This is a genomic window from Bartonella sp. AP36NXGY (genome assembly GCF_042195865.1).
In the GTDB taxonomy this organism is placed as follows: domain Bacteria; phylum Pseudomonadota; class Alphaproteobacteria; order Rhizobiales; family Rhizobiaceae; genus Bartonella.
The window spans coordinates 173,015-223,290 of sequence record NZ_JBHIPD010000002.1; the positions used below are offsets into that span (position 1 = coordinate 173,015).

The window sequence follows — 50,276 nt, forward strand, 5'->3', positions numbered from 1 at the left end:
ATTTTCAATGTTTGGTTATAATGATTGAAGGCAAGATGATACTTCTTTTTATTACTCCCCTTCATTCATCTTCAATATGAAACATTCTCCATATTGAAAACATTTTTTATAAAATAATAACCAAAAAGCTTAATCAATATGTATTTCTTTGCCGCATGGAGAAAAAACTTTGCTCTAAAAGTAATAAACTTTTGGAAAAAGAGAAAACATACTGCATAGCTCTTTTATAATAATCGATAAAATTGTAAGGCTTTTGTAATTGCTCTCTTGCAATTTAATAAAAAGAAATTAAAAACCGTGTCGCATTCCCACCATGATGATTCAGAGGTTCTACTATGAAACTTTTCTGCGGAAATTCTAATCCACGCCTAGCTGAAGATGTTGCAAATTATTTGAACATCCCCTTAGGCAAAGCAACTGTAAAGCGCTTTGCTGATCAAGAAATTTTCGTAGAACTGCATGAAAATGTACGTGGACAAGATGTTTTTGTTTTGCAATCTACATCCTATCCCGCAAATGATCATTTGATGGAATTACTCATCATGATTGATGCCCTTCGTCGTTCTTCTGCGCGTCGTATTACAGCTGTTATCCCCTATTTTGGCTATGCCCGCCAAGATAGAAAACCAGGACCACGAACTCCTATTTCTGCAAAACTTGTTGCCAACCTCATTACTGAAGCAGGGGCCCATCGTGTTTTAACACTAGACCTTCATGCAGGACAAATTCAAGGTTTTTTTGATATCCCTACGGATAATCTCTATGCTGTTCCTGTCATTTCTCGCGATGTCAAAGTGCATTATTCTCTTGAAAATGTTATCGTTGTTTCACCTGATGTGGGTGGTGTGGTTCGCGCGCGCGCGCTTGCCAAGCGCTTGAACAGTTTGCTCGCTATTGTGGATAAACGTCGCGAAAGCCCCGGTGAATCAGAAGTTATGAATATCATTGGAGATGTATCGGGAAAAGATTGCCTTTTGCTTGATGATATTGTTGATTCAGGTGGAACTTTATGCAATGCAGCAAGTGCTCTGCTTAAACATGGTGCCAATAGTGTCACAGCTTATATCACGCACGGTGTTCTTTCTGGTAATGCAATCGAGCGAATTGCTAATTCAGAGATGAAAGAATTGGTTATTACAGATTCAATTATGCCAACACAAGCTATTGAGAAAACCCATAATATTCGTGTTTTGCCCATTGCCGACCTTATGGGAGAAGCAATAGCAAGGACAGCAGCAGAACAATCGGTTTCCAGCTTATTTGGTTAAAGTGGTTCCTTGGGGTCTCCCGGTGCTGTTTCAACACCAAGATCAGGAAAGGCAACAATACGTTGACCACTAAAATGCGTGTGAATAACAATAAGTCCACGCTCTTCAAAGTAGGTTAAAAGTCGGCGTGCACGGCTTAAAGAATGAGTCCCATAAAGACGTGCTAAAAATGCATCAGATGGACATGGCTTTCCCCCTAATGCGGCCTGTGCCACGTTCAAGAAGACTCCTTGAACATCTTCTTCCAAACTTTCTGATATCTGCAAAATATGTTTCCAATGTTCACTGACAGCCGTTTGTTCATCAACAAAAGCCTGAGCAATAGCCAATTTACGCCGAAATTGTGAAAGATTAAAAGGAACCTTTGACATCCCATGGATACGGCAACGAACTGAAAAATCTTGATAAAGCACCGCTGTTGAACGATAAAAAGCTTCAGAATCCTCAAGAATTTCCCGAATAATATGTTCTGCTTGCCCGTCACGCTCAACATCAGAAAGTTCAGGAAATAAACTTGGGTTTTCTTCTAACAACTCTTGTTTTTTATGCACGACCTCCTCTAACATCTCGTGCATTGACTTTTCCCTCATCGGCTCTCGTGTTTGTTTAAATGGCGTTAAAATTTCCTCTGGTGAAGCAGTAAAAACGAGCTCTTGCACATCATCCCGCTCTGTTGGAAGTGGCATTAATTTAGGGCTAGAAGAGCGTGCCAAAGTTTCAACAGAACCGATAATAATTGGTAAGGGACGTCGTGATAAAGCAGGGCCTAAAGCTATAAAATTTCCCCGTTCAAGATCTCTAAACATTTCCGCTTGGCGACGCTCCATCCCCAAAAGATCAGCGGCGCGCACCATATCAATATCTAAAAAAGTCCGCCCTATTAAAAAGTTTGAAGCTTCAGCCGCAACATTTTTGGCAAGCTTAGCCAAACGTTGTGTCGCAATAACACCAGCAAGACCACGTTTACGTCCTCGACACATCAGATTGGTCATAGCGCTCAAAGAAATTTTACGCGCTTCATCAGAAACTTCTCCTGCTGCAGTTGGAGCAAACAATTGTGCTTCATCGACAACGACAAGCATAGGATACCAATAATCACGTTCCACATCAAACAGTGCCCCAAGGAAAGCCCCTACAGCACGCATCTGTTGTTCAGTGTCCAAACCTTCAAGATTAAATACCACCGAAACCCGATGTTGTCGAATGCGATGCGCAATACGTGTCAATTCTAGTTCGCTCCGTTGAGCCTCTACAATAACATGACCAAATTTATCTGCCAAAGTTACAAAATCGCCTTCTGGATCAATTACACAATGCTGCACCCACTGAGCACTTTGCTCCAGAAGACGGCGTAAAAGATGTGATTTCCCTGAACCAGAATTACCTTGTACAAGAAGACGTGTCGCCAATAATTCTTCCAAATCAAGAAGTGCTGGCATCGATTTATGCAAAGCACGACTTTCTGACATCTCACCCAAGGCAATCTCAACCTTCATAACATCTCCAGTGTTTGATTTTGAACATATCAGTGCCAGCACATATTGGTTGATTCTCCATCCACACCGTAATTTGTAACATTTCCTCCTTTTTAACGGTAGAAATCATCGATTTTTCCCACAACTCTTGCATCTATGAATAGTTTGAACTATAGAACAAACTTCTGCGTAGACACCCTTGGAGGCAACGTAGAATGGAGTGATCGCTGTTGGTTAGCGCATATCTTCATATCCATGCAAAAACTATTACTGTTTTTGAAGGATCTCCAATCATGTAAAAAGGACTTAAATTATGAGCAAAAGCTACACTCTTAAGGCCGAAAAACGCGAGCGGGTTGGTAAGGGGTCCTCCCGTGAACTTCGCCGCAACGGTCTTATTCCTGCTGTCATTTATGGTGAAAAACAACCACCTTTGGCAATAACAGTTCCCTATAAAGAAATTTTCTACAAAATTCATGCTGGTGGCTTTCGCACCACCATTGCAACGATTATTCTTGACAAGCAAAAAATTATGGTTTTGCCAAAAGATTATCAATTAGATCCCGTGCGTGACTTTCCCCTCCATGTAGACTTTTTGCGCATTTCAGCAAAATCCGTTGTAGAAGTGAATATTCCTGTCCACTTCCTCAATGAAGATACGGCACCTGGACTTAAAAAGGGTGGTGTCCTCAATATTGTTCGGCACGAAATTGAATGTACAGCTCCAGCAAGTGCTATTCCTGAAGCTATTGAAATTGATCTCTCCAGCTACTCTATTGGTGATTCTATTCACATTTCAGCAGTGCAACTGCCAAAAGATGTGACTCCCATCATCCAAGATCGAGACTTTACCATTGCAACCATTGCAGCTCCTGCTGGCATGGATGTCAGCGATGAAACTTCTGAACAAGAAAATGATGAAGAAGACACACAAACTTCATAAAACTCAAAAGGCGGGAATTTTTCCGCCTTAATTTATGAGACATTACCCTTACTCATACTTTGACTGAAGATACACATGTGGCTTATTGCTGGTCTTGGCAATCCTGGTTTACAATATCAAAATAACCGCCATAATATCGGTTTTATGGCTGTTGATGCCATTTATCAGTCCTTCTCTTTTTCTCCATGGTCAAAGAAGTTTCAAGCAGAAATCTCCAATGGTTTCATAAATAATGAGAAAATTTTTCTTATAAAACCACAAACTTTCATGAATCTTTCTGGTCAAGCTATCGGTGAAGCTTTGCGATTTTATAAATTAGATTTAAAGAATTTGATCATCATTTATGATGAACTAGACCTGTCACCGGGGAAAGTTCGTATAAAAATTGGTGGAGGACATAATGGGCATAATGGCATTAAGTCTATTGATGCCCATTGTGGTACTGACTATTGTCGTATACGCATAGGAATTGGTCATCCTGGAAGCAAAGAACTTGTTCATCAACATGTCTTGGGGAATTTTACCAAATCTGATCAAGAATGGTTATCCCCTCTCTTAGAGACAATTGCAAAAAATATCGCTCTCCTTATAAAAGATGATAAATCCCTCTTTATGAATGAAGTTTCACAAACGATAAAACACAATCAGAACCATTAGCTTGCGTGCCCCTGTCGCGTGAAGAATATGAATAAGAACTCTTAAAAAAATCCTCTTATAAACTTTCTCAAAGGCAAAATCTGTTGGCAACGTGAGAAGCTAGAAAATAGAACTGAATACAAGCTTGTATACACCTTTGAAGAAGAAAGGCTTATATTCTCTTTTGAGAGAAAGAGAAGATTGAACAGCAAACACAGCTCTCTCCAATCTTCTCCCCTAAATTAAAAAAAATCATTTGGCTGAATGGTCGACTGTAGCGGATCGTAACCATTTGATTGTTGACTATAAACTGTAGGAATACTCCTATTGTTTTGCAATACCACAACACGCGAACCAATGGGAACACGATCATAAAGATCGATAATATCTTGATTAAGCAAACGGATACACCCACTTGAAATAGCACGCCCAATTGACCACGATTCGTGTGAGCCATGAATACGGAAAAGTGTATCTTTCCCATTTTTGAACAAATAAAGTGCCCGCGCACCTAATGGATTATCGGGCCCTGGTGGCATTCCTTTCCCAAGATGACCATAACGTTCTGGTTCTCGAGCCATCATAGCTGCAGTAGGAGCCCAATTTGGCCACCGACGCTTGCGCTGTATAACCCCCTCACCTTCAAATGCTAGGCCTTCTTTACCGACACCAATCCCATAACGCAAAGCTTTTCCATTTTCACCAATAAGGTAAAGAAAACACTCTTGCGTATCTATAACCAATGTTCCAGGCGCATAAGATGTATAATAAATCACCTCTTGTCGCCAATATTTTGGATCAATTGTCGCAAGATCAACAGCAGGTAACGAATAGGTCTCATTCGTTACAGGACCATACAAAGCCTGTATTTCTGGTGGAATGTATCGAACTTGTTGAAAAGGTACCGATGACATATCTGACTGACGTGTAGCACATCCAGCCAAAGCCAAAAGTGCTGCAATTAAAAAGGCACAACGAGATAACACTCTTCTATTTTCTCCGATTAATTATTTATGCAGATTTGCATACCATGAAAAACTTAGCACAATATTAACATTAATTCGAAGTTTTCTTATCCTTGTAACTAAGGAGAACAATAAGGTAAGAAGAACTAAGGTAAAAAAGTAGATACCTATTACTTTAGACTTTTTTCTCACTTATCGCAAGACCAGGACTATAACTCTTCTGAAAATATGCTATAAAAAGGAAGCTTTATCTTGACCATAAAATTAATAGAAAAGAAAGACTCTCATGGGCTTTAAATGCGGTATTGTCGGATTACCTAATGTCGGGAAATCAACTCTTTTTAATGCATTAACAAAAACAGCCACTGCACAGGCTGCCAATTATCCTTTTTGTACCATTGAACCCAATACCGGAGAAGTTGCTGTTCCAGATTTACGAATGGAAAAAATTGCATCAATCGCTGGTTCAAAAGAAATGATTCCTACACGCATTAACTTCGTCGATATTGCGGGGCTTGTGCGAGGAGCTTCAAAAGGCGAAGGTTTAGGAAACAAGTTTTTAGCCAATATTCGCGAAGTCGATGCTATTGTCCACGTTTTACGCTGTTTTCAAAATGAAGATATTACCCATGTAGAGGGACGTATTGATCCTGTTTGTGATGCGACAACGGTTGAAACCGAACTCATGCTTGCGGATCTTGAAAGTCTTGAGAGACGAATCATACAAATCCGTAAACGAGCAACCGGAAAAGACAAAGAAGCTCTCACAATTTTACCTATTATGGAAAAAGCATTAAACATACTGCAACAGGGAAACCCTGTCCGGTTATTACTCAAAGATATTTCTTCCGATGAACACCACATTCTTAAGAGTTTGAATCTTTTAACCTCCAAGCCTGTACTTTATGTTTGTAATGTAAGCGAAAATGACGCCGCTCGTGGAAATAGCTTTACCCAAACAGTTGAAAAAATGGCAACAGAGCAAAATGCGCAAAGCATTATCATTTCTGCTTCTATCGAAGCGGAAATTACACAACTGAGTGATGCTGAAGCATCAGAATATCTCAATGCGCTAGGACTCTTTGAACCGAGTCTCAATCGCCTCATTCGCGCTGGTTACCATTTACTTGATCTCATTACTTACTTCACCTGTGGGCCTAAGGAAACACGAGCATGGACAATTACGCGTGGTACAAAAGCTCCCCAAGCAGCTGGTGTTATTCATTCAGATTTTGAGCGCGGTTTCATTCGTGCCCAAACCATCAGCTATAATGACTATATTGCTCTGGGTGGAGAAAGCGGTGCAAAGGAAGCAGGAAAAGCCCGCGATGAAGGAAAGGAATACATTGTGCAAGATGGCGATATCATGTTATTTAAACATAATACTTAAATCTTCACTCTGTCTTAATAGTTTATCTTGAAAACTTTGATAATAGCTCCTTGGAATCTTGTCGCAAAAATTCTCAAGAGCTTTTAGAACAAAAAAACTGTTGCTAGCATATGATTGTGATAGCAACAGCTTGGTCCATTAAAGAATAGAAATATAAAATTAGCGTGTCCAACGCCCTTCGTATTTAAATGTTGGAGCGTTCTTTAAAGAATCTTTTGTCGCATTTGTAATAAGTTTCCATTTACCATAATCATTTGTCATCTGGATTGTTTCTGGAGAAACGACCACATAACTCTCGCCTATGCCAAGAAAACCACCAACAGCAATAACAAATCCTGCAATATTATTTTCACGTAAAATAATATCTTTTACTTCACCAATATTTTCATCTTCTATATTATATACATTGGCGCCTATAAGACTGGAAGCAACAAAATCCGTTGCTAAAGGTGTCACATAACGCACAGACTTATCTATCCCCACCTGTACAATACCCGTCGAAGAGATCATTTCAGGTTTTGAAGGCACTTCAAAAGACTGAGCATAAGTACTAGAAACCATCAAAATTGACATAAGAGTAGTACATGCAATTTTTTTCATTTTAACATCTCCATTTTTACTTTGCTTTTACTTTATAAAACCTCAATGCATCATAAAAAGATTTGTTCCTTATGCTCTTTATACTCTATACTCTTTTGAGCCTTATCGCTTTACCCTTTTCTCTTTATTTCGTCTTTTATTTCTTTCTCTAATTCTTCTTCTAAACCACACCAAATACGATTTTTTAAAATATAAACAAACCCTGCAAAAATGATTAAAAATAAAATAACACGAAAACCGGTTTTTTTACGAATTTCCATATGAGGATCGGCAGCCCACATCAAAAAAGCAGAAACATCGCGCGCATAATGTTCAATGATTTCTGGGGTTCCATCTTCATAAGCAACCATACCATCACTCAAAGGAGGAGCCATAGTTAAAGAATTACCGGCAATAAAATAAGGATTATACCAATAACCATTCGCAATTTTTATCTCCTTCGGTGCCTTCTGATATCCTGTTAAAAGAGCTGTAATATAATCTGGACCAGCTGTATCATAATGAGACAATGCATCAGTAATTAAAGCAGGAAACGGCAAAGATACCCCACGTGCACGTGCTATCAATGTCAAATCTGGAGGATAAGCACTATTCAAAATAAATCTTGCTTCTTCTTCATGTGAAAAGGGAGAAGGAAAACAATCCGTTGCAACCCCAGCACGTTTAAAAAATTTTCCTTCTCGATTAGGACCATCGCGCACTTCATATTGCCCCGCCAAAGCTTTGATCTGTTCTTGATCATACCCAAGATCTTTTAAATTGCGAAAAGCCACATATTTTAGCCCATGGCAGCTGGAACAAACTTGTCTATAAACCTTTAATCCGCGCCTCAATTGCGCCTTATCATAAAGCCCAAATGGACCTGAAAAACTCCATTCTTGTTTTTTAGGAACCTGTAAAGGAAAAGAAATAAATCCTTCTTCCTGATCAGAGGCATCACTCGCTAAACTCTGAGCAGAAAAACTCATAGCAACAATAACAACCAGCCCGACAAAAACATTTACCATAGTCTCTTTTTTTTCTGTTTTAAATCTTGCATAATTGAAGAAGGAAGAGAACAATTTTTTTCAAACGCTGGCAAAATCGGCAAAATAACCAAAAAAAATATAAAATAATAAACCGTAGCCAATTGTGTCCATAAAAGAATTTTGTCACTTATTTCTCTTGACCCCAACCAACCAAGAAAAACGACATCAATAACCAACGCCCAAAAGAAAATTTTATAAACAGGTCGATATCTTGCTGAACATATTTTAGAGCGGTCTAACCATGGCACAAAAATTAAAATGCAAATCGAACTGACGAATAAAACAAAGCCAACAAAGTTTGAAGAGAAAATACCGATATCAAAAGTTATAGCACGAAGCATCGCATAAAAAGGCAAAAAATACCATTCTGGAACCACACGAAGAGGTGCCTTTAAAGGATCTGCCACACTATAATTTTCAGCCTGCCCCATATAATCGGGCATATAAAACAAAAACCAGGCAAAGAAGATGAGAAAAACAGTAATAGCAAAAATATCTTTGATAAGCGCATAAGGCGAAAATGGAACTGTTTCCTTATCTGATTGTATAGCAAGACCCGTTGGATTGCCTTGCCCAACACAATGAATTGCCCAAATATGCAGCCCCACAAAAAGAAGCAAAATAAATGATAAAACATAATGGAAAACATAAAAACGATTCAACGTTGGTTGTCCTACGACATAACCACCCAGAAGTGTCTCATGCAACCATGTCCCCACCAAAGGTATCGTTTTTAAAAGCCCTGCAATCACTGAAGCCGCTGAAATAGACATCATCCCCCAAACAAGCACATAACCAAAAAATGCTATTGCCATCATGATGATATAAATAAAAATACCTGTAACCCATACCATTTCTCGCATATTTTTATAAGAACCATAATAAAGTCCACGTGCTAAATGGATATAAACAGCAATAAAAAAAAACGAAGAGCCTACACAATGCCATGGACGAAAAAGCCAACCAAACTGCCCTTCACGCCGAAATCGTTCACTGGTTTCAAAAGCCAAATGAATATCCGGAACATAATGCATAGCCAAGACAATACCAGTCAAAAGCTGTGATAAAAGCATAATGGTCAAAATACCGCCAAATGTATAAAAGTAATTAAGATTACGCGGAACAGGAAAAATCACAAATGCATTATAAAAAAAACGAGGAAGAGGAAAACGCTTATCAAACCAACGGGCAAGTGCATTTTTAGGACAATAAGGAGAAAACCTTGTCATAACCTTATCCTATTTTGAGCAAAGTATCAGAAAGAAATTGGTAAGGAGGAATAGCCAAATTATAGTTAGCTGGACCCGACCGCACTCTTCCAGCTGTATCATAAACAGACCCATGACATGGACACAACCACCCTCCAAATTTCCCAGATTGCCCAAGTGTTATACAGCCTAAATGCGTACAAAGATTAATGACGATAAGCCAATTTTCACGTCCTTTACCTGCTGAACGTGCAAAATCCGTCGCTTCTTTTTCACCTTCAAGATTAGGATTGCGCGCTTGACGATCTTTTAGAAGTCTCAATTCAGTAGCGCGCGCATCAGCAATTTCTTTTGCCGTACGATTTCGAATAACAACAGGCTGTCCTCGCCACTTTACCGTTACTGACATCCCCTCTTCAATACCAGAAAGATCAACCTCAACAGAGGAAGATGCCAAAACAGCTTCATCTGGACGCAACTGACGGATAAAAGGCCACACAACCGCTCCCATTCCAACTGCTCCTGCAACAGCTGTTACCAAAAACAGAAAATCCCGCCTCGTTTGCTCACCCATGGCCTTAACTTAAAGAGACACTTTGCTAAAACATTCTTTTACCATACCCTCTCCCATTGTACAATGCTTGATCACTCCGTTACCTCAACCATAAAAACATCCCCGTAAAACACTCCTGCCATTTGTATGGTTTATACAAAAAACTGTTTTATAATGATAATTCATCGTTTTACAGAGTAAATGAAATCCCTAAACACCGTAAGGTTTTTTCATTTCAAACCTATTCATATTAATCAATCAAAATTACTCCCCCGCCCGTGAAAATCAGAGATAGCATGTAAATAAACACTTCTAAAGAAAGAAACATAGTCTTGTTATGACCATATCTCAGTAAACAAGTTGAGCTTATCGGTTATTTCTTTAACACATTTACAGCATCTCTCCCTCCCTCAATTCCAACTGGTTGCATGAGTATTTTTTTCGCTTCTGTTTTTGCATAAAAAGCATATTTTGTTGATTTTAATTAAAATTGATGATCTAACCTCATTAAATATCCCACTTTTCAACATAATGAGCCAAGTTATTTCATGGATTGCTCAATAAAAGGAAGTCCCGAATAGGGAGCTTCTCTCTTATCCCAAACAGATCTGTATACATAACTTTTTCCCTGAAATTTAAAGGGTATAAAAATTAACCGTAAAAAACATGTATTTCTCAAAGCATATTTTTCGAATAAATTGTGGTATTTCTTTACAAAGTCGAAAGAAAAATCATATTACAGAGAACATGACACTTCATATAGCTCTTTTCCAACCTGATATTGCTGGTAATACTGGAACGATTTTACGTCTTAGCGCTTGCTTTGGTTTACATGTGCACATTATTGAACCTGCAGGCTTTAATCTGTCGGATCGTAATCTCAAACGCGCAGGATTGGATTATCTCGAATATGCGTCCTTAGAACGACACATTGATTGGCAACATTTTATAAGCTCCATGAAACACTTTAACCGCCGCCTGTTGCTTTTAAGTACAAAAGCAAAAACATGCTATACGCAGATATGCTATCAAAGAAATGATGTTTTACTTTTTGGTCGGGAATCAGCTGGAGTTCCCGATTATGTTCATGAAGCGGCCGATTACACATTAAAAATTCCCATGCAACCACAGGCACGCTCTCTAAATCTCGCCATGAGCGTAGCCATAACAACAGGAGAAGCATTACGCCAAATTGGTTATCATGAAAGAAACTGTAATCTATAAAAACATAAATTATCACGAAAAACAATAATACAACATATAAAGAACAGTTAGAGCGTATAATGCCTATCATTTTCCAACAATTAAGTGCTGGTAAAATAAACATTTCTTAGTGCCCATCACATCCATTTCATATCACCTCATATCACCACCTATGAATGATTAAATACTCCTCATAGTAAAAATCCAGTGAACATCCCCCTCTTTATGGTCATACAAGGTGCAAACCGCTACCACTATTCTCTTTATTCGTTCTCATTTTCGAGAATCCTTATCTTTGAGATGATTCATAAGAGACATTTTTCCTCTCTGTAATCATTTTTCCTCACTTGTGACGTGTAAGGCAATAACTTTGATTGATGTAATATGAACAGGTTTGAAATAACCTTACAATATTGTGAACTCTTATTTCACATAAATAATGATTATTATAAATTAATATGTTGACTTAAAAAATATAAACAACAGTGAGTTTATAAACAGAAATATTATAAATCAATTTTTTCTAATAGTGCATGACGATCCATTAAAAATCCGCTTTCAATCCATATCATTTCTAGCTCTTTAAGCTTTTTTCCTAAAAGTACACCTTTTGTAAAACCTTTCTTTATTAAATCGTTACCATTAATAGGAAAAGTTGGAATTTGCCATTTTTGGGCAAATTGATAAAGCTTGACATAACCCTCTGCTTTTTGCAAAGCATCACTTTTTTCCAGATGATCAAGATGTGATGCAGCGACAGACAACGATAATTGATCTAAAACTGGCTGTCGTCCATGAAAATAAATCAGTTTTTGCACAAAATGATCAGAACAGTTTTGGTTTATTATTTCTAACTCTGCCCATTCTTTTAATCGCGTTGTTTCCTTAAGAGAAAAACGCAAGCGCTGTGCCATTTCATGAAGACGCATGGGATCAGGAGGAAGAAGGCTTTCTAGCCGTAACAATGGATCAACTTTCCAACCAAGATCCTGTTCTGTCTTCACCAATGCGTGAATTGCATCAATACCCCATCGTTCTGTTTCAGGAAAAATGAGTGCCAAAATTCTGCTTTGTCGCATCCATAAAAGAGCACGCGTTGGATCAAACGCCGCAAGAAGCTTTTTCATTTCTGCCCAAATACGTTCAGAAGAAAGTTTTTTTAAACCGTGTTTTAAACGAACACATGCCTTCAATCCTTGCACATCAGGTCGCCCTGCTCCATACCACGCAAAAAAGCGAAAAAACCGTAAAATACGCAAATAATCTTCGCCAATACGATCTTCTGCAACCCCAATAAAACGAACTGTTCGGCTAGCAATATCACTCAAACCTCCCACATCATCATAAAGGTTGCCAGCAGCATCACAATAAAGCGCATTTATCGTAAAATCTCGCCGTTCAGCATCTTTTTTCCAATCACGACCAAATGCCACTTTTGCATGACGACCATCTGTTTCAATATCGCAGCGAAGCGTTGTAACCTCATAAGAACATGAATGAGCAACTACTGTTATTGTACCAAAAGCAATCCCTGTAGGAATAGCTTTAAATCCTGCTTCTTCTACACGTGCAATAACCTGTTGCGGCAAACAGGTTGTTGCAATATCAATATCACTAATAGGCTGCCCTAGCAGTTGATTGCGCACTGCTCCCCCTACAATACGCGCCTCTTCCCCCTCCACAGACAAAACACGAAGAAGTGTTTGGATATCACTTTGTTGTAACCACGCAACCTGTTTGAAGTTCTGTCTTATATTCACCCTTTAACCTTTCAAAAAAGTTGTCTTCATTGCTTTAAAAAACTCTCTTCATAAAACAAATTTTTTAAGACATCCCTTATAAAGCACGTCTATTCTTCCAAAGAAACTTTTCTCTTCTATACGAATATGAAAAAAAACGGCATATGATACTTCATTTCTTCTCATTTTCTGTTACAAACAATAAGATATCCATTATCATGCAGAGAAAATTACCATTTTTGCGACAAACGCCTTAAGGAAGAAATATGAGTCAACATGATCCATCATCCAATTCTATAAAAAAGGTCAATATCAATCATGAAGCTCAAGTCATTATTGATGATATTGATACGGCACACAAAGAATTGGATATTTTACAAAAAGAAATTGACAAAGTTATTTTTGGGCAAAATCAGGTAATCGAATATGCTTTAATCGCTATTTTTGCTGGTGGTCACGCCCTTCTTGTCGGTGCTCCAGGACTTGCAAAAACACGTCTTGTTGAAACATTGGGAACAGTCTTAGGGCTTGATGAAAAACGCATCCAATTCACTCCTGACTTAATGCCATCGGATATTATTGGTTCTGAAATTATGGATTCCGATAAAGACGGTAAACGTTCTTTTCGATACATTCAAGGTCCTATTTTTACGCAACTTCTCATGGCCGATGAAATCAATCGTGCTTCCCCACGGACACAGTCAGCCCTTTTACAAGCTATGCAAGAATATCATGTTACTGTTGCAGGTAACCGTTATGATTTGCCACAACCTTTTCATGTTCTTGCAACGCAAAATCCTCTCGAACAAGAAGGGACCTATCCACTTCCTGAAGCACAACTGGATCGCTTTTTGATGCAAATCGATATTGACTATCCTGACCTCACAACAGAGCGACGGATTATTTTAGAAACAACAAAAGAAAAAAAATCAAATGCAAAACCAATTTTATCCGGCAAAAAATTGCAAAAAATTCAAAATATCGTTCGCAAAATGCCTCTTTCAGAAAGTGTGATCGAAGCTATTTTAAAAATTGTCCGCTCATCTCGCCCTCATAAAGACAATAGCCTTGCTAATACTTATGTTTCTTGGGGACCTGGTCCACGGGCATCACAAGCCCTTTCACTTTGTGTTCGCGCCCGTGCTCTTTATTATGGACGCTTAGCCCCTTCACTTGATGATGTTGAAGCATTGGCCTATCCTGTATTACAACACCGCATGGCTCTTAATTTTTCTGCCCGTGCTGAAGATATAACCGTAAAAGATATTATTAATAACCTTGTGAAAGATGCTCTTTGAATGGCTCTTGGCAAAAAAGTTTTACAAAAGCCTCCATTGTCGCTGGCAAATGAACTGCATAAGGATACTGGCAAAATGCCATATTTCCTTTTACAAGCGCGTCATATCGCTAATACATTGATAACCGGATGGCATAGACAACGTAAAAGCGGTAATGGGGAAAACTTTTGGCAATTTCGTCCCTATATGGAAGGAGAATCCATTAGCCGCATTGACTGGCGTCGCTCAGCGCGTGATGAAAATACATATCTCCGTGAACATGAATGGCAAATGACACAAACCGTTTGGCTTTGTCCTGATCAGAGCGCATCAATGCATTACTGTTCGCGCTTTTCTAAAATCTCTAAAGGTAATCATGCCATTATTCTTACCCTTACCTTGGCATCCCTTCTTGCACGCAGTGGCGAACATATTGCTATTCCTAACTTAATGTCCCCCACAATGACATCCAATGTCGTAGAACGAATAGCCTTTGCTTTAGAAAATCATTCAGATGAAAATTTATTTCCGGATTTTTCAACGATTACACGCTTTTCACATGTCATTATAATGAGTGATTTTCTCGACTATCCTGAAAAAATCATCCAACATTTAACCGTTTTAACTACAAAACAAGTGACAGCGCATTTAATTGAAATTTCTGATCCCGCAGAAGAAAGCTTTCCCTACACAGGTCACACAGAATTTTTGGATCCCGAAACGAAAGAGAAACATGTTTCCACTAAAGCAGAAGATCTTCGTAAGAGCTATTGTAAACTATATCACGCAAGGCGACAAGAATTGGTAAATTTTTGCGCACGCCAAGGATGGTCTTATCACGTTAGTACAACAGATCAACCTTTAACAGAGACCATTTTTCATCTTGCAAATACAATGAGCGACTCTCCATTGCAAAAAAGGAGGGCACTTTGAGTTTTGCTGCTCCCTTTCTGTTACTAGGGCTTTTGTTCCTACCGGTCATTTGGTGGCTGTTGCGGATAACTCCTCCATCTCCGCGTAAAGAGCTTTTTCCCCCTTTTCGCTTCTTACCCAAACCAACTCATCAACAAGAAACAGCAAAACATACACCTTGGTGGTTGCTCTTGTTGCGTTTAACCATAGCGGCACTTGTTATCATAGCTCTAGCACGCCCCACTTGGAATCAAAAACCAATAAGCTTTTCCGGATCTCAACCCCTTGCACTCATTATTGATAATGGTTGGGTTTCTGTAAAAGAATGGAAACAGCGCATCTCTATCGCTGAAATGCTCCTTGCACAGGCAGAAAAACAGCAAAAAAATATTTATCTTGTTGCAACGGCTGAAAATAATATCTCCAATATAGAGCCCCAACCAGCCAAGATTATAAAACAGCATTTAATGCATTTGCAACCGCGTCCTTGGCCTGTCAACCGTGTGCATGCCTTCAAAAAACTCAGCGAAAGAACCAAAGGAAAACCTCTTGATATTGCTTATTTAAGTGATGGATTACAAACAAATGAAGATGAGCAAGCTTTTGCTCTTCTTGAAGAATTAAAACCTAGAAACTTCTTGTGGTATTTGACTGATATTTCCGATTTAACCGGCATAACATCCATAGAAAATAATAATGGAAACATGGGCGCGCGTATTATCCGCTCAACAACACACAGTAATACTCCCGCTATACTCAGCCTTTACGATTCAAATAATCAACTTCTCGGTCAATTTACGAACAAGTTCTCTGAAGGAGAAACAACAGCACTTGTTCCTTTTAATGTACCACTTGAACTACGCAATGATATCGCTTGGATAAAAATAAACAATCAAAACCATGCTGCTGCAACCTTCTTGGTAGATAGCCATAACAGGATAAGCCGTGTTGCTCTTCTCTCACCCGATACCAATGAAATGGCACAGCCTTTACTTGCTCCATTTTATTACATTATCAAAGCCTTACAAGGTCATACACAGCTTATAACAGCCGGTGGAAGAGAACTTTCAACGGATATTGATCATTTGCTTAAACAAAATCCATCTGTTTTGATTATGGGTGACATTGTTAACATACCCCCAAAAGCAGAAAAAAAACTTTCTGATTTTGTGAATAAAGGGGGAACACTCATCCGCTTTGCAGGAGAAAAACTCAGTAGCGCAGAACATTACGATAACCTTCTTCCGATACCACTGCGCCCAGGTCAACGTTCCCTTGGAAGTATTATGTCTTGGACAAAACCACAAAAGCTTGCCCCTTTTGCAAAAAATAGCTTTTTCTTTGGTCTTCCCTTTCCAGGAGATGTTACTGTCTCGCGCCAAATCCTCGCAGAACCAACCCCAGATCTTTTTGAAAAAACGTGGCTTAGCCTTTCGGATGGAACCCCTCTTGTTACCGCAGCAAAACGTGGTAAAGGAACCCTCATTCTCATTCATGTTGCTCCTGACCCAACATGGTCTAACCTTCCTCTTTCTGGCTTTTTTGCACAAATGCTGCAAAAATTAATCACATTAGGTTCTAACGAAAACACAAACCTAACACACAGAGAAAAAAGAACAGTGATACAAAACCCTTGGCGAACTATAGCCATTGACGGACAATTACAAGTACCACCCTCTGATGTTGTTCCTTTGATCTTTGACTCTCAAAATCCACCCCATCCTTCCTACCATACTCCCCCAGGACTTTATGGTGCCAAAAACAATTTTTATGCACTCAATCTCTTAACTCATTCGTCGCACTTGATGAAACAATCATCATTGCCAACTTCTCTTAATAAAAGCCCTTTATCTTACGATACAAAAGAAAAAAATCTTATCGGTCCACTTTTAGGATTAGCCATCTTATTATTCGCCTTTGACAATTTTCTCATTTTATGGATGGGAGATATTTTTTCTTTCATGAAACGGCGTAATATGTTTCTCGTCCCCTTTATAAGTCTTATTGCCTTGTTTTCATATGATCCAACTCTTCATGCACAAACGAAAGAAAATCATCATGATAGTGTACAAGCTGCTGGCGCAACACATCTTGCCTATGTTATAACCAATAATCATGAAATTGATACAACGAGTAAAAGTGGTCTAGAAGCGTTAAGTCAATTTATCGCAGAGCGCACAATGCTTACCCTTGGCTCTGTTACAGCACTTGATCTCGATAAAGATGAACTCTCTTTTTATCCTCTTATTTACTGGCCAATTGATGTTAAGAGTCCTATACCAACCCCCAAAAGCCTTGAAAAAATAAATAACTTTATGAAACATGGGGGAACAATTTTATTTGACACGCGCGATCAGATAAAGAGCAATCTTAATCTTGAAGGAGACGCTACTCCAGAAACGCAAAGATTACGAGATATCTTAAAAAAGTTAAATATTCCATCCATTGAGCCAGCATCAACAGATCATGTTGTTGCACGTTCTTTTTATATTATGCCAGATTTTCCTGGTCTCTACCGTGGTTCACCTTTATGGGTTGAATCCTCATCAACAAACAAAAAAAATAAAAACTCTCTTGCCAACGGCGATAACGTAAGCTCCCTTCTCATCACCGCAAATAACTTTGCTGGGGCTTGGGCACTCGATGAAAAAGGGGCATGGAAATATCCCCTTGTTCCCAATGATCCAATGCAACGTCTATGGGCATTTCGTGCAGGTTTAAATATTGTCCTTTATGTGCTTACAGGAAACTATAAAGCGGATCAAGTGCATGTTCCAGCACTCTTGGAACGCTTTAAAAGAGAAAGAAGGCAATGATATCATTTTTCACTTTTCAGCCTTTTTTACCACTCTTTTGGATTCTGCTCTTAAGCGGAATATCGATTCTTTTTGTCGTTGTTGGTCTTGTTACGCTACGGCAAGGTTCTTTATTTCGTCTGATGGCATTAAGCGCCCTTATCCTTGCTTTGCTCAATCCAATGATCATAAAAGAACAGCGCGAACCACTGAAAAGCACAGTAGGCATTGTCATTGACCGCAGCAAAAGCCAATCATTTGGAACACGTACAAATGATAGTGATGAAGCGCGCAGGCAATTAGTCGAAACACTGGCGCATTATCCACAATTTGAACCACGCTTTATTGAAGCTGGGAAACTTGCTGATAATCGATATGCACCCTCAACGAATTTGTTTGAAGCTTTAACACAAGCACTATCTGATGTACCGTTCTCTCGTTATGCAGGAACCATTTTTATCACCGATGGACAAGTGCATGACATCCCTGACCTATCAGACCTTCATCATGAAGCACCTCTCAATGCCCTGATTACAGGATACTCAGATGAATTTGATCGCCAAATCAAGTTTATTTCTCCTCCACGCTTTGCCCTTGTCAACAAACCACAAACGCTCTCCATTTTGGTAGAAGATAAAGGCCCCGCCAAAAAAACAATATCAGAGAAAGCAAATATTACACTAAGCGTCAATGGACAAGACATTGGCCATTATTCTGTAACTCCTGGCGTGATTTTTCAAACTGAAATTACCCTTCCTCATGCTGAAAAAAATATTATCCAAGTTATAACTGATCCACACAAAGGTGAACTAAGCTTGGAAAACAACCGCGCCATAACAATTATTGAAGGAATCAGAGAAAATTTACGCGTTCTTCTTATTTCAGGTGCTCCTTATAATGGAGAACGGACATGGCGAGACCTTTTGAAAGGTGACTCCAATATTGATCTTGTTCACTTTACTATTTTGCGTCCCCCCACCAAAGCAGATAATACGCCCTCAAGCCAATTATCCTTAGTGGTCTTTCCCACAAGAAAACTCTTTGTTGAAGAAATTAATAACTTTGATCTCATCATCCTTGATGGCTACCAGCACTCTACTGTTCTCCCCTTAATCTATTATGATTATATCGCCCAATATGTACAAAAGGGGGGTGCATTGTTGATGGTAACAGGACCTGAATTTACCCAAAAAAACTCACTTGCGAAAACACCTTTAATAAGCATTCTACCGGCATTGCCCAATGGAACTATTATTGAAAAACCTTTTCGCCCCACATTAACCAAAGAAGGTGAGCGCCATCCTGTCACAAGGGGTCTTGCAACACTTAACCTTCCCGCTTCTCAATGGGGGCAATGGTTGCGACAAATTGCTATTCAAAACATAAATAACGGAATCGCCCTCATGAAAGGAGCGGATGAACAACCACTTTTACTTCTCTCCCATGTTGATAAAGGACGTATGGGCATGTTGCTTTCTGATGAAAGTTGGCTTTGGGCACGAGGTTTCGAAGGCGGTGGTCCTTATGCTGCTCTTTATCGTCGTATTGCCCATTGGCTCATGAAAGAACCAGAACTTGAGGAAGAAAAATTAAGTGCGACTAGCAGCCATCATCATTTAACAATTCGCCGCCAAACTCTAAAAGACCATCCAGAACCCGCTGAAATAATCTTTCCCTCTGGAAAAAAAGAAAATATTACTCTGACCAAAGAGAAAGAAGGCCTTTTTACTGCAACTGTGACCACTGATGAGACAGGAATTTTTAACATTAAAAATGGCGGTTTAACAATACTTTCTTCTGTAGGGATGCTCGATAATCTTGAGTTGTTTGACTTGATTTCAACACAAGAAAAACTAGCCCCCATTATTAAGCACACTGGTGGCTACATCGGACGTTTACACCCTGAAGGAAAAGAAAACATTCATCTTCCTCCATTTAAGCTGATTCAATCAAAAACAAGTCCGTCCTCTTCCCCAGCACATTCAATTGTTCTGAAAGAAGCAACAGAAACCCGTTTAATCAATACCTTTTATTTTTCGATATTTTCTGGTTTTTTTGCACTGCTTGCTTGCCTTTTACTGTTGAGCAGCATGTGGTATTATGAAGGCCGTTAAAAAGTCTGAGATTTCGTATAATAGTTTTAAAATTCAGCTTATCTTTTTACGTATTTACTTGTCTTTTGTAATTAGATAACGTATTGATTTATAACTCAAAATACAGTGGAATTCTCCTTATTTCCAATATCCTCATATTAAAACAATAAAAAACATTCTCTTGCGTATTATTAGAAGGGATGCTGTATGGATAGAAACCATTGAAGAAAAGAGTGAAATACCTCTTATGAATCCTCTTAAAGCAAAGCAAGGATTTTCATAAAATTGGGGGAAAATAGTATGATGTTTTTTATTTGCACCTTGTATAAGTGTAGAGATGGTAGTGTACAGTAAGCCCTATATAGTTCACAGAAGCTTTCCATTATAATATCGAGTACCATCGTGAAATTAGCTCAAACGCATTGAGAAATGTTTTTTTTACAAATATGTGAATCTACAACACAATGATATTTTATTAGGGATATTCTATTTAGAACATTCCGCTTGAGACATTCTTTTTTGCAAGCTAATTTTCATTTTACAATCTTTCTTGCCTTTAAGCACTAACTTATCTTATGTTTATTCTTTAAATCGTTTTTAATACTTTATGAGCTTTTATGTTTTATCTTGCCCATATATCGGATGTACATCTTTCCCCTCTCCCGCAACCTTCCCTTTTTGAACTTTCTGGGAAACGTCTTACCGGTTATCTGAACTGGCAAAAAAAACGTAAGAGTCAGATGGCAACAGATGTCCTAGAAACTTTAATAGATGCCTTGAACAAAACAAAACCTGATCACCTTGTGATCTCTGGTGATCTTGTAAATCTTGCTCTCGATAAAGAATTTGTACAAGCTCATCGTTGGCTACTTAACCTAGGAAAACCTCAAGATATTTCTTTGACATTTGGAAATCACGATGCCTATGTCCGCGGCGCTTTACAAAAAGCATGCACTCTCTTTAAACCTTGGATTACAGGTGACATCCCTCAAAAAAGTGCCTTTCCTTATATGCGCATTCGCAAAGATGTTGCCATCATAGCAGCTTCTTCAGCCATTGCGACATTGCCTTTTCAAGCTTCTGGCTATTTTGGTAAAATGCAAGCGCAAACTTTACCGCTCTTTTTAAAGGAAGCAGCACAGCGCAACCTTTTTCGTGTCGTCATGATTCACCACCCCCCCTTTCCAAAGGCAACGTCTTGGCATAAAAAACTACGGGATATAAAACGTTTTCTAGACATTATCAAATACCACGGTTGTGAGCTTATTCTTCACGGACATACTCATTTACCCACATTGAATTACATTGAAGGACCAATTAAAAAAGTTCCTATTGTTGGTGTTCCTTCTGCATCACAAGCTTTTGGTGATAAAAAACCACCCGCAGGCTTTAATTTATTTTCCATTGAACGCTTACAAAATCAATGGCATTGCCAATTACAACGTTATAGCATTATCAACCCCAAAAACGAGATTGCATGTACTGAAACAATTAATCTTTAAACACCTTCATAGTTGCCAAAACAACCAAAAACGAAAATATTTTTATTTCACATCCCTTTGGAAATCATAATTCTTATTTCCCTTTTTCTCCTTAAAAGACAAAGTTTCACCTTCTCTGTTAATAGATCAATTTTTCTCAGAGAATTCCATCTGCTGCCCCACTTATGTAACGAGCTTTTTACAAACTTATCGGTTTTCTTCCTTCCCGCTCTAAAGGACGAAAATTCTACCACATCTGATTTATAAATAATTCGGATTCTTGTCTCACGGGTTCCAGCTGCTAATTGCGCATGTGATTTACTTCACAAAGCTCTACACATAAACCCTGCTTTGAATTTCATCATCCACTCCTCCAAAAGCATCTAATGCGTAAAATCCTTATAATATTACAATGATGATATTTTATAGAATAATAGAGAAGCTCATTCAGCTTCTATACCTGAAAATCAATGGCTAAAAAAGCCAAATAATAACTAAAGTATATAATTTAAATAACCCAACCTACTTGTGATTCATAAACAAATGATGTTGATTGATTTATCGTAAATAGATTTGAAATGATCCATTACTATTTCACTCGAAATTTATTATCGTACATTAAAAAATTAGGAAAATAATAGATTATATTTCGATAACAGACATAGGTAATAATGTTTTTTATGTCTCAATAAATTCCTAATTTTCTCTCTATTTTTTCCTATAAATCACTTTATAATACTCTTTATAATTATTTTATTATTGAATTATATTGCGGATGTAATTTTACGTTCTTTAGAGTTTTTTTGCGAGCTTTTTGTTATTAAATAAAATATTTTACGATACCGCAAAACAGAAAAGTTGATTGTATGAAAAATCTTTCAAATAAAATAAAATGCCATTAGCTTGCCAATTCACATGTTGGTTTAAAAAAGCATCTTTTAAAGCACCCAAACCCATTTCCCGACGGTACCTATGAATGATGTAATGTTAAGTCCATTTAGCAACACCATCTTCACGTTTATGGAAAAGCAAGCTAGTATCAAAATCTCACACTTTGCCACCCCCTAATGTAGCGACAGCCTTTAGCACTTAAAATGGTTCATAAGAAGCATTTTTATTCTTTCTTTAATGTTTTTATCTCACGACGCCCCCCTCTTTTTGACGTGCAAAAGACATGGTTTTGATCGGTTCAATTAAAATGAGAAAATCTTATGACACTTGGGTCTCTCACTCAACATGACAAAAAGTAATTTATGTTTACAAATCAAAGTATTGTTCGAATAAAATAGTAGCTCTTTTGAGTAAAGGATATTTACTAGAACATATCTGAAAAATAAAAGCCTCATTCGAAAATGAGACTTTTGAAGTGTTTAATTCTGCAAAAAATTAAAATTTATAAGCTACACCCACACGAAAATCATTTGTCTTGTAGCCCATTTCAAATTTATCCTGTATGAACTTCTTTTTGCCAAAATCTGAATAACGATATTCTGCACGTACAATAATATTATCAGTCATTGCAAAATCAATACCACCTCCAAGGGTATAACCAATCATGGTCTTTTTTTCATCATGCAACCAATCAGAAAAATCAACTTCTCCATTTTTGCTATCAGCTACTGCCGCAAAAATATTCTGAAGCTGCGTATAAGCAATCCCTCCAGAAATATAAGGCATCATACGCTCAATCGCAAAACCAACTCTCACCCGTGTAGCACCAGCCCATTTTTGTTTTAAAGTATGACGTACAGCTTTAATAGGTGTTGTCGAATCCTCCTCATGCAAATCTCTTGTTAGACTTGTTTTTTCTACAAGTTTTGGTGTTTCTTCAGTTGGACTTTTTTTCGGTAGATTGACATCTTTAGAATCCTTTTTACCAAACCACATAATATCTGTATCAATACCTATAATAAAACTATTATCGATATCAATATTGGAACCTGCATAAACTCCCCCGATAAAACCAGAAAGTTTAGGTAAATTCTCCTTTCCAATTGGATTCCATATCCCTGTCTCATGTTTTAAATAACTTGCAGTTGTTTTACCTGAAAAGTTACCAATCTGTCCTCCAAGATAAAATCCTGTCCAAGACAAAGCAGGTGCTGGAATAACAGGAACAGGTTGTTCAGGAATAACGATATCCGACGCCTGTACTACAGAAATTGAAATTAAAGAAAATATAGATGTTGAGGCTAAATACTTTGTAATCATAATTGCTCCCCTAAAAGCTAATGTGATACATAAATAATGATAAATCGTTTCACAATTTTTTGAAAAAATCTATAGCAAAAATGACACAGTTAAAAAATTAAAATTAGTTTTAAATAAAGCTTAAATATTATTTATAATTTCCAGAAGCTATTAATCTATAGTAGCTTTTATAGCTTCATATTGATCATTATTACTTGGAATTATATAAATAATTATAATGTCAATTTTTTGAAAAAATGAGATAACGCTCATAAAAAATATGATTCACTAAATTAATCACTCACCGCTTTTTGTATAAAGAATGATACCTAGAATGGAGAATTTTTTCATCACACTTGAAAAAACAGTAGAGAACTTCACTCTAACCCTCTCAAGCGTCTATGAAATGAAAGACAAAAATTAATATATAAAAATGGAATTAATAATTTTTATTTATTCTTATAGAATTATTTTAATATTTCATGATTTTTGTAAAAACTGAACAGACCAATTGCCCAGTTTCTGCAATTAATTTTTCAACACGAAGCAAATCAGGTTCCCCAACACTATTCAACAAAAGGTCACTTAATCCAGGTGGCATGTCATTGGGATCAAGAGAATCATTTAAGCAAAGCCGTATAATTTGACTCAAATTTGTATAAAGACGATAGGCATAATGTAAATCAGCAATACATGACTGATTAAGAAAACTGTTTGGTAAGTGATCTAAAATATCCGCTGTCGTCGCTCCAATTTGAAACTCAATGACATGCGTAATAAGAGAAAATTGAGCAATAAACTCCAAATCCATAATGCCACCAGACATCGTTTTTAAATCCCATTGATTTTTTGGCGGCTTTTCTTTTGCAATCAAGGCACGCATTTCACATACTTCTTTTGCAACTTCCTTCTTATCACGAGAAATAGCAATAATTGCACACACTTCATTTTCTAGCTTTTGTAAAAAATCAGGGTCTCCTGCAATGCCTCGAGCCCTTGTTAAAGCAAGATATTCCCATATCCATGCTTCTTGGCGATAATACTTTTTAAAAAATGGAAAAGAAACAGCAATAGGTCCTTTATTGCCTAATGGCCGTAACCTTAAATCAACGACATAAAGAATACCTTGGCTTGTAAGAGTGGATAAAGCAGAAACGAGGCGCTGTGCTAAACGCGTATAATATTGAGAGATATAAAGAGGCTTTTCTCCATCAGATATTTCTGCATCATCATCGTGTTCATAAAGCAAAACGAGGTCAACATCGGAATCTGCTGTTAATTCGCGACTTCCAAGCTTCCCCATACCCAATATGCCAACACGCCCCCCTTTAATACGACCATGAAGACGAGAAAATTCCTCTTGAACGGTAGCAAATGTTTTTGTAATCATAAGATCAGCAAGCGCAGTAAAAGCAAAACCCGCTCTTTCTCCTGTAATTGTACCGTTTAAAATTCGAATACCAATCAAAAAACGTTGTTCATCTGCAAAAATCCTTAAATGATCAAGAATTTCCTCATAAGAAAGAACATTTTCAAGAAAATATTCAAGCCGTTTTTCTAAGTACGTTTTGGTCGGTAATTCTGAAAGAATATTCGGATCTAACATTCCATCAAAAACATGGGACCTGCGTGCAATAATTTCTGCAAGACGTGGAGCAGCCCCCATAATAAGGACAAGCATATCCAAAAGAGAAGGATTAGACTGCAAAAGACTAAAAAGCTGAATTCCTGAAGGTAAGCCCTGTAAAAAACCATCAAAACGCAACATCGCCTCATCAGCTCGTTTTGTCCCACCAAAAGCTTTCAAAAGAGCTGGTGTTAATTCCGTTAATCTCTCGCGTGCTTCGGCTGATTGCGTTGCTTTATAACGACCAAAATGGAGCGTGCGCATAATACGACAAATATCACTTGCTCTTTCGAAGCCTAAACGGCTTAACGTTATTAATGTCTCCGGATCATCTTCTTCACCGGTAAAAACTAAATTACCAATTTCTAAACCAAGTTCTTGCTCATTCTCAAACAGTGCAGCATAATGTTTTTCAACAATCTGAAGTGTTTTTAATAAATCACGGATAAAACTGCTACTGTCTTGATAACCCATTAAATAGGCAACACTCGTGAATTGAGCAGTATCATTTGGAAGAAGATGTGTTTGTTCATCGAAAAGCATTTGAATACGATGTTCCACATTTCGAAGAAAAGCATAACTTTTTATAAGGCTATTTCTCGTTTTCTCACTGATCCAACCAAGCGTGTGAAGTTCTGCTAACATTGCAACTGTCTGACGTCCACGTAATTGAGGAAAACGTCCACCAGCAATGAGCTGCTGTGTCTGAACAAAAAACTCAATCTCACGAATACCACCACGACCTAACTTTATATTATGCCCATAAGCTGCAATTTGACCGTAATTTTTATGCGCATGAATTTGACGTTTGATCGAATGAATATCAGCAATAGCAGCATAATCTAAATATTTCCGCCACACATAGGGAAAAAGCTCTTTGAGAAAGTTAAAACCTGCCCTCTTATCACCAGCAACTGGACGTGCTTTAATCATGGCTGCTCGTTCCCAATTTTGCCCACGCCCTTCGTAATAACGCAATGCAGTCCTTACTGGTAAGGCCAAAGGGGTTGAACCTGGATCTGGACGAAGACGAAAATCAAGACGAAAAACATATCCTTCCGCAGTGCGTTCTTGAATGATACGGATTAATCGGCGTACCATTTTAGAAAATACGTCAACACTTTCAGAAAGATTACCAATATGAGGTGATGTTTCATCAATGAAAACAATAAGATCAATATCAGAAGAATAATTAAGTTCCCCTGCTCCTAACTTTCCCATCCCTAAAATAATTAAACCACAGTCTTTTTCTGGATTCTCACGGCTTAATAAATTGATCTTACCATGATCATGCGCTTCTCTTAATAGAAAACGTAGTGCTACACTTAATGCTGCTTCGCCCAAACGTGTCAACCAAGCACATGAAACTTCGTAAGTAAAAACACCACCCAAATCAGCTAAAGCAATAAGAACATGCGCTTCTCGTTTTTTGCGCCTTAAAGCAGCCATCAATGAAGTTTCATTTATAGCTTCATCTTTATCAATAGCTGTAATATCATCTATAATTTCGCTCAGCCTTGTTTCTATATCAACATTTAATAAAGCACTAAGATATGATGGGTTGGCAATTAAAACCTCACGCAAAAAAGGAGATAAGGTCATAACCGAACTGATAAAATCAATCTGCGTTCCACTCTCTGAAATGATGGAAACAAGCGATTCTAAACCTTCTTTCCTTGCTTGTTCTTCCATGTCTTTTAACCATTGGGAACCACTTTTATCGAGAGGACATAAAGGGAGAAGCTGTGTTTTTAAAAAAGCTTGTTTCATCTCTGCTCCCTTGAAAAGCATTTTGCTTTCCTTTCTATTGCTTTATACTTTTAAAATAGTTGTTACGTATGAAAGTGAAGAAAAATATCTTTAAGGAAATAACAAAACAGCCCTAAGCCCTGGATTTGCATTTTCAAGTAACAATTCACCCCCGTGAAGCTTCATAACCGCTTTTGCTATACTTAAACCAATCCCAAACCCAGGTTGTGTGCGGCTTTCTTCAAGACGAACAAATCGTTCTGTCACTTTTTCACGTTTATCCTCTGCTATTCCTGGTCCATTATCGCTCACAACAACTAATAAATGTTCATCACGATATTCCATTGATAAGCAAACCTTCGCTTGCCTTCCACCTTTAGGCGCATATTTAATTGCATTATCTATAAGATTAAAAATTGATTGCGCAACAAGCTCACGATTCAATTTTAGCTCTTTATCAAATATATCTCCCAACTGAAGTAAAACACCTGACTCTTCAGCAAAAGGTTCGTAAAGCTCAACAGCATCCTCAATAATCAGTTTCATATTCATCATTTCAAGATGTTCAATTGCACTGCTGGCCTCAATACGTGAAATCATTAAAATCGCATTGAACGTACAAATAAGTTGATCTGATTCTGCAATAACCCTATCAAGGACCTGACGATATTCAAGCTTTGTCTTATTTCCTGAAAGCGCTTCTTCAGCGCGATTTCTAAGACGCGTTAACGGCGTTTTCAGATCATGAGCAATATTATCTGATACTTGACGTAAACCAATATTTAACTCTTCAATGCGGTCTAACATAACATTAAGATTGGTTGACAATCGATCAAACTCATCCCCTACTCCAGAAACAGGTAAACGCCCACTGAAATCACCATCCATCAAGCGCTGTGATGCAGCCGTTACATGATCAATCCTTTGTAAAGCTCTCCTGCCAACAAAAAACCATATGAGTAAAGCGCCTCCAACCATTGCAGCAAGTGCAATGATCACAGCTTTGCGAATAACAACAGCAAAACGTTCTGGCTCATCCAAATCACGTCCTATAAGAATCTTCATAGCATTAGGTAAATCAACAATAACCGCCAAAGCGCGATGTTCACTTGTTTTGCCATGTTCTCCAAAACGGGAATACAAAAAAGAGGTAGAAATAAAACCACTCTGATTCAAAAGACCTAATTCAATACGTGCTACATTTCCTGCTAAAATACGCCCCATAGAATCTGTAACAAGATAAAGAAATGCTCCTGGTTGTCTTGAACGATAATCAATAGTGCGCATTAATAAGGATAATCCCCCATAATTATAAGCATTTTCAATATACTTTAATTCTTCATGTAAAGCCTGTTCAGTTTGCTCTGTTAACAATGAAGCAGAAAATGCCGTCATATAAATAGAAAGTCCTGTTGCCACCAATCCAAACAATAAAATGTAAAGTGCTGAAAGCCTTAGCGCCGTCGTGCGCATTATATTAATCAAACGATTCATGCTTTGTTATCTGGTACTTTCAGCATATATCCAGCTCCACGCACTGTATGGAGAAGGGGAACATCAAAATCTTTTTCAATTTTGGCTCTCAAACGAGAGATATGGACATCAATGACATTCGTTTGTGGATCAAAATGGTAATTCCAAACGTTTTCCAAAAGCATAGTGCGTGTAACAACCTGCCCCGCATAACGCATCAAATATTCAAGTAAACGAAACTCTCGTGGTTGCAATAGAATGTTTCTATCACCTCGTTTTACCGTATGTGCTAACCGATCAAGCTCAAGATTACCTACACAGTAAACAGTTTCTGCTTCTTTAGGATTTTTCCGCCGTTGTAAAACTTCAACACGCGCAAGAAGTTCAGAAAAAGCATAAGGCTTTGTCAAATAATCATCTCCCCCTGCACGCAGCCCCGTTACACGATCATTAACTTGCCCTAAAGCAGACAGAATAAGAACCGGTGTTTCATTGCCTTTAGCGCGCAATTCAGCAATAATAGAAAGACCATCACGATGCAAAAGCATTCGGTCAACAACCATAACGTCATAATTTTCCGTGGTTGCTAAAGCGTATCCCGTATCTCCATCATAAGCAACATCAACAGAATGCCCTACTTCCAAAAATGCTTTTTCGAGATAATGCCCCGTCTCATGATCATCTTCAATAACGAGTATCTTCATAAAACGTATCTCCATTATTTTATTATGTTGTAGGACAAATGTTTAATAAATATTTGTCCTACAACTAAAGCTTTATTTTTTGAAAATTGGAAGAGCAACAAAACGATTTTGATCATTTGTTCGCACTTGTAAGAGTATAGCCTTTCGTCCTAACTGCTGAGCATTTTTGATTGTGTTAATAATATCAGAGACTCGTTTAACTGGTTTATTATTTACTGTCACAATGATATCACCAGGGCGTATCCCTTTATCTGCAGCATCTGAATCGGTATCGACATCCGTTACGACAACCCCTACACCATCATCAGAAGGCATAACAATCAAACCATAATCTTCCAATGTTTCATCTAAATCACTCTGTCCATTTGAATATTTTGAAGTCTCTTTCTTACTTTCATCTTCAGACATTGAAGCGAGTTTAACCTTTATACTCTCCTCCTTACCTGATCTCCAAATCCCTATGGTTACCATTTCTCCTGGTTTAATATTTGCAATACGTTTCGCCAACTCACGCGCATCAGCAACTTTTTCATTATTCACTGAAATAATTACATCACCCGCTTTAATACCAGCCTTTTCTGCCGGTCCTTTTAACGGATCAGTAACCAAAGCACCTTTGGCTTCTTTCAATCCTATTGAATCGGAAATCTCCTTTGTTACCGGCTGAATCTGAACACCTAACCAACCACGTTGAACTGAACCTTTTTCAATAAGTTGTTGTACAACCTGTTTTACAGTCGCTGCTGGAATAGCAAAAGCAATCCCAACATTTCCTCCAGAAGGAGAAAAAATTGCTGTATTAACCCCAACAACCTTTCCATTAAGATCAAACGTTGGACCACCAGAGTTTCCTCTATTAACAGCAGCATCAATCTGAATAAAATCATCGTACACACCAGTGCCAATATCACGTCCACGTGCAGAAACAATACCTGCTGTCACAGTTCCACCAAGACCAAATGGATTCCCAATGGCAACAACCCAATCCCCAACACGAAGCTTTGAATCATCACCAAAATCAACATAAGAAAATTTTCTTTTATCATTCACTTTTAATACGGCAAGGTCGGTTTTGGGGTCTTTCCCAATGAGCTTTGCGTTCAATTCTGTACCATCATCAAGAACAACAGTATAACTTGTTCCGTCAGAAATCACATGATCATTGGTCACAATGTAACCATCAGACGAAATAAAAAAACCCGATCCAAAAGCAACAGGACGGAGTCTCTGCGATTGGTGCGGAAATTTATTTTTAGGTTTATCAAAATCATAAAACTCTTTAAAAAATCTTTTTAAAGGATGCTGATCTGGTAATTGATCAAGTCCTGGACCACTAAAAAAGTTGCTAAAGAACCTATCTTCTTTCTTTTTATTGCTCTTTACTTGTACTGCTACAACGGCTGGTTTCACTTGAGCAACAATATCGGCAAATCCCTGTTGTTGCATTAACGAAGTAAATACAGAACTTGCATGAGCCTTTGTCATCCACAAGCTTGATGTACATCCACTAAAAAACAGTGCACTTTCCAATATCGCAGAAAAACTCACTGCGACAAATGTTCTAAAGAAAGCCTTTTTAACCATTTATTCTATGCTCCTATTCAATCATACCTTTATTTCAATTCCGATCACTTATAAAATACCAGACCTTACCGTTTTCTGTCTAAATTATTAAAGTTTTGTAAGGTTTCAGTATTCCCTAATATAATTACAATAAGATTGTCTGCTCATTGCAGATGATCTGATTTTTTTCTTTTATGTAACATTTTTTTTAATGCAATGACATTTTTGACTGTTCTTTTTCATTCACATAACTCATGATTATTTCGTTTGAAGTGGAAAAATATGATACTTACGCCAATGATAATAATGATCAAAGGCGAGAACCATAAAAACCAAGTTATCTTATTCAATGGTGGTTTCAAGAGAATAAATTCACCATATCGCTCAACAAGAAAGTCAGTGACTTGCTGATTACTATAGCCCATTTTTAGCCTTTCCCGAATTAAAAGCCGTAAATCACGTGCTAAAGCAGAATCTGAATCATCAATTGATTGATTTTGACAAACAGGACAACGTAAATGCGATGAAATATGGCGTGCTCGCGCTTCAAGAATCTTATTCTTTAAAATCTCATCCGGCTCTACTGCTATTGCTAATCGAAAAGGAAACGTTGCAATTAAAAAAAATACAATCCAAAGAATTTTTTTCATCTCAATGTCTTTTCCAAAAATTTAAAGCAAGCACTACCCTATTGTACATGCCAATGCGAAACCAATACCCCAAAAGAGAAAGACATCCCCCCATAGCCATCATGAATGCCCCTAACCAAATACATATTACATAAGGCTTCCACCATACGTGCACAACGAGACCCCGATTATCAATATGTCCCGGTACAATATATAGCTGTGATAAGCCATGATTTTTAAGACCAACTTCTGTTATTGATGTATTTTGGCTTGAATAAAATCGCTTTGAGGCTGTTACATGACCTACAATGTTTTTATTTTCATATATTTTAAAATAAAACTCCATTGTCGAATAATTCGAACCAACACCATCATACACTGCATCAAAATGAAGCGTTTTATCCGCTATCGTCACCCTATCCCCTACGTTCATGATTAAAATACGTTCTTGCCCAAAACTTGCTACGCAAACAATACCAAATAATGTAACGCCTAATCCCATATGTGCTATTGCTGCACCAAAAGTAGACCATGGCAATCCAAGAAATCTCTTAACGCGTACTGAAAAAGCTCTCTTGCCATATCCACTCTTTCCCCATAGATCCGCTAAACTGCCTAAAAAAACAAACGCTGAAAGCCCAATCCCTAAAACTGCAAAAATATCACGCACAGATGTCGCATAGAATATTATAAAACAGACGATACCAACCAATACAAAAACAAACCACAAGCGTTCAAAAACTGCAAGAAAATCACCGCGTTTCCATGCCATCATTGTCCCAAATGGAACAAACAACAACAGCAAAACCATTAGCGGTCCACAGGTAAGATTAAAAAAAGCAGCCCCTACAGAAATTTTTTGCCCTGTTAATATCTCAATAAAATAAGGATAAAGCGTACCAATCAATACTGTTGCTGTTATTGTTGTCAGTAACAAGTTATTTAAAACAATAAACCCTTCACGTGAAATTGGTTGAAAAAATCTTTCTGTTTTTAAAATAGGGGTACGCAAAGCAAAAAGAAGAAAAGCAGCTCCCGTAAAAAAAAATAAAAGAGCAAGAATTGCTTGCCCGCGTGCTGGATCAACAGCAAAACTATGAACAGAAACTAAAAGCCCAGAACGCACAAGAAAAGTTCCCATCAGAGAAAGGGAAAAAGTAAGCAGCGCTAAAAACAGAGTCCAACTTTTCAATATTTCTCGTTTTTCGAGAACAAGAGCAGAATGTAAAAGAGCCGTTCCTGAAAGCCACGGCATAAACGAAACATTTTCAACAGGATCCCAAAACCAATACCCCCCCCATCCTAGCTCATAATAAGCCCAATAAGAGCCAACCATAATACCCAATGTCAAAAAACACCAAGCAAGTAAAAGCCACGGACGAATCCCACGCGCCCAAATTCTATCAACCTGTCCCATAATCAATGCCGCAACGGCAAAAGAAAAACAAAGTGAAAAACCGACATAACCTAAATAAAGTAGCGGTGGATGAATTGCTAATGCGATATCTTGTAAAAGAGGATTGAGACCATTTCCCTGCAATGCTGGTGGATTTACGCGTAAAAATGGATTGGATACAAAAAGAATAAATAAAAGAAAAGCAGTTGTAATCCAACTTTGGCAAATTAAAACAAGCGTCTTAAAATCTTCTGGCAAATGTTGGCTAAAAAAAGCCATCAATGCGCTAAAAAAAGCAAGACTTAAAACCCATAACAACATAGAGCCTTCGTGGTTGCCCCAAACACCTGTAATTTTATAGAGCATCGGTTTTTCTGAATGAGAATTCTCAACAACGTTCAAAACAGAAAAATCAGATACGACATAAGCATAAATTATCACTAAAAAAGATAAAAGCAGTAATGTAAAAGTGATATATGTTAGAGGAACAACTGTTTGCATTAACAAACGCTCTCTCCACCAAAAACCTAAAGCAGGTAAAAATGCCCCTAATAAGCTTACTGAAAATGCTGCAGCTAAAAAAATATGACCCAGTTCGACAAGCACAATCGAATTATTTCTCCATAATGTAATGTTTTTTCAAACGATCAGCTGTTTCTTTAGGCATATAAGTTTCATCATGTTTTGCTAAAATACGCATCCCTATAAAAAAGCCCTGTTTATCGAAATGCCCTTCTACGATCACCCCCTGACCTTCACGAAAAAGATCCGGTAAGGCACCATTGAAAACTACTTTTTCATGTTTTTTGTTATCCGTTACAAAAAAAACAACGCCTCTCTCTCCAACATATTGAACAGTTCCCTTTTCAACAAAGCCACCCAAACGCAAAGGGCGCTCCGTTAAAATATCTTCTCTTGTAATTTCAGAGGGCATTCTAAAAAAACTGACCGCATGACGCATTGCATACACTATGAGACTTGCTGCAATTGTCATAACCAAACAACATAATAATATGATCAGTAAGCGCTTTTTTTTTCGCTGCTCTAAAATAACCTTCCATGAGGCAGAATTCTTTAAAGATTGACTGTTCATAGACACTCTGCGAAAAAATTTTAAATACGTTATAATTAAGTATCAATATTTTATTTTTTAAGAGCTTTGCACATCTTCTACATAGGTGCAAGATTTCTTTTCTTTGTATGCTTACTCGATAAATCACGTAACTGAATCATCATTTTTTTAACACGTGATTGTCCTGAAAAATTTTCAGGCATTGTATCAAGAAAGCTTTGTAAAAATTGCACTGCCTGTGCAGTTTTTCCTGCTTGATGCAATGCATCGGCCAACAATAAACGTGGATAAAAATCTGTTGGCGCTAAATCTGCTGCTTTTTGAAAAGCATTTTGCGCTTCTTGCGTTATCACTCCCCCTTCATAACCAACCAATGCTAAACCGTATCCTACAAGCCTTGGAGCTGTTTCTCCATTCAAACGAAGTGCATCTAAATAAGTATTCACTGCTTCTTGAAAAAGGCTTTCTTCGAGATACCCTACCGCTAACGCATCTGCTAGCTTGCCATCATGAGGTGCACGGAAAAAAAGCACTTGTAAACGAATAAGCTTTTCTTGCTTACTAAGAGTTTGAGGATCCTTATCCATTAATTCGCTAAAAAAATAACTTTTCACTTCTGGATTGCCTGTCAGCCCATAAATATTCCATGTCATAAGGAGAACAAACAAGATACTTAAAGCCTTAAGAATATTTCTTTTTTTATAATGCATATAAAGCTTGTTAAACTCAATCATACGCTTATGGCTTCTATAACCATCCACGGTTTGAACTTTCCATTCTTTTTTTATCTCATCATCAAAACGTAGTGAAAGAAAAAGAACACTTGCCAGAAAAATCAGAAAAAATGCTGCAAAAATCAATAAGAGCATATCGTTTTTTTCCAATACGAACAGAGAATAACTCGCTTACATTTTATCCTCTTCATGAGAAAAGTGATGTGAATTAATAAAAATTCATTTTTTCATGGAGAATATTATAAAATCTATTATATATATATCAATTAAACAAAGAAACTAAAAACAATGTTTCCCTACTCTTTGATGTATTATCTGAAAATACTGCTTTACAAACTTTATAGACATTTCTTGCTTAAGGAGAAAATATGTTATTCTCCCATCTTAGGTAATAAAACTTTTGCATATAACCCACCCAAATCAGAACGGGATAAAAAGAGATTCCCACCATATTCACTGACCATATCTGAAACAATTGCTAACCCTAAGCCTGACCCTAGTTTACTTTCATTAAACCGCCGCCCCCTTTTTAATGCTTCATCAATTTTGTCTTCTGTTAAACCAGGACCATCATCTTCTACAAAGATACTAAAATATTCTGTTTCTTCAGCATTTTCTTCTAAACAACAAGAGATCAAAACCTTTGCGCGAGACCACTGAGTAGCATTTTCAATCAAATTCCCTATAATTTCTTCTAAATCTTCCTTCTCTCCAGAAAAAACAATATCATCAACATCCATAATAAATTGAATTTGTTTTTCAGGATTAAGCTTTTTCATAACCCGCACCAAGCGTTCAAGCACACTGCGAACAGACGTATGATAGACAACACTATCGCATTGTGCTGCAATCCGCGCACGCTGAAGATAATGATTGATTTGAGCTTGCATTATTTGCGTTTGCTCTCTCAACAAACTAGCCTTTTCTCCGCGCATCTTATCTGTCTCATTCATAATCACGGATAGAGGCGTCTTCAATGAATGCGCGAGATTACCAACCTGTGTGCGAAATCGCTCGATAATACGCTGATTATTATTAATGAGAGCATTCATCTCTTGTACAAGCGGCATCACTTCGCTTACTAAATCCGTATTCACATAATGAACTCTTCCTTCGCGAATATCATTCAATGCATATCGAATAAGCTTCAACGGTTGAAAACTAAAGAAAATAATAGCAATATTAATAAGAACACTCCCGATACCGAAACTCCAAAGAAAAATTTGCAAAGTTCGCTTAAATTCCTTTACCTGGGCATGAGCTTCATCGATATTCCCAACAAGCCGAAAACGTGCAATATGATTTTTATTATCAAGAACAACATCACTCTCAATCACTTGTAGCTTTTGACCATTGTTCCCCGTTATCCGATAAGAGCGAAAGAATTTATTGTCAAAAGGTATATCAACATCACTTGGTGTAAATATCTCGCCTGTTCCCAATGAGGGAGATGTCAATCTTCCTTTTAAATTATGGGATATCGCAACAACTTCCCAATACCATCCTGTTGTTGGATCAGAATAACGAATATCATCAATCCCAGCCCCTCCTATCAAAGTACCTTCCGATGACACCGTCACTGTTGCAATAAGACTGTAGAGTTGAGCAGAAAGGATACGCTCTAGGCTTTGTTCAGTCGAACGCTTATAAAATAAAATACTTACTGCAGAAATCGATAAAAGAGAAATAACAACCCATAATGTTGATAAGATCATAACACGTAAACTGAGAGATCGAGTAATTACAAAAAAGAACCTCCTATACCAATTATTCTCTTCAAAAACATTCATTAATCACCTCGCGTTCTCACGCGATATCCCATTCCTCGAATAGTTTCAATCAAATTCACTCCAAGCTTTTTCCGTAACCGACCTACAAAGACTTCCACCGTATTCGAATCCTTATCAAAATCCTGATCATAAAGATGTTCAGTAAGCTCTGTTCTTGAAATGACCCTGTCACAATGATGCATGAGATACGAAAGCAGTCTGAATTCATAAGATGTTAGTTTAATCAATTGACCATCCACAAAAACACGAGACGTCTTTGTATCCAACAAAACATTTCCGCAACATAATGCACTTGTCGCATGTCCCGTAGTGCGACGAATTAATGCTCGCAAGCGCGCCATCACCTCCTCCAAATGAAATGGCTTCACAACATAATCGTCAGCTCCAGCATCAATACCGCGCACCTTATCAGACCAACGGTCTCGCGCCGTTAGCATTAAAACAGGCATGGAGAGCCCTTCTTGACGCCACTTTTCAACAACACTAATACCATCAATCTGCGGTAAACCTATATCAAGTATCACCGCGTCGTAAGACTCTGTGCTCCCTAAAAAATAAGCCTCTTCACCATCGAAAGCACTATCGGAAACATATCCTGCACGTCTTACAGCTTCTGCTAATTGATGGTGAAGATTCCGATCATCTTCAACGATTAAGATACGCATCACAACACCATCTGCTAAAGACTAATCAGCAGGAACAAAAAACTCAACACGACGTAACTTTTCACCATTACGGGCTGGTACAACAACTACAATTGCACACATGTCCTTTCCATCCTGAACAACCGGTTTTGAACGGACGAGAACCCCGCTCTCTTGTGCGGCAGCCTTCTTACCTACTTCAGCACACCCAGAAGCTAGAACAGAATCTGCTCCTAAAAAAGCTGCTATTATTACGAACAAGAATTTTTTTTTCATCATAAATATTTCAATAACCCATCTCTTCTCTTCCTTGATAAAGGATAAAAGAAATAATGGTTTTTTTTAGTCGATTAAAAAATCACAAATGAAAACAATTTATCCTCTATCTTACAGAAGAACATATTAACATTACTCCAAATTTTTAAAAAATCAAAAAAATATTTTTAATAATGAGAATAAAATTTATTCAATAAAATAATAAAATATTAATATACTATCTTACAAAAAATGCATAATTCTAAAACAAATTCTTTCTCTGTTAGAACTATAGAAAAAAAATACTTCTACTCCATATAATTATTGTAGATTTGTTTGGTTGTATTGCTTTGCCATAGGCTCTCTTTAAATGTTTGATTTTTTTAAAAAAAAGAAAGGGCAACACCGTAAGCCATTTCATAGTCCTGCTCTCATTGAATTAGACGCACGATTAGACACAGCGCTTTATCACATTCGTTCTGCTAACAGTTTTTTCTGGAAAAAGGCAAAAATCGTCTCACAAAATTTTCATCTTCAAGGATGGAAACGTTTTATCGTTGAAGTTCTCGATGAAATACTGACATTAGGGTTGTTGGGATTTACTCTTTTCACTATTTTGGGCATTTCTGTTTTTGAACTGACCAAAACAGATTGGTCTTCTCCTAAAAACTTTTCCATTCTTTTTCTAGATCGCTATGGAAATTCCATTGGGCACCGTGGTGCACTGCCGGCAATCTCTGTCCCCGTTGAAGAAATGCCTGACACTGTTATTAAAGCGGTTCTCGCTACAGAAGACCGTCGTTTTTTTGATCATTGGGGCATTGATTTTCAAGGACTTACACGGGCAATTTCACAAAATATGCAAGCTAAAGGTGTGGTGCAAGGTGGTTCAACTCTCACACAACAATTGGCTAAAAATTTATTTTTAACAAACGAAAGAACCATAACACGTAAAATCAAAGAAGCTTATCTTGCTCTTTGGCTAGAAGCAAATTTTAGCAAAAAGCAGATTTTACAACTTTACCTTGACCGAGCCTATATGGGAGGAAACAATTTTGGTATTGCCGCAGCGGCAAAATTTTATTTTGGAAAAAACATACGTCATGTCTCTTTAAGTGAATCTGCTATGTTAGCAGGACTCTTTAAAGCTCCAACAAAATATGCTCCTCATAGTCATCTCTTTGCAGCTCAAACACGTGCCAATATCGTCCTTTCTAATCTTGTTAATAGTGGCTTTATGACGAAGAGCCAAATTATCAATGCGCATCGCCACCCTGCTAAGGCACTTCCCCAAAGAGAAAATAATCAGCCAGATTATTTTCTTGATTGGGCATTCGAGGAAGTCAAAAAAATGCGTAATCAACTTCCAAGCCATAGTTTCATTATTCAAACGACCCTTGATCCGAATATTCAAAAAGCAGCAGAAGAATCAATCGCATATCATTTACATCAATATGGTCAACAATATCGCGTAACCCAAGCTGCCACCGTTATACTCGATAATAACGGTGCCGTATGCGCAATTGTTGGAGGACAAGATTATAAAAAGAGCCAATTTAACAGAGCAACACAAGGCGGACGGCAAACTGGTTCTTCATTCAAACCTTATGTTTACGCAACCGCACTGGAACACGGACTGTCTCCCTCGACAATCGTTTTAGATGCTCCTATCAATTGGGGAGGTTGGACACCAAAAAATAATTCTGGCCGTTATTTGGGGAAAATTGATTTAGCAACAGCTTTAGCTTTTTCTATTAATACAGTCCCTGTGTATCTCACCTATCAATATCTTAACCGTGATACCCAACCCATCATAGATCTCATCAAGAATATGGGGATTAACGCGCATATTTTATCACACAAAACGATGGTTCTGGGCACTTCCAACATGACCCCCATGGATCAAGCAACTGGCTTTAATGTCTTTGCGAATGGCGGGATAGCTGGTAATCGTCATGGGTTTACGCAAATCAAAACAATTGATGGTCGTGTCGTGTGGGATTTCGAACATAACGGAAAAAAACTACACCGAGTTCTGAATGAACAATCAACAGCTTATATGAACCAAATGATGGTGGGTGTCACGACACGAGGATCTGGTAAGCGTGCTGCTCTACCCATGACTCTCGTCGCTGGGAAAACTGGAACATCACAATCTTATCGTGATGCTTGGTTTGTTGGCTTTACAGGCAATTATACAGGAGCGGTATGGATGGGAAATGATAACTTTTCACCGATGAATCGTGCTTTTGGGGGTGGCGTTCCTGCCATGATATGGCATCGCATCATGCTTGCTGCACATCAAAATATCATGCTCAAACAGCTCTATGGTGTTAAAGATTCTCTCCTTCCTTATCAGCCCCCAGTACTTTCTTCCCATGCAGATTCTGAAGTTCCTCCTCCAATACCCTCTACGCTTTCTCCTGAAACATTGAATATTGTGCGATTGATTAACAAAGATCTGAAAAAAACATCTGTAATTTCTTTGAAAATGAAAACAACTGGAGATTCAACATTTTGAATTCAAGATATTCACTGATGTTTTTTAATATCACCATTTTCTTTTTTATCTTCGCTTTTTCCATTTTATGTGGAACACTGAGTGTCGATTATGTGCTCAATTCCTTTCCTCATTTTGGACTCTTTAGAATTGGAAAATGGAGTGCTTATCCACAGGTGGGAACCGCTAATATGGATCCTTATACCCGCGCCCACACCGCTAAACGAGGCATTGTTTCACTCGGACGAACTGAAGGTATTCAATTCCAGATTTGGCAAGATAACCAAGGGCGTCCACTTCATCCTCACTGTCATTATTTGCTCAAAGGCACCATCCCTGAAACCCGTCTTTTTACCCTTTATACAGCTGACAAATCCCTTAAACCCTATACTTCATCCAAAGAAATACCTTTTGAACTCCACACTGACAATATTATCTATGAGCATGATGGCTCATTGCGCATCAATATTTCACCCACACCGCAAGCCGGCAATTGGCTTGCAACAGTTAGTCAAAAAGAATTCGGGCTTATTCTTACCTTATACGATACCTCAATCATCTCTGCAACGGCATTACAAAAGCTTACAATGCCATCAATAGAACAAATCCCATCAGGACAAATAAATTGTGACTAGATTTATTTATACCGCACTTCTTGCAATCATTGGCGCTATTATCGTTCATATTTGCGTTCTCTTTCTCATCCCCTATTGGGCACAAAATAATATATGGACAGCACTAAAAAAATCCGGAGCCCCTTATCAATTTGTTGATTTTACGCCCAATAATCCTATTCAGCAATCTGCTGATCCACTCTTTCTTCTTAAAGTCTGCAGATTTAATCTTGAAAATGGACCTGTTCATTTAAAAGCTTTGAAAACACGACAATTTTGGTCACTAGCAGCCTACACACACGACGGAATTATTTTCTATAGCCTTAATGACCGAACCGCCCCTGATGCGACACTCGATCTTATTATTGGAAAACCAATACAAATCATAGAACTCAAAAAATCAAAACCTAAAAAAAATGCCAATTCAGTTTTGGTTGCTAAAAATTTGAATGAAGGTTTTATCATTTTACGTATTTTTGCCCCTTCTTCACTTGCAAAAAAAGAAAGTGAAGCTTTTCTTTCATCTGCGACCTGCCGCATATTTTATGAATAAAAACGGACTAAACTCTCATTTGTACAACACCTTCCTTTCTATACAAAATACAGGAAGCCTATCAAAATGGTTATCTTTTTTCTCTATTAATTGAATATTCGAATTCAGATTTGTCTGATTGTAGATCCCTCAATTTTTTATTGAGGTAGAATGAAATCTCTATTGCACATCATCATATCCTATTTGATTACGCATTATCACTCCCCGCAATCAGAAGAGAAAAATCAAGAGTAAAGTTCTAAAAATATATGCTGCTAACAACCGTAAAACTTGTTATTTGAGTTTACTTCTTTTTATTTACAAACATTCCCATAAAGTTCGCATCAATAACATGATAAACTATAGAAGAAATACTGATTACCTTCAATGAAGTGCTAAAATAACCACTGGAAACTTATAAGACATTACGTATCCTTGACCTCAAAAATAAGTGCTTTATTTTTGGTTTATGAGCAGAAGCTTTTTGTAAGGTAGCACTCTGAAAAAACTTAGCTTATAGTTTACAATTGAGGGGAAAAACTTCATGAAGAAGAGATATGTTCGGTTCGTTTCAAGAGCAGCAGTATGGTCCCCTCGATTTGGTGGATTGTCGTTCTTTATTTTATTATTTTCAGTCATTTTACAACGTTTTTCCGTCATTAACGTAACTGACTTCATAATTTTGATCGGAATCTCTACTGGCTGTGTAATTATTTCTCTTTTTCTGGCTATTAAAGCACTTCATAGTTTGTGGGTCTATGGTGCTCTAGGGGGAATGAAAGCTTTAAAAGGGATCATTTATTCGTTGATAACAGCCACACCATTGATGCTCTTTTTTGGACTTTGGTTTACCTTACCGGCTCTTTACGACGTTTCTACCGATACACAAAGACCACCGGCTTTTTTTCGCACAATACGTCCCAGCGATGCTTTACCACTCAAAAGTGTTTTGACTGAACAAGCAGCAATACAGATGTCACAATGGCCAGAAATATCGGGGCGCCGTTATGATGGCTCACCTGACCGTATTCGCGAATCCGTTCTTAATGTTTTAGCTGCGTATGATTGGCCTGTTGTAGCGCAACGAGAATTCAAAGGCGAAGAAAATGAAATTTATATCGAAACGAGAGCAAAAACTTTTTACCTTGGCTTTATTTTAGATATTGTTATTCGTTTAACTGATGAAGGGGATACAACTTTTGTTGATATGCGTTCTACTTCTCGTTATTTGCCAAGAGATTTGGGGACAAATGCTGCTTTTATTATCGATTTTATGGATGCACTTGATACAGAAATCGCCTCACTTCCTCTTGCTGAAGATAATGAGTAGAGGTTAGAAGTATAGTAAGTTACATTTACTAAATTAGCTTATTTCAAAAATAAATTTTGAGACGTGCAGAAACGCACAAAACATTTATCGTCTCTCGACGGCCATAAGCATTACTGACAAGTTCTTTAAACACCCAAAAGCAACTTATAGACTCTTTTTAGCGCGTGACATATAGATAAAATATTTGAATTCAAATTCTAAACTTAAATACTATAATTGATTTTACATATATTTTTTATGCTCAGAAATCTCATCATAAAAGTAGGAAAGAAGACTTCTCTAATAAGGAAATTAAGCATTTCTTACAGGCGCATTTTTCCAATGAAAATAGAAAAATACACCCTCATCAAGAAAGATGAAATACATTTATCATAAAATATGATGCATATGTAATATAGTTACAGAAAAAATTAACAATAAAATACACATAAATTCATCTGTATTTTACAATAAATGATTATTTCAATTTTATAAAGAAATTTCATAATAAAAAAAATATATATATTATTACAAATAATAGAAACTTATTTAAATGAAAATAATTTTTCATCAAACATAATTTAAATATAAATACTAATATCTAATATATTTAAACGCAACATAAATAAAACAAAACGCCAAAAATAACCCACTAAATGTCTTAATTGCTTCCTTTATACTATTTTTCCAACTTTCACCACTTTATCTATAACTTAATAAAAATATAAAAACAAATATTGAAAATAAAATATCAAAAACATTATTGTATAAAGATAATAAATAATCATTTTTCATATAAATAACGTATACAAATAAAAACTGTTATAGAAAGTAATATAACAAATATAATGAACAAAAATGTGCTTAAAAACATTTTTTTCACAATTTCTTTGTTACTATAACCTTTAAATTTATACCGTAAAAACATTGCATAGAAAAATATAAAGAAAGCACATGTAGAAGATAATAATTCTGCAATAATACGAATAATATCACTCATAAAAAAATCCAAATTAAAAACATATAAAAACAATAAACATTAATATATATTGTATAAAACTTAATAATTTAAAATAATATAAAAAACGAATTTATTCTTAATTAATGATTTAATTTTAATATTTTTTTCATTACATACCTTAGATACATAATACAATTTAAATAAATATAATTAAACAAAAAATGCAAAAAACAATTCATAAAATATATTAAAAATATAGATAACAAATAAATTTTCCAAATTAATCTATAATTATAACTTAATAATGAATAATCATTGTTCATAGAAATAACGTATATAAATAAAAAATGTCATAGAAAATAATATAAAGAACAAAAATATTCTTAACAAAATTTTTTTCCAAATTTCTTTTTTACTATAACCTTTAGATTTATAATATGAAAACAATGTATAGAAAAATATAATTAAAGCACCTATAGAAAATAATAATTCTACAATAATACTAATAAGCTCATTCATAAAAAAAATCCAAAATAAAATATCTATTATCACACACAAAAATATCCCTGAAATCAGTTTAGCCATAGCTTTAAAGTATGTTTACAATATCACTGATCTCAGAAATATCTTACTAGCTATTTTCTAAATAAATTAGAAACAGCCTCCCTCCATTTTACGAATGGCATTGATTGTATTTATCTACCACGGCGTCACCAGATCTTCTAGTCCACCTGCTACTGCTCCACTCACAAAGCCAGCACCTACACCTCCTAGTTTAGCAATAGAACCTCCGACTGCACACCAGCAACACCTCCTACTAAGGCTCCTACGATGCCGCCTGCGCTTGCTGCTTGGGAATGAGCGCCTGCGCTACAATCATCTTATTCTGGAAAAAGCCAACTTTTTGGATGTGAGTTACTAATTGAATTATGTGATGAGCATGCTATTTAGCAAAAAATCAAATATAATTTGTAAAAATATATAACTCATAATAAATAATAAAATAATATAACAACTTGATTTATATTATTTTAAAATTCCCATATATTCAATTAATAAATTTGCAGCATAATATAATATAAAAAACCTAATTGTTGATAATATTTCCATTTTTATACTCCAGTTCTTACCTTTAAATCTATTGTAAAAAAACATTAAAAATCCATATATAAACGTTGCCAATAAGGAGCCAGTAAAAGTATGCATAACAAAAAATCCAGACTGAAATTTCATCTACTTTATGAATGATTTAATAGAGAGAGCAATAGAGTATAATTCAAATAATAAACTTAACTCAAATAATTATAATTTTATATATAAATAATTTTTATAAAATTCCCATATATTTAACTAATAAATTTCCAGAATAATATAATATAAAAAACATAATTGTTGATAATATTGTCCTTTTTATACTCCAGTTCTCACCTTTAAATCTATTGTAAAAAAACATGCAAAATCCAAATCCAATTGCTGTTACTAAGGAGCGAGTAAAAGTATTCATAACAAAAAAATCCAAAATAAAATATCTATTATCACACACAAAAATATCCCTGAAATCAGTTTAGCCATAGCTTTAAAGTATGTTTACAATATCACTGATCTCAGAAATATCTTACTAGCTATTTTCTAAATAAATTAGAAACAGTGTCCCTCTACTTTACGGATGACATTGATTGTACTTATCTTTAAAACCGTTAATAGCTCCTCCTAATCCGCCTGCTACTGCTGTTTCCGGACCACCTAATAAACCAATTAATGCTCCTGCGCCTCCCTTTATGGCTGTTGATACAACATAATCGCTTACTTCACAACTTGGATTCGGATGGCATTCATTGTACTTATCTATCAAACCGTCAGCAGCTCCTTCTAATCCGCCTATTGCTGCTCCTCCCAGACCAAATAATGCACCAGATGCTGCTCCTATACCGCCGTGTATGGCAGCTGCTTCAACATAATCGCTTGTTTCACAACTTGGTGCCGTATAGCATGCATTGTATTTATCTACCACAGCGTCACCAGCTCCTGCTAGTCCACCTCCTATTGCTCCATTGACAAAGCCAGAACTGACACCTCCCGGTCCAGAAAAAAGACCTCCAACTGCACCAGCAATACCTCCTATTACGTCTCCTATGATGCCGCCTGCACCTGCTGCTTGGGCATGAGCGCCTGGGCTACAATCATCTTCTTCTGGAAAAAGCCAACTTTTTGGATGTGAGTTACTACTTGAATCACCAGCTCCTCCTATTCCGCCGCTTACTGCTCCACCGAGTAAGCCAGCACCTGCACCTCCTGGTCCAGCAATAGAACCTCCAGCTGCACCAGCACCACCTCCTAATATTGCTCCTACAATGCCACCTGTACCTGCTGCTTGGGCATAAGCGTCTGTACTATAATCATCTTCTGGAAAAAGCCAACTTTTTGGATGTGAGTTACTACTTGAATCATTTGATGAGCTTGAACTACCCATTTAAATCCTCCTTTTATTATTAAAAATAACTGTATCACAACGATACAGTGGGAATTTGATTATTGTTCATTTTAGCAAATGTCAAATATAATTTGTATAAATAACAATAAAAATACTGTATAAACAATAAATACATTATGTTTATATTATATTCATACAAAATGTATATTTTGTATGAATATAATACTATTTACAATACTGTTTAAATATGCGACATCAATCGCTCTTTCTATTAAATAAAATCATAAATTCAAATGAGTCATTCACAAGAAAAACCTGTATCATTCTCTTGGTTTACAAGAACAACAAAGAAATATATCTATTATGTTATCGAACTCAGTTGCGTTGCTGTTGTTTTGCGTTTGCTGGGCTTGGTGAATCCTTTTATTTTTCAAGCGATTATCGACCGTATTCTCCCTTTTCAGCGTATTGAAAGTCTCTATGCTATCGTTGTCTTGATGGTTGCTATCATGCTGTTTAGCACAGCTCTTAGCACTCTATCAGGCTACTTAGGTGCTTATTTAGCCAATCGGCTTACGTTAGAATTTGGACGGCGCATTTACACCCATCTTTTAAGTCTCTCCTTGCCCACTTTACGCCGTTGGCAAGTAGGAGAATTGTTTTCACGTATTGGGGAAGTTGATACAATTCGCGGTTTTTTAACAGGAACCATCGCCACAACCGTACTGAATGTTCTGTTTGCCATTATTTATATTGCTGCACTCTTTTCCATTAGTCCAAAACTTACCTTCATTGTCCTTATCATTTTACCTTTACAAATGGGCTCTTTAGCGTTGGTCGGTCCCTTCTTGCGCCGCCAATTACGCCGTGCTTTTACTCTGCAAGCTGTCCATAAATCGCGCCTTATTGAAAGTTTTACCAATCTTGAAGCCATAAAAGCACACGTAAAAGAAGCTGCTCATACAATACGCATGCAAGAAACTTTAGCCCGTAGTTTAGATCAAAGCCTTACAACCAGTAAATTACATCTTCTCAATGGAGCCATGAGCCATATTTTTGGTGATCTTTTCACTATTTTTATTATCTTTTTTGGTGCTCAGGCAGTTCTTCAAAACCAGATTACACTAGGGCAACTTATTGCCTTTCATCTCCTCGCTGGAAATGTTTCTGGTCCTATCTTAAGCCTTGCATCCCTATGGGAAGAATGGCAGCATTTGAAAATCTCTCGTCTTCGTTTGGGCGATATTCTTAATTCCCCTCCAGAATGGGAAGAAGAAAAGCCGCCTCTTCAACTTAGCGCTCCTCCTCATCTTGAAGCCAACGATCTCTGTTTTTCTTATGGAGATAAATCCATTATCAATCATCTTGATGTCTGTTTACAACCTGGGCAACCAATTATGTTACTTGGTCCTTCAGGGTGCGGAAAAACAACCTTGGCGAAGCTCCTTTGTGGACTCTACCCCCCAACAAGCGGAAAGATATTGATTAACGCCCAACCTTTACAGAATTTTGATGTCCGTAGCGTGCGTGAAACAATCGCGTATTTTCCTCAAAATCCTTGCCTTTTTTCCGGAACCATTCTTGAGAATATGCTTCTTGCTAAACCAGATGCCACTAAAGATGAAATCGACGCTGCACTATATGTTAGTGCTTGCCATGATTTGATTGCTCAGTTGCCTTTAGGACTCAATACTCAAGTAGGAGAGCAAGGTGGTTTTTTATCAGGTGGTCAGCGCCAACGCTTGGCTTTGGCTTGTTTCTTTCTGATAAACCCAAGCCTTCTTATTTTGGATGAACCTACTTCCGCATTGGATGACACTGTCAGTGCACAAATTGTTGAGCATTTATATAAACTTTCGCAAGAACGTATTGTTCTTGTTATTACCCACAAAAGCAACCTCTTTCCTCAGCATGCAACCGTCTTAAACTGTACTGATTTGGAGGCAACAAATGGCAGATAAAGCTCCCTATTTGCGCCCTTTGTCACCAACGCTTCATATGGTGGTTGCTGTTTTGGTCACCTTATTTCTCTTTATTGTAATCGGCAGCTTTATCGCAAAAACAGAGATTGTTGCACGGGGGCAAGGAAGTGTTATTCCCACCGCTTACGTTCAGCTGGTCCAAGCGCAAAATACAGGACGCATTGAGAAAATTCTTGTAAAAGAAGGGCAATTTGTTCATCAAGGTGATCTCCTTATTCAATTAGATCCCCGTGAAGCCCTCAATGAGTGCGCACGTGTTCAAGCAGATATCGCGCAACAAACCCTTCAAGCACAAATTGCAACAGCTATTTTAACAGCTTTGCATGAAAGTGATCCTTTGGATAAAGATTTTGTAACCAAAGGGCTTGCCTATCTGCCTGCTCCTCCTTCTGGCAATAAAACTGCAAGAATAGAAGGGGAAAAACTCATTAGCGCTACCCTTCAATCTCTCCAAGATAAATTAAGAGCGCTAAAAGCACAGGCGGACCGCGTCGAGCGCAGCGGTGCAACACAACATGCGCAATTAGATAGGTTGGAAGATGATCGTCAATTAAGCCAAGGAAAATTAAAAGCTGCAAAAAGCCTGATGGAAACAAAAGTCATTAGCCAAGCCGTTTATTTAGAGCGTTTACATGACTTTAAAAATGTCGAGCATGAAATTTTAACCAATCAAAGGCGTTTGGAAGAAAATGCCGCCGAAATAAACACCCTACGCCAACAACGGAAAAGTCTCATTTCCGATGAAATCGCCCGCTATCGGCAACTTTCGCGTGAAACAGAACTGAATCTTCAAGGATTAAAAGCAAAGCTTGATAGCACTCAATACCATCTTGACCACTTATCACTCTATGCGCCTGTTGATGGACGTATCGATGATTTAAGTATCCATACTTTGGGCGGCTTTGTAGAAGCTGGTAAAACGCTTATGCGTATTGTCCCTGATGCAGGTGGTCTCATTGTTGAAGCGTTTTTTGATAATCGAGATATTGGTTTTTTAGAAAAGGGTCAACGTGCTTACATCAAGTTTTCTGCCTTTCCACCTGAACGTTTCGGTGTTATCCACGGTACAGTCGTTAATGTAGGCGCTACAGCGCGCTATAATAAAGAAATTAATGGTGTCTACGCTGTTTTAATCAAAATTGACCAAGATCATATCACTTTGAATAACAAATATCTTAAATTTATCCCTGGCATGACTGTGACAACGGATGTCATTACCTCAAAACGACGTCTCATTTCTTATTTCTTTGAACCTATCACCAAAATTTTAGAACAATCTCTAAAGGAAAGATAAAGATTAATGTGTGTGCATGAAAATCCTTCATCATCATTCATAGACCCTCTTACAGCGTTAGGAGCTATGATGGTTTTAATGCTTACATCTCCCTTATACCGCCGCTGGCGAATTTGGGATATCGAACGCAACATAGGACCCGCCTTACAGACTGGGCAATATAAACTCTATAAAAATGAACGTGGAGAATTTTGTGCCTTTATCACTTGGGCTTTTTTAGATGAGAAAAATCATCAATCTATGCTTAAAAAGGGAGAATTTTTACCCGATGTCAATTGGCAGAATGGAAAATACGTATGGTTTATTGATTGTGTAGCACCTTATGGACATACTGCTCATATTGTACGCGATATGCAACGAAATATATTTCCTGATCAGCGTTATTGTTATGCTGTACGACGTAATGAAGATGGTGGAATACGAAAAATTGCACGCTGGTGTTGCTATAGAGCGCAAAATCCAGCCAAATAGTTTTTCTAAAGCAAGTGCGCATAAATCATTTACCCCTCGCCTCTTATAAAGAAAAACCTCTAAAAATAACTATTTTAACTATGTTATAGTAAGAGCCCCCCTACAGACGCGTATTTCCCATCTTATCAAATTCAATATGAATGACTACAGATAGTTAAGAGGTTTAATCCACTCGTTCTTTATCTTTTATTCTTATAGAGTCAAGAATAAGCCTGATAGAATAAACTCGCTCTGGTGTTGGATACAAGATAAGCTTTTGTTCAAAATAAGCATAGCGTGTAGGCATGCCATGGCTACAATCATCCTCAAGATTCTCAATAACAAGAGGATCTGTATGCAAAAGCTTTGCTTTGCTGTGATTATCTTCATAAACGTAAGTATCAACAAGGCAAAGTATTGATTTATAATGATAATCTAGCTCTGTTCATATTGAATTAGACCCCCGAATAACGTAGGATTCTCTCATTTCAAATCTGTTTATCTTGAATCAATCAAAACCACTTGCTTGCACGTCAAAAGCGGGGCTGGTGTGTGGGTACAAATGAGGAAAGAAAGGAGTAAAAATGCCTCTTATGAATCGTCTTAATGCAAGGGCTGTCGCAACATTGGGGGCTGGCAAATATAATGATGGTGCCGGCTTGTTACTTCATAAGCGTAAAGATGGGGGTGCTCAATGGCTTTATCGTTATACCATTACGGATGAAGGATTAGCACATTTTAAAGCGGCTTATCCTAATGAAAAAATCACGAAAGATGATTTATTCTATTACGTTTATGGGATTTTCCATTC

Annotated in this window: 39 protein-coding genes; 18 read left to right on the forward strand and 21 right to left on the reverse strand. The window is 37.3% G+C overall.

The genetic code is table 11. From position 1 onward, the window contains the following. Positions 1-335 precede the first annotated feature (335 nt). Entirely contained in the window at positions 336-1,268 is a 933-nt protein-coding gene (locus tag ACFINX_RS01690) for a ribose-phosphate pyrophosphokinase (RefSeq protein ID WP_375606345.1), read from the forward strand. Here ACFINX_RS01690 and ACFINX_RS01695 read toward each other — a convergent pair. Continuing rightward, positions 1,265-2,764: a helicase HerA domain-containing protein gene (locus ACFINX_RS01695; protein ID WP_375612981.1), complete on the reverse strand. Its 1,500-nt coding sequence runs from the start codon at positions 2,762-2,764 to the stop codon at positions 1,265-1,267. The two genes, ACFINX_RS01690 and ACFINX_RS01695, sit on opposite strands and share 4 nt — an antisense overlap. A 292-nt stretch (positions 2,765-3,056) precedes the next feature. Here ACFINX_RS01695 and ACFINX_RS01700 point away from each other — a divergent pair, with 292 nt between their 5' ends. Together ACFINX_RS01700 and pth are read left to right on the forward strand one after the other, a co-directional pair. Beyond that, positions 3,057-3,686 carry a 50S ribosomal protein L25/general stress protein Ctc gene (locus tag ACFINX_RS01700; protein WP_375611180.1) on the forward strand — a complete coding sequence of 210 codons (630 nt, stop codon included), beginning with the start codon at positions 3,057-3,059 and terminating at the stop codon, positions 3,684-3,686. Between the two features lie 75 nt (positions 3,687-3,761). Beyond that, complete coding sequence (gene pth / locus ACFINX_RS01705; RefSeq protein WP_375631640.1) at positions 3,762-4,343, forward strand: aminoacyl-tRNA hydrolase; 582 nt, start codon at positions 3,762-3,764, stop codon at positions 4,341-4,343. Positions 4,344-4,564: 221 nt separating this feature from the next. Here the strand turns inward: pth and ACFINX_RS01710 are convergent, their stop codons facing one another. Further along, on the reverse strand, positions 4,565-5,308 hold the full coding sequence (locus ACFINX_RS01710; RefSeq protein ID WP_375611178.1) for a L,D-transpeptidase: 744 nt from the start codon (positions 5,306-5,308) through the stop codon (positions 4,565-4,567). A gap of 265 nt (positions 5,309-5,573) precedes the next feature. Here ACFINX_RS01710 and ychF point away from each other — a divergent pair, with 265 nt between their 5' ends. Continuing rightward, positions 5,574-6,677, forward strand: a complete 1,104-nt coding sequence (gene ychF, locus ACFINX_RS01715) for a redox-regulated ATPase YchF (RefSeq protein ID WP_375668219.1) — start codon at positions 5,574-5,576, stop codon at positions 6,675-6,677. A gap of 159 nt (positions 6,678-6,836) precedes the next feature. On the opposite strand, the gene ACFINX_RS01720 is transcribed toward ychF, so the two are convergent. From ACFINX_RS01720 to petA, 4 genes are all read right to left on the reverse strand, one after another. Beyond that, positions 6,837-7,277, reverse strand: a complete 441-nt coding sequence (locus tag ACFINX_RS01720; protein ID WP_375611176.1) for a PRC-barrel domain-containing protein — start codon at positions 7,275-7,277, stop codon at positions 6,837-6,839. A 110-nt stretch (positions 7,278-7,387) separates the two neighbouring features. Beyond that, complete coding sequence (locus ACFINX_RS01725; protein ID WP_375668220.1) at positions 7,388-8,284, reverse strand: cytochrome c1; 897 nt, start codon at positions 8,282-8,284, stop codon at positions 7,388-7,390. Then, entirely contained in the window at positions 8,278-9,534 is a 1,257-nt protein-coding gene (locus tag ACFINX_RS01730; RefSeq protein WP_375611174.1) for a cytochrome bc complex cytochrome b subunit, read from the reverse strand. Before ACFINX_RS01730 ends, ACFINX_RS01725 begins: the two co-directional genes overlap by 7 nt. A gap of 4 nt (positions 9,535-9,538) precedes the next feature. Beyond that, positions 9,539-10,087 carry a ubiquinol-cytochrome c reductase iron-sulfur subunit gene (petA, locus tag ACFINX_RS01735; RefSeq protein ID WP_375611173.1) on the reverse strand — a complete coding sequence of 183 codons (549 nt, stop codon included), beginning with the start codon at positions 10,085-10,087 and terminating at the stop codon, positions 9,539-9,541. A 726-nt stretch (positions 10,088-10,813) separates the two neighbouring features. On the opposite strand from petA, the gene ACFINX_RS01740 reads away from it, so the two are divergent. After that, positions 10,814-11,290, forward strand: a complete 477-nt coding sequence (locus ACFINX_RS01740) for a tRNA (cytidine(34)-2'-O)-methyltransferase (protein WP_375668221.1) — start codon at positions 10,814-10,816, stop codon at positions 11,288-11,290. Between the two features lie 485 nt (positions 11,291-11,775). On the opposite strand, the gene ACFINX_RS01745 is transcribed toward ACFINX_RS01740, so the two are convergent. Continuing rightward, complete coding sequence (locus tag ACFINX_RS01745; protein WP_375612987.1) at positions 11,776-13,029, reverse strand: CCA tRNA nucleotidyltransferase; 1,254 nt, start codon at positions 13,027-13,029, stop codon at positions 11,776-11,778. A 245-nt stretch (positions 13,030-13,274) separates the two neighbouring features. On the opposite strand from ACFINX_RS01745, the gene ACFINX_RS01750 reads away from it, so the two are divergent. The 5 genes from ACFINX_RS01750 (at position 13,275) to ACFINX_RS01770 (ending at position 21,587) form a co-directional block, all read left to right on the forward strand. Beyond that, positions 13,275-14,306: an AAA family ATPase gene (locus ACFINX_RS01750; protein ID WP_375612988.1), complete on the forward strand. Its 1,032-nt coding sequence runs from the start codon at positions 13,275-13,277 to the stop codon at positions 14,304-14,306. Then, positions 14,307-15,218: a DUF58 domain-containing protein gene (locus ACFINX_RS01755; protein WP_375638069.1), complete on the forward strand. Its 912-nt coding sequence runs from the start codon at positions 14,307-14,309 to the stop codon at positions 15,216-15,218. Continuing rightward, positions 15,215-18,013, forward strand: a complete 2,799-nt coding sequence (locus ACFINX_RS01760; RefSeq protein WP_375638068.1) for a DUF4159 domain-containing protein — start codon at positions 15,215-15,217, stop codon at positions 18,011-18,013. Before ACFINX_RS01755 ends, ACFINX_RS01760 begins: the two co-directional genes overlap by 4 nt. Next, a complete protein-coding gene (locus ACFINX_RS01765) occupies positions 18,010-20,106 on the forward strand; it encodes a glutamine amidotransferase (protein ID WP_375668222.1) in 2,097 nt (698 codons plus the stop codon). The genes ACFINX_RS01760 and ACFINX_RS01765 overlap by 4 nt, the downstream gene beginning before the upstream one ends. 596 nt (positions 20,107-20,702) lie before the next feature. Beyond that, entirely contained in the window at positions 20,703-21,587 is an 885-nt protein-coding gene (locus ACFINX_RS01770) for a metallophosphoesterase family protein (RefSeq protein WP_375668223.1), read from the forward strand. 1,365 nt (positions 21,588-22,952) lie between these two features. Here the strand turns inward: ACFINX_RS01770 and ACFINX_RS01775 are convergent. From ACFINX_RS01775 to ACFINX_RS01830, 12 genes are all read right to left on the reverse strand, one after another. Continuing rightward, positions 22,953-23,777, reverse strand: coding sequence for an outer membrane protein (locus tag ACFINX_RS01775; RefSeq protein ID WP_375612993.1), 825 nt, complete (start codon positions 23,775-23,777; stop codon positions 22,953-22,955). A gap of 451 nt (positions 23,778-24,228) precedes the next feature. Beyond that, positions 24,229-27,153 carry a bifunctional [glutamine synthetase] adenylyltransferase/[glutamine synthetase]-adenylyl-L-tyrosine phosphorylase gene (locus ACFINX_RS01780; protein WP_375612994.1) on the reverse strand — a complete coding sequence of 975 codons (2,925 nt, stop codon included), beginning with the start codon at positions 27,151-27,153 and terminating at the stop codon, positions 24,229-24,231. Positions 27,154-27,243: 90 nt separating this feature from the next. Then, positions 27,244-28,626: an ATP-binding protein gene (locus ACFINX_RS01785; protein WP_375610111.1), complete on the reverse strand. Its 1,383-nt coding sequence runs from the start codon at positions 28,624-28,626 to the stop codon at positions 27,244-27,246. After that, on the reverse strand, positions 28,623-29,309 hold the full coding sequence (locus ACFINX_RS01790) for a response regulator transcription factor (protein ID WP_273791552.1): 687 nt from the start codon (positions 29,307-29,309) through the stop codon (positions 28,623-28,625). The genes ACFINX_RS01785 and ACFINX_RS01790 overlap by 4 nt, the downstream gene beginning before the upstream one ends. Before the next feature lie 72 nt (positions 29,310-29,381). Next, positions 29,382-30,893: a Do family serine endopeptidase gene (locus ACFINX_RS01795; protein WP_375668224.1), complete on the reverse strand. Its 1,512-nt coding sequence runs from the start codon at positions 30,891-30,893 to the stop codon at positions 29,382-29,384. 218 nt (positions 30,894-31,111) lie between these two features. Then, positions 31,112-31,522, reverse strand: coding sequence for a cytochrome c-type biogenesis protein CcmH (locus ACFINX_RS01800; protein ID WP_375628209.1), 411 nt, complete (start codon positions 31,520-31,522; stop codon positions 31,112-31,114). A 1-nt stretch (position 31,523) separates the two neighbouring features. Beyond that, positions 31,524-33,503, reverse strand: a complete 1,980-nt coding sequence (locus ACFINX_RS01805) for a heme lyase CcmF/NrfE family subunit (protein WP_375640254.1) — start codon at positions 33,501-33,503, stop codon at positions 31,524-31,526. Between the two features lie 7 nt (positions 33,504-33,510). Further along, a complete protein-coding gene (gene ccmE / locus ACFINX_RS01810; protein ID WP_375611160.1) occupies positions 33,511-33,990 on the reverse strand; it encodes a cytochrome c maturation protein CcmE in 480 nt (159 codons plus the stop codon). Positions 33,991-34,067: 77 nt separating this feature from the next. Beyond that, on the reverse strand, positions 34,068-34,838 hold the full coding sequence (locus ACFINX_RS01815) for a tetratricopeptide repeat protein (protein ID WP_375652309.1): 771 nt from the start codon (positions 34,836-34,838) through the stop codon (positions 34,068-34,070). 236 nt (positions 34,839-35,074) lie between these two features. After that, a complete protein-coding gene (locus tag ACFINX_RS01820) occupies positions 35,075-36,493 on the reverse strand; it encodes an ATP-binding protein (RefSeq protein ID WP_375668225.1) in 1,419 nt (472 codons plus the stop codon). After that, entirely contained in the window at positions 36,493-37,158 is a 666-nt protein-coding gene (locus tag ACFINX_RS01825) for a response regulator transcription factor (protein WP_375649356.1), read from the reverse strand. Before ACFINX_RS01825 ends, ACFINX_RS01820 begins: the two co-directional genes overlap by 1 nt. 21 nt (positions 37,159-37,179) lie before the next feature. Then, a complete protein-coding gene (locus ACFINX_RS01830; protein WP_273723886.1) occupies positions 37,180-37,416 on the reverse strand; it encodes a hypothetical protein in 237 nt (78 codons plus the stop codon). 346 nt (positions 37,417-37,762) lie between these two features. Here ACFINX_RS01830 and ACFINX_RS01835 point away from each other — a divergent pair, with 346 nt between their 5' ends. The 4 genes from ACFINX_RS01835 to ACFINX_RS01850 all read left to right on the forward strand — a co-directional run bounded on the left by ACFINX_RS01835 (position 37,763) and on the right by ACFINX_RS01850 (position 42,368). Beyond that, on the forward strand, positions 37,763-39,913 hold the full coding sequence (locus ACFINX_RS01835; protein ID WP_375668226.1) for a transglycosylase domain-containing protein: 2,151 nt from the start codon (positions 37,763-37,765) through the stop codon (positions 39,911-39,913). 17 nt (positions 39,914-39,930) lie between these two features. Continuing rightward, positions 39,931-40,527, forward strand: coding sequence for a DUF1214 domain-containing protein (locus tag ACFINX_RS01840; RefSeq protein WP_375668227.1), 597 nt, complete (start codon positions 39,931-39,933; stop codon positions 40,525-40,527). After that, positions 40,520-41,059: a hypothetical protein gene (locus ACFINX_RS01845; RefSeq protein ID WP_375668228.1), complete on the forward strand. Its 540-nt coding sequence runs from the start codon at positions 40,520-40,522 to the stop codon at positions 41,057-41,059. The genes ACFINX_RS01840 and ACFINX_RS01845 overlap by 8 nt, the downstream gene beginning before the upstream one ends. 523 nt (positions 41,060-41,582) lie before the next feature. Beyond that, positions 41,583-42,368, forward strand: coding sequence for a DUF1499 domain-containing protein (locus ACFINX_RS01850; protein WP_375628221.1), 786 nt, complete (start codon positions 41,583-41,585; stop codon positions 42,366-42,368). A gap of 2,600 nt (positions 42,369-44,968) precedes the next feature. Here the strand turns inward: ACFINX_RS01850 and ACFINX_RS01855 are convergent. After that, complete coding sequence (locus ACFINX_RS01855; RefSeq protein ID WP_375668229.1) at positions 44,969-45,778, reverse strand: hypothetical protein; 810 nt, start codon at positions 45,776-45,778, stop codon at positions 44,969-44,971. A 254-nt stretch (positions 45,779-46,032) separates the two neighbouring features. Here ACFINX_RS01855 and ACFINX_RS01860 point away from each other — a divergent pair, with 254 nt between their 5' ends. Genes ACFINX_RS01860 through ACFINX_RS01870 form a run of 3 tightly spaced genes read left to right on the forward strand, consistent with a single transcriptional unit; the run spans position 46,033 to position 49,486 of the window. Further along, entirely contained in the window at positions 46,033-47,700 is a 1,668-nt protein-coding gene (locus tag ACFINX_RS01860) for a peptidase domain-containing ABC transporter (protein WP_375668230.1), read from the forward strand. Beyond that, a complete protein-coding gene (locus ACFINX_RS01865; RefSeq protein ID WP_375668231.1) occupies positions 47,690-49,015 on the forward strand; it encodes an HlyD family type I secretion periplasmic adaptor subunit in 1,326 nt (441 codons plus the stop codon). The genes ACFINX_RS01860 and ACFINX_RS01865 overlap by 11 nt, the downstream gene beginning before the upstream one ends. 6 nt (positions 49,016-49,021) lie before the next feature. Further along, entirely contained in the window at positions 49,022-49,486 is a 465-nt protein-coding gene (locus tag ACFINX_RS01870; protein ID WP_375634273.1) for a toxin-activating lysine-acyltransferase, read from the forward strand. Between the two features lie 163 nt (positions 49,487-49,649). Here ACFINX_RS01870 and ACFINX_RS01875 read toward each other — a convergent pair whose 3' ends face one another. Further along, positions 49,650-49,826, reverse strand: a complete 177-nt coding sequence (locus tag ACFINX_RS01875) for a hypothetical protein (protein WP_375668232.1) — start codon at positions 49,824-49,826, stop codon at positions 49,650-49,652. A gap of 223 nt (positions 49,827-50,049) precedes the next feature. On the opposite strand from ACFINX_RS01875, the gene ACFINX_RS01880 reads away from it, so the two are divergent. Continuing rightward, a partial coding sequence (locus ACFINX_RS01880; RefSeq protein WP_375668233.1) for a type ISP restriction/modification enzyme occupies positions 50,050-50,276 on the forward strand: 227 nt, incomplete at its 3' end.

Bases quoted from the DNA above. Each gene is read 5' to 3' on its own strand.
- ACFINX_RS01690 (WP_375606345.1), top strand. From the start codon at position 336: ATGAAACTTTTCTGCGGAAATTCTAATCCACGCCTAGCTGAAGATGTT.
- ACFINX_RS01695 (WP_375612981.1), bottom strand. From the start codon at position 2,764: ATGAAGGTTGAGATTGCCTTGGGTGAGATGTCAGAAAGTCGTGCTTTG.
- ACFINX_RS01700 (WP_375611180.1), top strand. From the start codon at position 3,057: ATGAGCAAAAGCTACACTCTTAAGGCCGAAAAACGCGAGCGGGTTGGT.
- pth (WP_375631640.1), top strand. From the start codon at position 3,762: ATGTGGCTTATTGCTGGTCTTGGCAATCCTGGTTTACAATATCAAAAT.
- ychF (WP_375668219.1), top strand. From the start codon at position 5,574: ATGGGCTTTAAATGCGGTATTGTCGGATTACCTAATGTCGGGAAATCA.
- ACFINX_RS01720 (WP_375611176.1), bottom strand. From the start codon at position 7,277: ATGAAAAAAATTGCATGTACTACTCTTATGTCAATTTTGATGGTTTCT.
- ACFINX_RS01725 (WP_375668220.1), bottom strand. From the start codon at position 8,284: ATGGTAAATGTTTTTGTCGGGCTGGTTGTTATTGTTGCTATGAGTTTT.
- ACFINX_RS01730 (WP_375611174.1), bottom strand. From the start codon at position 9,534: ATGACAAGGTTTTCTCCTTATTGTCCTAAAAATGCACTTGCCCGTTGG.
- petA (WP_375611173.1), bottom strand. From the start codon at position 10,087: ATGGGTGAGCAAACGAGGCGGGATTTTCTGTTTTTGGTAACAGCTGTT.
- ACFINX_RS01740 (WP_375668221.1), top strand. From the start codon at position 10,814: ATGACACTTCATATAGCTCTTTTCCAACCTGATATTGCTGGTAATACT.
- ACFINX_RS01750 (WP_375612988.1), top strand. From the start codon at position 13,275: ATGAGTCAACATGATCCATCATCCAATTCTATAAAAAAGGTCAATATC.
- ACFINX_RS01755 (WP_375638069.1), top strand. From the start codon at position 14,307: ATGGCTCTTGGCAAAAAAGTTTTACAAAAGCCTCCATTGTCGCTGGCA.
- ACFINX_RS01765 (WP_375668222.1), top strand. From the start codon at position 18,010: ATGATATCATTTTTCACTTTTCAGCCTTTTTTACCACTCTTTTGGATT.
- ACFINX_RS01770 (WP_375668223.1), top strand. From the start codon at position 20,703: ATGTTTTATCTTGCCCATATATCGGATGTACATCTTTCCCCTCTCCCG.
- ACFINX_RS01775 (WP_375612993.1), bottom strand. From the start codon at position 23,777: ATGATTACAAAGTATTTAGCCTCAACATCTATATTTTCTTTAATTTCA.
- ACFINX_RS01780 (WP_375612994.1), bottom strand. From the start codon at position 27,153: ATGAAACAAGCTTTTTTAAAAACACAGCTTCTCCCTTTATGTCCTCTC.
- ACFINX_RS01785 (WP_375610111.1), bottom strand. From the start codon at position 28,626: ATGAATCGTTTGATTAATATAATGCGCACGACGGCGCTAAGGCTTTCA.
- ACFINX_RS01790 (WP_273791552.1), bottom strand. From the start codon at position 29,309: ATGAAGATACTCGTTATTGAAGATGATCATGAGACGGGGCATTATCTC.
- ACFINX_RS01795 (WP_375668224.1), bottom strand. From the start codon at position 30,893: ATGGTTAAAAAGGCTTTCTTTAGAACATTTGTCGCAGTGAGTTTTTCT.
- ACFINX_RS01800 (WP_375628209.1), bottom strand. From the start codon at position 31,522: ATGAAAAAAATTCTTTGGATTGTATTTTTTTTAATTGCAACGTTTCCT.
- ccmE (WP_375611160.1), bottom strand. From the start codon at position 33,990: ATGAACAGTCAATCTTTAAAGAATTCTGCCTCATGGAAGGTTATTTTA.
- ACFINX_RS01815 (WP_375652309.1), bottom strand. From the start codon at position 34,838: ATGCTCTTATTGATTTTTGCAGCATTTTTTCTGATTTTTCTGGCAAGT.
- ACFINX_RS01820 (WP_375668225.1), bottom strand. From the start codon at position 36,493: ATGAATGTTTTTGAAGAGAATAATTGGTATAGGAGGTTCTTTTTTGTA.
- ACFINX_RS01825 (WP_375649356.1), bottom strand. From the start codon at position 37,158: ATGCGTATCTTAATCGTTGAAGATGATCGGAATCTTCACCATCAATTA.
- ACFINX_RS01830 (WP_273723886.1), bottom strand. From the start codon at position 37,416: ATGATGAAAAAAAAATTCTTGTTCGTAATAATAGCAGCTTTTTTAGGA.
- ACFINX_RS01835 (WP_375668226.1), top strand. From the start codon at position 37,763: ATGTTTGATTTTTTTAAAAAAAAGAAAGGGCAACACCGTAAGCCATTT.
- ACFINX_RS01840 (WP_375668227.1), top strand. From the start codon at position 39,931: ATGTTTTTTAATATCACCATTTTCTTTTTTATCTTCGCTTTTTCCATT.
- ACFINX_RS01850 (WP_375628221.1), top strand. From the start codon at position 41,583: ATGAAGAAGAGATATGTTCGGTTCGTTTCAAGAGCAGCAGTATGGTCC.
- ACFINX_RS01855 (WP_375668229.1), bottom strand. From the start codon at position 45,778: ATGGGTAGTTCAAGCTCATCAAATGATTCAAGTAGTAACTCACATCCA.
- ACFINX_RS01860 (WP_375668230.1), top strand. From the start codon at position 46,033: ATGAGTCATTCACAAGAAAAACCTGTATCATTCTCTTGGTTTACAAGA.
- ACFINX_RS01865 (WP_375668231.1), top strand. From the start codon at position 47,690: ATGGCAGATAAAGCTCCCTATTTGCGCCCTTTGTCACCAACGCTTCAT.
- ACFINX_RS01870 (WP_375634273.1), top strand. From the start codon at position 49,022: ATGTGTGTGCATGAAAATCCTTCATCATCATTCATAGACCCTCTTACA.